Origin of the sequence: Streptomyces sp. NPDC053367 (assembly GCF_044545925.1) — a bacterium.
Classification (GTDB): Bacteria; Actinomycetota; Actinomycetes; order Streptomycetales; family Streptomycetaceae; genus Streptomyces.
On the sequence record NZ_JBITYN010000015.1, the window covers coordinates 72,584 to 130,254 of the forward strand.

Annotated in this window: 47 protein-coding genes and 2 pseudogenes (2 of these 49 running past the window's edge); 16 read left to right on the forward strand and 33 right to left on the reverse strand. The window is 69.6% G+C overall.

The window, feature by feature from the left end; translation table 11 throughout:
- On the reverse strand, positions 1-897 hold the 5' portion of the coding sequence (gene ppk2 / locus ACIGXJ_RS34490; protein WP_399654006.1) for a polyphosphate kinase 2. It extends 90 nt beyond the left edge of the window; the window shows 897 of its 987 coding nt (coding positions 1-897); it begins with the start codon at positions 895-897; the stop codon falls past the left edge of the window.
- Positions 898-904: 7 nt separating this feature from the next.
- Entirely contained in the window at positions 905-1,147 is a 243-nt protein-coding gene (locus ACIGXJ_RS34495) for a DUF6411 family protein (RefSeq protein WP_399654009.1), read from the reverse strand.
- A gap of 221 nt (positions 1,148-1,368) precedes the next feature.
- Here ACIGXJ_RS34495 and ACIGXJ_RS34500 point away from each other — a divergent pair.
- Together ACIGXJ_RS34500 and ACIGXJ_RS34505 are read left to right on the forward strand one after the other, a co-directional pair.
- Positions 1,369-1,968: pseudogene (locus tag ACIGXJ_RS34500) on the forward strand (amidase family protein); the annotation flags it as partial.
- A gap of 141 nt (positions 1,969-2,109) precedes the next feature.
- A complete protein-coding gene (locus ACIGXJ_RS34505; RefSeq protein ID WP_399654012.1) occupies positions 2,110-2,733 on the forward strand; it encodes a hypothetical protein in 624 nt (207 codons plus the stop codon).
- A 222-nt stretch (positions 2,734-2,955) separates the two neighbouring features.
- On the opposite strand, the gene ACIGXJ_RS34510 is transcribed toward ACIGXJ_RS34505, so the two are convergent.
- Positions 2,956-3,729 carry a DUF5995 family protein gene (locus ACIGXJ_RS34510; protein WP_399654015.1) on the reverse strand — a complete coding sequence of 258 codons (774 nt, stop codon included), beginning with the start codon at positions 3,727-3,729 and terminating at the stop codon, positions 2,956-2,958.
- Positions 3,730-4,409: 680 nt separating this feature from the next.
- Between ACIGXJ_RS34510 and ACIGXJ_RS34515 the strand changes: the two genes are divergently transcribed.
- Positions 4,410-4,751, forward strand: coding sequence for an STAS domain-containing protein (locus ACIGXJ_RS34515; RefSeq protein WP_399654018.1), 342 nt, complete (start codon positions 4,410-4,412; stop codon positions 4,749-4,751).
- Between the two features lie 249 nt (positions 4,752-5,000).
- On the opposite strand, the gene ACIGXJ_RS34520 is transcribed toward ACIGXJ_RS34515, so the two are convergent.
- Positions 5,001-5,315 (reverse strand): hypothetical protein, encoded by a 315-nt coding sequence (locus ACIGXJ_RS34520; protein ID WP_399654020.1) that lies wholly within the window; start codon positions 5,313-5,315, stop codon positions 5,001-5,003.
- A gap of 680 nt (positions 5,316-5,995) precedes the next feature.
- On the opposite strand from ACIGXJ_RS34520, the gene ACIGXJ_RS34525 reads away from it, so the two are divergent.
- Positions 5,996-6,325 (forward strand): hypothetical protein, encoded by a 330-nt coding sequence (locus tag ACIGXJ_RS34525; protein WP_399654023.1) that lies wholly within the window; start codon positions 5,996-5,998, stop codon positions 6,323-6,325.
- 111 nt (positions 6,326-6,436) lie between these two features.
- Here ACIGXJ_RS34525 and ACIGXJ_RS34530 read toward each other — a convergent pair whose 3' ends face one another.
- Both ACIGXJ_RS34530 and ACIGXJ_RS34535 read right to left on the reverse strand, forming a co-directional pair.
- On the reverse strand, positions 6,437-7,114 hold the full coding sequence (locus ACIGXJ_RS34530; protein WP_399654026.1) for a hypothetical protein: 678 nt from the start codon (positions 7,112-7,114) through the stop codon (positions 6,437-6,439).
- Between the two features lie 416 nt (positions 7,115-7,530).
- The gene (locus ACIGXJ_RS34535) at positions 7,531-7,926 is read right to left on the reverse strand and encodes a hypothetical protein (protein ID WP_399654028.1); all 396 of its coding nucleotides are present in this window, start codon (positions 7,924-7,926) and stop codon (positions 7,531-7,533) included.
- Positions 7,927-8,640: 714 nt separating this feature from the next.
- Between ACIGXJ_RS34535 and ACIGXJ_RS34540 the strand changes: the two genes are divergently transcribed.
- Positions 8,641-16,980, forward strand: coding sequence for a SpvB/TcaC N-terminal domain-containing protein (locus tag ACIGXJ_RS34540; RefSeq protein WP_399654031.1), 8,340 nt, complete (start codon positions 8,641-8,643; stop codon positions 16,978-16,980).
- 53 nt (positions 16,981-17,033) lie between these two features.
- Entirely contained in the window at positions 17,034-18,170 is a 1,137-nt protein-coding gene (locus tag ACIGXJ_RS34545) for an IS701 family transposase (protein ID WP_399654034.1), read from the forward strand.
- Between the two features lie 404 nt (positions 18,171-18,574).
- Here the strand turns inward: ACIGXJ_RS34545 and ACIGXJ_RS34550 are convergent, their stop codons facing one another.
- The 3 genes from ACIGXJ_RS34550 to ACIGXJ_RS34560 all read right to left on the reverse strand — a co-directional run bounded on the left by ACIGXJ_RS34550 (position 18,575) and on the right by ACIGXJ_RS34560 (position 21,207).
- Positions 18,575-18,739, reverse strand: coding sequence for a GNAT family N-acetyltransferase (locus ACIGXJ_RS34550; protein WP_399654037.1), 165 nt, complete (start codon positions 18,737-18,739; stop codon positions 18,575-18,577).
- Between the two features lie 681 nt (positions 18,740-19,420).
- Entirely contained in the window at positions 19,421-20,083 is a 663-nt protein-coding gene (locus ACIGXJ_RS34555; protein WP_399654040.1) for a response regulator, read from the reverse strand.
- Positions 20,080-21,207, reverse strand: a complete 1,128-nt coding sequence (locus tag ACIGXJ_RS34560) for a sensor histidine kinase (protein ID WP_399654043.1) — start codon at positions 21,205-21,207, stop codon at positions 20,080-20,082. The genes ACIGXJ_RS34555 and ACIGXJ_RS34560 overlap by 4 nt, the downstream gene beginning before the upstream one ends.
- A 227-nt stretch (positions 21,208-21,434) precedes the next feature.
- Between ACIGXJ_RS34560 and ACIGXJ_RS34565 the strand changes: the two genes are divergently transcribed.
- On the forward strand, positions 21,435-21,857 hold the full coding sequence (locus tag ACIGXJ_RS34565; protein WP_399654047.1) for a DUF6223 family protein: 423 nt from the start codon (positions 21,435-21,437) through the stop codon (positions 21,855-21,857).
- Positions 21,858-21,901: 44 nt separating this feature from the next.
- Positions 21,902-24,079, forward strand: a complete 2,178-nt coding sequence (locus ACIGXJ_RS34570) for an MMPL family transporter (RefSeq protein ID WP_399654050.1) — start codon at positions 21,902-21,904, stop codon at positions 24,077-24,079.
- A gap of 191 nt (positions 24,080-24,270) precedes the next feature.
- Here the strand turns inward: ACIGXJ_RS34570 and ACIGXJ_RS34575 are convergent, their stop codons facing one another.
- The 5 genes and pseudogenes from ACIGXJ_RS34575 to ACIGXJ_RS34595 form a co-directional block, all read right to left on the reverse strand.
- Positions 24,271-24,444 (reverse strand): hypothetical protein, encoded by a 174-nt coding sequence (locus tag ACIGXJ_RS34575; protein ID WP_399654053.1) that lies wholly within the window; start codon positions 24,442-24,444, stop codon positions 24,271-24,273.
- A gap of 22 nt (positions 24,445-24,466) precedes the next feature.
- Entirely contained in the window at positions 24,467-25,534 is a 1,068-nt protein-coding gene (locus ACIGXJ_RS34580; RefSeq protein ID WP_399654056.1) for a CU044_5270 family protein, read from the reverse strand.
- On the reverse strand, positions 25,531-26,145 hold the full coding sequence (locus tag ACIGXJ_RS34585) for an RNA polymerase sigma factor (RefSeq protein ID WP_399654273.1): 615 nt from the start codon (positions 26,143-26,145) through the stop codon (positions 25,531-25,533). Before ACIGXJ_RS34585 ends, ACIGXJ_RS34580 begins: the two co-directional genes overlap by 4 nt.
- Positions 26,146-26,677: 532 nt before the next feature.
- Positions 26,678-27,490: pseudogene (locus ACIGXJ_RS34590) on the reverse strand (IS5 family transposase); the annotation flags it as partial.
- A gap of 280 nt (positions 27,491-27,770) precedes the next feature.
- Entirely contained in the window at positions 27,771-28,910 is a 1,140-nt protein-coding gene (locus ACIGXJ_RS34595; protein WP_399654276.1) for a PucR family transcriptional regulator, read from the reverse strand.
- Positions 28,911-28,997: 87 nt separating this feature from the next.
- Between ACIGXJ_RS34595 and ACIGXJ_RS34600 the strand changes: the two genes are divergently transcribed.
- Together ACIGXJ_RS34600 and ACIGXJ_RS34605 are read left to right on the forward strand one after the other, a co-directional pair.
- On the forward strand, positions 28,998-30,053 hold the full coding sequence (locus ACIGXJ_RS34600; protein ID WP_399654059.1) for a ferredoxin reductase: 1,056 nt from the start codon (positions 28,998-29,000) through the stop codon (positions 30,051-30,053).
- A 7-nt stretch (positions 30,054-30,060) separates the two neighbouring features.
- Positions 30,061-31,176: a fatty acid desaturase family protein gene (locus ACIGXJ_RS34605; RefSeq protein WP_399654061.1), complete on the forward strand. Its 1,116-nt coding sequence runs from the start codon at positions 30,061-30,063 to the stop codon at positions 31,174-31,176.
- 810 nt (positions 31,177-31,986) lie between these two features.
- Here ACIGXJ_RS34605 and ACIGXJ_RS34610 read toward each other — a convergent pair.
- Positions 31,987-32,391, reverse strand: a complete 405-nt coding sequence (locus ACIGXJ_RS34610; RefSeq protein WP_399654063.1) for a hypothetical protein — start codon at positions 32,389-32,391, stop codon at positions 31,987-31,989.
- Positions 32,392-32,594: 203 nt separating this feature from the next.
- Between ACIGXJ_RS34610 and ACIGXJ_RS34615 the strand changes: the two genes are divergently transcribed.
- Positions 32,595-33,551, forward strand: coding sequence for a WD40 repeat domain-containing protein (locus tag ACIGXJ_RS34615; RefSeq protein ID WP_399654066.1), 957 nt, complete (start codon positions 32,595-32,597; stop codon positions 33,549-33,551).
- A 40-nt stretch (positions 33,552-33,591) separates the two neighbouring features.
- On the forward strand, positions 33,592-34,221 hold the full coding sequence (locus ACIGXJ_RS34620; protein WP_399654069.1) for a hypothetical protein: 630 nt from the start codon (positions 33,592-33,594) through the stop codon (positions 34,219-34,221).
- Between the two features lie 669 nt (positions 34,222-34,890).
- Here the strand turns inward: ACIGXJ_RS34620 and ACIGXJ_RS34625 are convergent.
- The gene (locus tag ACIGXJ_RS34625; protein WP_399654071.1) at positions 34,891-35,301 is read right to left on the reverse strand and encodes a hypothetical protein; all 411 of its coding nucleotides are present in this window, start codon (positions 35,299-35,301) and stop codon (positions 34,891-34,893) included.
- Positions 35,302-35,817: 516 nt separating this feature from the next.
- On the opposite strand from ACIGXJ_RS34625, the gene ACIGXJ_RS34630 reads away from it, so the two are divergent.
- The 3 genes from ACIGXJ_RS34630 (at position 35,818) to ACIGXJ_RS34640 (ending at position 38,400) form a co-directional block, all read left to right on the forward strand.
- On the forward strand, positions 35,818-36,387 hold the full coding sequence (locus ACIGXJ_RS34630; RefSeq protein WP_399654073.1) for a hypothetical protein: 570 nt from the start codon (positions 35,818-35,820) through the stop codon (positions 36,385-36,387).
- A gap of 163 nt (positions 36,388-36,550) precedes the next feature.
- Complete coding sequence (locus tag ACIGXJ_RS34635) at positions 36,551-37,009, forward strand: DUF4383 domain-containing protein (protein ID WP_399654076.1); 459 nt, start codon at positions 36,551-36,553, stop codon at positions 37,007-37,009.
- 1,013 nt (positions 37,010-38,022) lie between these two features.
- On the forward strand, positions 38,023-38,400 hold the full coding sequence (locus tag ACIGXJ_RS34640; protein ID WP_399654078.1) for a hypothetical protein: 378 nt from the start codon (positions 38,023-38,025) through the stop codon (positions 38,398-38,400).
- Positions 38,401-38,684: 284 nt separating this feature from the next.
- Here ACIGXJ_RS34640 and ACIGXJ_RS34645 read toward each other — a convergent pair whose 3' ends face one another.
- Positions 38,685-38,924: a hypothetical protein gene (locus ACIGXJ_RS34645; protein WP_399654079.1), complete on the reverse strand. Its 240-nt coding sequence runs from the start codon at positions 38,922-38,924 to the stop codon at positions 38,685-38,687.
- 458 nt (positions 38,925-39,382) lie between these two features.
- On the opposite strand from ACIGXJ_RS34645, the gene ACIGXJ_RS34650 reads away from it, so the two are divergent.
- The gene (locus ACIGXJ_RS34650; RefSeq protein ID WP_399654081.1) at positions 39,383-40,246 is read left to right on the forward strand and encodes a hypothetical protein; all 864 of its coding nucleotides are present in this window, start codon (positions 39,383-39,385) and stop codon (positions 40,244-40,246) included.
- 962 nt (positions 40,247-41,208) lie between these two features.
- Here the strand turns inward: ACIGXJ_RS34650 and ACIGXJ_RS34655 are convergent.
- The 16 genes in view from ACIGXJ_RS34655 to ACIGXJ_RS34730 are tightly spaced (at most 55 nt apart) and all read right to left on the reverse strand, a layout consistent with a single transcriptional unit that may run on beyond the window.
- Positions 41,209-41,505, reverse strand: coding sequence for a hypothetical protein (locus ACIGXJ_RS34655; protein WP_399654084.1), 297 nt, complete (start codon positions 41,503-41,505; stop codon positions 41,209-41,211).
- Positions 41,502-43,649 carry a hypothetical protein gene (locus ACIGXJ_RS34660; protein WP_399654087.1) on the reverse strand — a complete coding sequence of 716 codons (2,148 nt, stop codon included), beginning with the start codon at positions 43,647-43,649 and terminating at the stop codon, positions 41,502-41,504. The genes ACIGXJ_RS34655 and ACIGXJ_RS34660 overlap by 4 nt, the downstream gene beginning before the upstream one ends.
- 43 nt (positions 43,650-43,692) lie before the next feature.
- Positions 43,693-45,375: a phage tail protein gene (locus ACIGXJ_RS34665; protein WP_399654090.1), complete on the reverse strand. Its 1,683-nt coding sequence runs from the start codon at positions 45,373-45,375 to the stop codon at positions 43,693-43,695.
- A gap of 11 nt (positions 45,376-45,386) precedes the next feature.
- Positions 45,387-47,465 (reverse strand): putative baseplate assembly protein, encoded by a 2,079-nt coding sequence (locus tag ACIGXJ_RS34670; protein WP_399654093.1) that lies wholly within the window; start codon positions 47,463-47,465, stop codon positions 45,387-45,389.
- Positions 47,466-47,472: 7 nt separating this feature from the next.
- Entirely contained in the window at positions 47,473-47,877 is a 405-nt protein-coding gene (locus ACIGXJ_RS34675; protein WP_399654095.1) for a GPW/gp25 family protein, read from the reverse strand.
- A gap of 12 nt (positions 47,878-47,889) precedes the next feature.
- Positions 47,890-48,267: a hypothetical protein gene (locus ACIGXJ_RS34680; protein WP_399654097.1), complete on the reverse strand. Its 378-nt coding sequence runs from the start codon at positions 48,265-48,267 to the stop codon at positions 47,890-47,892.
- Positions 48,268-48,288: 21 nt separating this feature from the next.
- Positions 48,289-49,941: a phage baseplate assembly protein V gene (locus ACIGXJ_RS34685; protein ID WP_399654099.1), complete on the reverse strand. Its 1,653-nt coding sequence runs from the start codon at positions 49,939-49,941 to the stop codon at positions 48,289-48,291.
- Complete coding sequence (locus tag ACIGXJ_RS34690; protein ID WP_399654102.1) at positions 49,938-50,717, reverse strand: LysM peptidoglycan-binding domain-containing protein; 780 nt, start codon at positions 50,715-50,717, stop codon at positions 49,938-49,940. Before ACIGXJ_RS34690 ends, ACIGXJ_RS34685 begins: the two co-directional genes overlap by 4 nt.
- Position 50,718: 1 nt before the next feature.
- Positions 50,719-51,729, reverse strand: coding sequence for a DUF4157 domain-containing protein (locus ACIGXJ_RS34695; protein WP_399654104.1), 1,011 nt, complete (start codon positions 51,727-51,729; stop codon positions 50,719-50,721).
- A complete protein-coding gene (locus ACIGXJ_RS34700) occupies positions 51,726-51,848 on the reverse strand; it encodes a hypothetical protein (protein WP_399654106.1) in 123 nt (40 codons plus the stop codon). The genes ACIGXJ_RS34695 and ACIGXJ_RS34700 overlap by 4 nt, the downstream gene beginning before the upstream one ends.
- Positions 51,849-51,880: 32 nt before the next feature.
- Complete coding sequence (locus tag ACIGXJ_RS34705; RefSeq protein WP_399654108.1) at positions 51,881-52,243, reverse strand: hypothetical protein; 363 nt, start codon at positions 52,241-52,243, stop codon at positions 51,881-51,883.
- 5 nt (positions 52,244-52,248) lie between these two features.
- Positions 52,249-52,689 carry a phage tail protein gene (locus ACIGXJ_RS34710; protein WP_399654110.1) on the reverse strand — a complete coding sequence of 147 codons (441 nt, stop codon included), beginning with the start codon at positions 52,687-52,689 and terminating at the stop codon, positions 52,249-52,251.
- Positions 52,690-52,705: 16 nt separating this feature from the next.
- The gene (locus tag ACIGXJ_RS34715) at positions 52,706-53,857 is read right to left on the reverse strand and encodes a phage tail sheath family protein (protein WP_399654113.1); all 1,152 of its coding nucleotides are present in this window, start codon (positions 53,855-53,857) and stop codon (positions 52,706-52,708) included.
- Positions 53,858-53,884: 27 nt separating this feature from the next.
- Positions 53,885-54,721 carry a Pvc16 family protein gene (locus ACIGXJ_RS34720; RefSeq protein ID WP_399654115.1) on the reverse strand — a complete coding sequence of 279 codons (837 nt, stop codon included), beginning with the start codon at positions 54,719-54,721 and terminating at the stop codon, positions 53,885-53,887.
- Positions 54,722-54,724: 3 nt separating this feature from the next.
- Positions 54,725-56,857, reverse strand: a complete 2,133-nt coding sequence (locus ACIGXJ_RS34725) for an ATP-binding protein (protein ID WP_399654117.1) — start codon at positions 56,855-56,857, stop codon at positions 54,725-54,727.
- Between the two features lie 55 nt (positions 56,858-56,912).
- Positions 56,913-57,671: the end of a DUF4157 domain-containing protein gene (locus ACIGXJ_RS34730; RefSeq protein ID WP_399654119.1), read on the reverse strand. The gene runs 2,220 nt beyond the window's last position; 759 of the gene's 2,979 nt are visible here — the last part of the coding sequence; its start codon lies off the right edge, out of view; its stop codon occupies positions 56,913-56,915.

Sequence of the window (57,671 nt, forward strand, 5' to 3'; positions counted from 1 at the left end):
GTCGGCAGCGCCCACGATCAATGGATCCGGCCTGCCCACTGCCTGGGGATCCTTGGCCGGGTAGTCGCAGCGGTCCAGTAGGCTGCGCATCGCTTCGAGGCGGCCTCTGCGCTTGTCGTTGCTCTTCACCACCGTCCAGGGGGCGTGCTCGGTGTCCGTGGCGCGGAACATGTCGACCTTGGCGGCGGTGTAGTCGTCCCAGCGGTCGAGGGAGGCGAGGTCGGTCGGCGAGAGCTTCCAGCGGCGTACGGGGTCGATCTGGCGGATGGCGAAACGGGTCCGCTGCTCGGCCTGCGAGACCGAGAACCAGAACTTCACCAGCAGGATGCCGTCCCTCGTCAGCATCTGCTCGAACTGCGGGGCCTGCTCGAGGAACGTCCGATACTCGTCCTCGGTGCAATAGCCCATCACACGTTCGACTCCGGCCCGGTTGTACCAGGAGCGGTCGAAGAAGACGATCTCTCCGCATGAGGGCAGATGGGCGACGTAGCGCTGGAAGTACCACTGGCCCTGTTCGTGCTCGGTGGGCTTCTGCAGGGCGACGACACGGGCGCCGCGAGGGTTGAGCCGCTCCGTGAACCGCTGGATCGCACCGCCCTTGCCCGCGGCGTCGCGCCCCTCGAACAGCACCACGATCCGCCCGCCGGTCTCCTTGACCCAGCGTTGCATCTTCAGCAGCTCGATCTGCAGAATTCGTTTCGTCCTGTCATATTCCCGGCGGCTCATCCTGCTGTCGTAGGGATAGTTCTCCCGCCAGGTCTCCACGGGAGTGCCGTCCGCGGCCAGCAGTACCGGCCGCTCCGGGCGGCGCCGGTCCACGCTGAGGCCGTCAAGGAGCACAGCCTTGATCTCGGGTGCCTCATCGTCCGGCGGGCCCATGTCCTCGTACTCCGACATCTGGCGCTCAGAACGGCATGCGGCCGCGGGCCCGACGTCCGGCGGCGCCACTGCGGCCCACCGCCCTCGAGCTGGAACTGAACGGCTTGCTCAGCAGACGGCCAATGACGCCGGGCGCCTTCGATCCGGCACGCGAACCAGCTCCGAGACCGCGCTGGGCACCGTTCTGCGGGTGCCGCGACAGACGCGGCAGCAGGAAGGCCAGCACAGCCAGAACCACGCAGGCAACAATGACAACACCTATGACCATTCGCAGTCTCCCAATCAGCGCGGCGCGGCAACCCTCTGCGCCCCTGCTCCCCCGAATGCCCCGCCCTCCTTCGCCCACACCACTCACGCCGGTCGTGCAAGAGCGCCCGGCTGCAAATCCGCTCCCCCATGGGTCGCTGCTGTGATGCGCCGGGCTAAGCGCGCAGTTGCATCGGCCATGATCGCCTCGTCGACGATCATGACGGCCAAAGTCCTCGGACCTCGCTGAACGACGCGGACGCGCTGCTCCTGCCGACGACACCGGGCCACCCGACCCTCGCCGACGTCGCGGCCGACTCCCTGGGGGCCAACGCCCGGCTCGGCCGCTTCACCGACTCCACGAACCTGTTCGACCTGGCGGCGGTTGCCGTCCCGGCGGGCGAGGTGAACGGTCTGCCCTTCGGCGTCGTGCTGATCGGCCCGGCGTTCACGGACGAGCGGCTCGCCCGTATCGCCGGACTGCTCACCGCTCCGCCGCCGCGGCTCGCCGTGGTCGGCGCACATCTGTCCGGGCAGCCCCTGAACGGGCAACTGCTCGCCCTGGGCGGCCGACTGGAATGCGCGACCACGACCGCGGACACCTACCGGCTGTACGCGCTGAACACGGTCCCTGCCAAGCCGGGGCTGGTCCGGGCCCGGGAGGGCGGCCGTGCGATCGAGGCCGAGGTACGGCAACTGCCCGCCGAGGGCCTCGGCGCCCTCCTGGCCGCGCTGCCCAGCCTGATGGCCCTCGGCAGCATGGAAGTCGCCGACGGCCGTTCCGTGCCGGGCTTCCTGTGCGAACCCCAGGCCCTAGAGGTCGCCCAGGACATCACGGCATAGGGCGGCTGGCGCGCCGCCCTGCCCGCTCTGCCCCGCACGGAACAGGCCACCGTCGCAGTACTACGCTGTGGGCAGGTCGGCCCCGGTCGCGGGGTCTTTGGGGTGGGGAACAGGGTGTCGGCAGAACGTCATACAGCACGGATGCTCCAGCAGATCGCCCGCCAGCAGGACATCGTCGAGATCACCCCCCAAGGCTCCGCACGGAAAGCGGCCGCTCTGGCGTACGTCGCGGAGCAGTACGGTTACGCGTACGGCATGGCGTACCGGACCGGGTTCAGGAACTCGCTCGTCCAGGTCCGGATGTACCGGGATCCGCGCCCCGAAGCGCGCGTCCGCGAGGCGGCCACCATCGCCGCCCATCCGCAAGCCGGCAACGGCGGAACAGTGCCGGGGCTGGAGGAGGGCTCGCTGAAACCGCGTCCCGAAGCGGTCGGTGCCGTGGCCGTGCTCAAGGATCTCGTCACCTTCGACGTCATGGCCCAGTACGTCGCCAACCGCAGGCAGAAGACCATGGTCTACCTCGCCTGCGCGGTCCTGACGGTCCTCATGCTCATCGACAGGTCGCCGGTCGAAGCGGTCGCCTCCGGCGGGGTGGTCGCGCTGCTCTGCACCGTGGCGTTCACGGTGGGCGCCGTCCGCCGCGGGAAGATCGCACAGCGGCTGACCAACGCCGGGTTCGCCGTGGTGCGCGACGAACACGGCGCTCAGCGGTTCTTGCGCCCGGGGCAGCAGTTGCCCGGCCACACCAACCCGTTCACCGGCTGACGGCACCTCCCCCGTTCGACGCCAACGCCCTGGCCAGCACCACACGAGCCCGCTTCGGGAGGATGGGTTGGACGACGACAACGTGGGCGTCTTCCTCGGGGGCGTGCGGTGCACGTTTCTACGCACTGCCGGGAGGGCGGCCGCTCCGGGCACCTGCGTCGCGCGCAGGTCTCCCCTCCCTTGCCCCTGCGCCGGGTCCGATGCAGGCGCGCTCTGGCGTCGCTATCGAGAGGCGGGGCGAGCCATGGCGTGATCCAAATGAGTGATAACGGCCGGTATGTCATCGCTCTCGGTGCCACGGATCAGTTCCAGGGCCGGACGGACAAGACCGCTCGGCCGCGCCACCACGCGTGCAAGCACGGCGGCTCGAACGTCGAGCCGGTCGATGGTCGCCTCGCGTTCCTCCTCGGTCTGGCCAGCTAGGAGGACGGCGTTGTACCAGGCCTCCTGGCGCGACTGACGGATACTGAAGTCGAGGATTTGTTCGTCGTTGCGGGCTCCGACCCGGTCCAGCAGGGACAACAGCGGTGACAGGGCGCCGACCGAGTCCTGCACGGCCAGCACCACCCGGCCGAGGATGTCATTGATCAGCATGAAGTCGCGCCGCAGCCCGTGGATCTCCCCGCCTGGGCTGGTCCGGGCGGCTGCGATGGCCAGGTCCAGGTTGATGTGCGCGTTCACGCCGAGCAGCAGGTGCTGGACGATGACGGTGTCGGCGTCGTCCAGCAGTCCGAACCCCTCACGCCAGCAACGCGGCCCGCTCCTGTCGCGACGCCAGGCGTCATGCGCGTGGAAGTAGCGGTTGCCGAAGGCCGTGTCGAAACGGTCCATGCGGGCGCCGTCGTCGAACAGCCCACCGTGAATCGCCGTGCGGACCTCGACGGTCACCTGGCGGTAGAGCGCGGCGAAGTACCCGATCCGGTCACCGGCGCGGGTGGCCTCTCGTACGATCCCGGCGAGTCCGTCCACCACCTCGTCGATGTTCTGTGCCCTCATCTCCAACTCCCGTTGTCTGCAGCTGCGTTCGCGCCCAGTACTGACAACGGACCGTCCTACCACTGCACGGTGGAAAACGGTGGCTGCCCCGGCGAAACAGTGGCCCCGACCGGGTCCTGGCAGCCCGAGCGGATCGCGACGCCAGCGGCAATGCCGTAGGCGCAGCGGTCATGTCGTCACTGTGGCTGCTGATGGCCCATGGCGGCAGCAAGTGAGCAGGACGGTGCCGTCGAGACGCGCACCGCTGGCGAGTCGCCCACCTTGCCGCTCGGCACTCTCGACCGGGCTCGCCGCAGCCCGTGCCTGTGACGGCGAACGGTGCCGGACTCGGTCGCCGAGGCGCCGCTATGGGCGTAGGTTCAGGTGGGCCTGGCTTGGCCATCGGTGTCGAAGCCGGTGCCGCGCGGCATGGAGGTGGCACGGAGGCCGTACAAGTCGACCAGCACGCGGCGGGAATTGCTGTGCGCGGCACTTGCAGGCACTCGCGGTGCGGGGCGGGAGTGTGCGACCGTGGACGGACAACGAGACCGGCCGACACCCCACGCAGGGTAGGGCCTTTCGGAGAGACGGGCGTTGCCCCCACCCCGGGCACTCGGCCTCCGCCATCGTCGTTGGCGCCCCTTGGCGGGGTGCTTCGCCGTTGGGCTCACCCCGACCCCTGGAAAGGGGGCGCGCCCAGCATGATCACCACGACCATCGTCGGCACATCCGCCCGCATCACGCTGTACGGCGATCTCGACTTCGACACCCTGGCGCCACTGCGAGCTGCCGCCGACACCCTCCCGGCAGAGGTCACCGACCTGCAGTGGGATCTGCGCCACACATCCTTCATGGACGTCGCCGGCCTCCACCTGTTCGCCCCCGCTCTGCCCGACGCCTCACACCGCCGTACAACCGTCACAGGGCTCGGCCGGCAGCCGCTGCGGCTACTCCTCCTGGCCGCCGACACACACCCCGCCACCTTCGAGCTCGGCCGCCTGTTCCCCGACGCGCCACCCGATTCCCGGCCGACACCCTCTTGACAGCCCTGCCGAGGACACCGGCGCCCCGGCTCATCGCTGCAACACCACTCCCCCGCCCCCCAGTTCCATCGACCAGCCATGTCGAGGCCGGACGCGGCACGGCGGGGGCATGGCCAGTCCCGTGGTCATGGGCTCCAGCGGCTCGATGTTCTTGTCAGCCGCATGCGGTGCTTCCCCCAACCGTTGCCGATACGCCCGGACGAGCTTGTCGACAACGGTTGGGGGTAACCCGCTCCTCAGGGGTGCAGGTCAGAAGCGGATGCAGACCGGGCCCTGGTTGACGTTGATCAGGCCGACCTGGGTGACGGCGGCGTTGCAGTTGAAGCTCGTGCCGTCGTCACCGCCCGTCTGACCTGCTTCGCCGGAAGAGCCGAAGTCGATGCAGACCGGGCCCTGGTTCACATTCAGCGCTCCGAGCTGCGTGGTGAAGTCGTTGCACTGCCCGTGGAGGGCGGGCCCTTCGCCGCGCTCGGAGTGGTCGCTGGCCGCAGCGATGCCGGGACCGGCCATCACCGCGGCAGCAGCCAGAGCAACGCTCGCGAAGGTCTTACGGAAGGACAGCATGATGGATCTCCAAGAAGAGGTGGAGGTCAGAGACACAACAGACTCCACCAGCGTCCGATTTCACCCGCATGTCTGGATACGCCACTTGGGTCCCGGAGCGCCCCGATGCGGCTACGTCTGGAGCCGGCCGGATGTACAGCGGCGGCCGGGGACGTGCGGAAGTGGCGCGAGGCTACTCGGCCGGGCTGAGCGGCTGAGTCGACGTGAGACGGCTTCCGCGCCCCGCTCGCCGTGCACACGGGCGGGCCGGGGGGCTGCTGCGGTCGAGGCAGGGCACTGACATGACCGCCGCGTTCCACGAATCGGCGCCGCCGCCCTCGCGCGGCTGCTGGGGGACACCGGCTTGGACGGCGCGTCAGCGGTGTGGAAACACGACCGCCTGGCGTTCGAACGGCTCCAGCAGCGCCTGGCCCGGCGCCGGAGCGGCGCGGCAGAGGAGGCGCGCCAGTGGCCGCCTTCGCCGACGAAGAACGGGGCCCGTGGTGACCGCGAGGATCAACACGTCGAGTTCAGTCTGTCGCCCACCCACTCGGGCACCTGTCCGAGCCTTTGGATCTGCTGACCGCAGGAGGTGTCCGCGCAAATGAACCGGCGGACCCGCAGGCGCAGCACCACACGCCTTCCAACGCCGGTTAGTACTGCAGCCGCAGTTACGGGGGGCGGTGGCCTCGGCGGCGGTAATGGCTGAGGCGGGCGCGGTATTGATGGCGGCGGCGCCAGCCGTGCGGGTACAGCCCGAACAGCTTGACGCCTGGTTCCTCGCCGGTTCACTGCGGGCTCCCGCCAATGCCCGGCAGGCCGGAACCCCCACCACGAACTCCTCCCGCATCGACGTCCGCCGTCTTCAGATCCGCCAGGTTCCCCTCGGAGAACAACGGCGCTACGGAGAGGCGTTCCGCGAACTCACCGCCTTCGAAACACTGTTGCGCCGCGCGGCCGACCTCGGCACCAGCCTTGCCCGCGACCTAGGCGACGAGCTGGCTGCCGGACGCCTGGCCCACCAGGCGTAGGCGCTCCGCTTGGAGCACCGAGAATGAGCCGGCCGTTCGTCTGCGGCAGTGTTGTGGCTGGTCGCGCAGTTCCCCGCGCCCCTTCAGGGCGCGGCCGAACCGTCGCCGATGTCACGTCTCCCTGCGCCTGGGCTCGGCCAGGCGGGCCGTGAGCCGGGCGTCGACCGCGTGGCGTACGGCCTCGACCCGAGCCGCGAGTTCCGGTGGCAGTCCGGCGGCGATGCGCCCCGCCGTGTCAACCGCCGCGATGGCCGCGTCCAGTTCCCCGAACGTGAGCCGGCACTCGGCCGTGCGCAGCCGGATCAGCGCGCGATCGGCCCGCTCGGCCGGGCCGTCCCCGTGCATGAGATCGTCGTCGACGGCCCGGTAGAGGCGGGCCGCAGCACCGTAGTTGCCAGAGAGGCGGAATCCGTCCGCAGCCCCCTGCCACACGCGACGCACCAGGGGGCGTCGCTCACCCCACTCCTCGCGGACCCGTTCTGTCGGACCGTGCAGCCGGTCGGTCGCGTCACCCGGCTCACCGGACGCGATCTCCGACTCGGCCTGTGTGCAGAGCTGTTCCACGACGCGGGCGTCCAGCCACTCGTCGGCCGGTGCGGACGCGACAGGCGGCGTGAGAGCGACCGGGCGCGGACGAACAGCCCGGTCCTGCGGCCGACGCAGGGGGGAGGTGGGGCCGGGGTGGGTGCGAGGCCGGGGTTCGGGATCACCGATCCCCGGGGCGAACGGGTCGAGGACCTCCAGGACCTCGTCAACAGCCGGGCGCTGCTCGGGCTTCTTCGCGAGCATCCGCAGCACCAGACCGTCGATCGGCTCCGGGATGCCCGCGGCGTACGCGCTCGGTGGCAGCGGCTCCTCGTTGAGGTGCTTGTCGGTCAGGCCGGACTCCGCGCCGAGCGGGAACGGTCACGTCGCCATCGGTCCCCCGCCGCTGGCGCGGTCAGGCACTCATCCCGTTCCAGGGTTCGAACCTGCAACCGCTTACCCGACAGCACGTCTGACGAACCAAGTCACCCCCGCCGGCCGTTCCCGCATCCCACGGTCGGCAAGGGGTTGCCGGTCATCGCCTCGGCGCCCGCGTCCGGTGCACGTCGCCTGAATCCGGGCAGATCCACCCTTCCAAAACGTCGTTCGCCGTCAGATGGCTGAGCACACCGCGGAACCCTTGATCGCGCAGGCCACAGTCACGGATGATCCGGTCGCACTCACTCAGTCCTTCCCCTGAGGACGGATCGCTGCGCGCCGCGAGGTAGACGCCCGACAGTCGCAGCCGCGGCTCTGCCCCACCGATCCGGGCAGGGCACCCGGTGCGCAACGCCCAGTCGGCCGCGCGCCGCCGGACGGGCGAGCAGCGTGGCGTCGCGAAGCTCCGCAGCCACCCTGGCCGCTCCGGGACCGTTCACCATGCTTGACCACCGCGCCTGTTCCAACTCGCGGCAGGCCTGCGCCGGATCGATACGAAGGCTGCGCAGCAGGCCCGCACGGAGTTCGACGTGCAGGTACGCGTTCATGCGCAGGGCGCACTGCAGGGCGAGGAGCCTCGCCCCGGCGGACACGTCCGCGGGCAGGGCCGCGGCCAGGTAGCTGAGGATCTCGCTCACGCGGACACGCTCCCCCGGCCACCGGCTGGGCCGGGGACCGCGCGGCAGCACGGAAGGCGGGTGGAACGGTGCGGCCAGCACGGTGTCGGGCACGACGGCGGCCTGGGCGGTTGCCGCGGCGCAGGCGTCGGCGGCCGTCTGCCGTCCGGCCCGGCCCGTCGTGTTGCCGCCGTCTCATCGGATACCGTCGGTCAGGCCTTGGCGCACCGTTCGAGAGCCACGCCCAGCGTGCGCGGTGTGCGGGTGCAGGTCCTCGGGGGCGCCTGTGGTTCGAGCGGGGCGTGTCCAGGTCCCGGGGGCGCCTGTGGTCGAGCGGGGCGTGCGCGGGCGTGGGGATGCCGCTGGGGGTGCTGCGCCGGCGGTGGCGCTCACCGCCGGCGCGCTGCGCCATTCGGGTTGAATCTGCGGCTGACTGCGGACACTTCACGGCGTGTTGCCTACCGTGGGTGACGCAGGTGAAGCATCCGGGGTGGAGTTGGCGCCCCGCGCGGTGGAGTCGGCACCCGATGCGAGCCCTCTCGGGGGCATGGTCCGCCTGCTCCTCACCGACTACATCACCGTAGCCCGAGGCGGGCGTTGCCGCTGTGTGCGCATCGACCGGCAAGGGCCGTGTACCACAAGCGAGTCGGCGATCCGGCCGCCCTGGTCCCGCTACCGGACTCACTGGACGGACCCCTTCTCCGATCGGCCCCATGACGAACAGGGGTGGCGAAGATGCGCACACTTCCCGCGGGCGGCTGCAAGCCCTGGTTCCGCAACCGGTATCTGCTCAGGGCCACATGGGCGCTGATCGTCTCCCTGCTGATGATGCCTCCGCTTCTTGCCGCTCCGGCGAGTCGCCCGGTGCCCGCCGCCGGCGGTGACGGGACCGACGAGGCGGTGACGGTTCCCGCGCATCCGGCGGTCGCCTCCTTCGGCGCCGATGAGACGCGGGGAATCGCTGCCGCCGACCCCGGCGCCGGAATCGGCCTCATCGCCCCACCCGAGGCCGACAACCAAGGGGAGAACAGGCTCTCGTACCCGATCGAGGTGCCGCCGGGTCGGCAGGGGCTGCAGCCTGCTCTGAGCGTCGGCTACAACTCGGGCGGCGGTGACGGCTGGATGGGCGTGGGATGGGACCTGGCCGCCCCGGCGATCACGGTGGAGACCCGGTGGGGCGTCCCGCGCTACGACGCGAACCGGGAGACGGAGACGTACCTGCTCGACGGGGAGCAGTTGACGCCTCTGGCGCACCGGGGCCGGCCCCGTCCGCGGACCGGGGAAGAGGAGAAGGTCTTCCACACCCGCACCGAGGGGTCGTTCGCCCGTATCGTCCGCCATGGCAACGGCGGCCCCGCGAGCTACTGGTGGGAGGTCACGGACAAGTCCGGGACGCACTGGTTCTACGGTGCGCGAGCCGACGGTCGGGGCCCCCGGCGTGTCGCCACCCTCACCGACAGGACCGGCAACGTCTTCGAATGGGCTCTGACCGAGGTCCGCGACGCCCACGGGAACGTGATGTGCTACCGGTACGCCCGCGTCGAGGACCCGGGCGTCGAGGGCGGCACAGAACCGGGCAGCAATCTGTACCTCCGGAAGATCACCTACACCGGCAGTGCCGACAGCAAGGGCCGCTACTCGGTCACCTTCACCCGGGACCGGCAGCTGGGCGAGCCGCTGCGGTCCGACAAGAGCATCGACGCGCGGGGCGGTTTCAAACGCGTCACCGCCGACCGGCTGCGCCGTGTCGACGTGCGGCTCGACGACGAGCTGATCCGCCGGTACGAGTTCACGTACACCACCGGCGCGTTCGACAAGACGCTGCTGCGCTCGATCGACCAGTACGACGCCGAACTCGCCCTGGTCGGCCGGCACCGCCTGGACTACTACGACGACATCCGTGACGCGCAGGGCGACTACCGGGCGTTCAAGCAGGTGCCGTGGACATCGCCGTCGGACAAACTGCGCCAGGGCGGCCTCGATCGGCCTCCGGACCACGTCGGCCGGGCCAGCGCCCTGAACGCGAACACCAGCGAGGGCGGTGGCGGCCACCTGTACGTCGGTATCGGCGCCGAGCCCACCAAGTCCGGCTCCGTCGGCGAGAAGCTGGGCTTCGGCTACACCCAGGACAACGGTCTGCTGGCGCTGGTGGACGTCGACGCCGACGGGCTGCCGGACAAGGTGTTCCGGGACGGGAACACGGTCAAGTACCGCAAGAACCTGTCCGGTCCCGGCGGCCGGGCGGCCTTCGCCGACGAGGCCAGGAAGCTGGACCTGCCGGGCTTCATGCGGGAGCACACGGCGTCGTTCACCGTCGGCGTCGAAGGCTACCCGGGCGCGGTCGCCGCGCAGCTCGACGACGTCAACACGTTCACCGTGACCGACCGGTACTTCAGTGAGGTCAACGGCGACCAGATTCCCGATCTGGTCGACGGATCGAGCGTGCTGTTCGGCCGGATCGGCACGGACGGGACACCCGTGTACGGCGTGCGCAGCGAGGACACCCCCGTCCCGGTCGGCGACGGGGCCGTGGACACGAGCGGATTCCCCGACTTCGCCGAGCAGCGGGAGCGGCTGACGCACTCCAACGCGCTGCTGGACACCGTCCGCCGCTGGGTGGCCCCGTTCTCCGGCACGATCAGCATCGACGGTGCGGTCCGGCTCGCCCCCGGCACCGCCGACGCCCGCGCCCGCTCACAGGACGCCGACGGAGTACGCGTCGCGATCCAGCACGAGGACACCGAACTGTGGGCCGACCGCATCGAAGCCCGGGACGACGGCGAGCACACCCCCACGGGGGTCGGCCGGATCACCGTCACCCGCGGGGACCGCCTGTACTTCCGGGTCCAGTCCGTCTCCGACGGCGCGCTGGACGAGGTCACCTGGGACCCGGTCATCAGCTATCTCGACGTGCCCGACCGCAATGACGTCAACGGGCTGCCGGTCCACCGCTACCAGGCATCCCACGACTTCGTCCTGGGCGGGCGCGCCTCAAAGATCAAGGCCCCCTACACCGGGGTCATGCACCTGAGCGGCGACGTCACCAAGAGCGGCACCACCAGCGACGACGTCACCGTGATGATCGTCCGTGACGGCAGCCCGGTACTGGAGCGCACCCTGACCGGGACCGCCGCGGGCACGGCACCCGTCGATCTCGACATCAACGTCGAGAAGGGACAGACCCTCCAGTGGCGGATCGCCACCGACTCCCCCGTCGACCTCGGCCGGATCTCCTGGAAGCCACGCGCCGCCTACACCAGCGCCCAGGGCGTCGACCGGCTCACCGACGAAGACGGCGACCCGCTGGTCACCATCGATCCGCCCTACACCGCGGACATGTACCCCGAGAACGGGCTCACCGCGCCCCAGGGTTTCCATCACGTCGCCGCCGACGGGCCGGTGACCGTGTCCCCCGATCTCACCTTGCTCCCCGGCGCGCCGGACGCGCGCATCGCGTTCACGGTCAAGCGCCGCGGGGAGCTGATCGCCAAGCGGTTCTTCACGGTGCGCGGCGGGGAACTCCAGGAGCCGGGGCCGGAGCCGTTCACCGTGCAGGCACGGGCGGGAGACGACCTCTTCTTCGACTTCAGCACCCTCAGCACACAGCTGCGCCAGGCGCTGGCCGGCCAGTCGGTGACGGTCACCACCGGCAGCGGGGAGGACGCCGTCACGGTTCCCGTTACCAGCGCGTTCTACAGCGCGATGGAGGAGGGCGCGTTCCCCCAGCCGTACCGGGGGTGGGCAGCGGTCGGTTACAACGGCAACGGGGACCGTGCGGGCCGGCCGATCGAGCAGGGCGACCTGGTCATCGACGACTCCTATCGTGACCAGCTTCCCCGGTCCGTCGACCCGCAGGCGGACAAGGACGCCTTCCGGGCGGACCCGCGCGTCGATCCGCCGAAGGTCATTCCCTTCGCCGCCGACCCGCGGCACCGGCGGTGGGGCAGCGGCCAGGACTCGTGGGTCTCGCCCGGTGGTGCGAGCAGTTCCCGCCTGGGCGCGGGGTCGGTCAGCGTGCCCGACCCCAGCCGGTGGACCGCGGGGACGGCGGTGCCCCGGCTCGCCTACAGCAACCAGCTGTCGCTGACCGGTTCGGTCGGCGGGGGTGGTTCCCTCGGCGGGAGCATCGCCACCGGCGGCAGTGCCGGTCTGATCGACTTCCAGGACATGAACGGCGATCAGTTCCCGGACGTCGTCTCGCCCTTCGGCATCCAGTTCTCCGACCCCGACGGCGGCCTGGGCAGCGCGCGAGGGTCCCTGCCCGAGCCCGCGGCACGCACCAACTGGAACGTCACCGGCAACGTCAGCGCCGGCAGCGCCGCGCGTACCCTGAGCACGGGCCGCGGCGACGCCGCGCCGACCGGCCGCCGGACCGCCAACACCGCCGAGTCCGGCAACGAGCTGCCCCCGCTGGGTGTGGGCGGCGACCTCGGCGGCAACACCTCCGACGCCACCTACGACCTGCTGGACATCAACGGTGACGGCCTGCCCGACCAGGTCTACGGCGACGGGCACGTCGCCCTCAACCTGGGCTACCGGTTCGGCGCCAGGGAACTGTGGCGCAACCCGGCCGCTCTCAACGCCGGCGAGGGCACCAGCTGGGGCGCCAACATCGGCTTCCAGACGGACTTCTACGGCTTCGCCGGCGGCGCCTCCTACGCGCAGAACAGCGCCTCGGCCACCGCCACCCTCCAGGACGTCACCGGCGACGGCCTGCCCGACCGCCTCTTCGCAGGCGATGACGACGCGCCCCTGAAGGTCGCGGTCAACACCGGCAACGGATTCCAGGCTCCGGTACCGTTCCACGGCAGTCTGCCGCGGATCAACCGCGACCAGAACGCCCAACTCGGCGGCGGCGCCTACGCCACCATCCCCATCTGCCCCCTGCCGGGGCTGTGCGTCATCATCAACCCGGGCGCGAACGCCTCCACCGGCGTCGGCCGCACCCGGCAGATGCTCGCCGACATCGACGGCGACGGCAACGTCGACCAGCTGGAGTCCACCAGCGACGACCAGCTCACCGCCCGTCTGAACACCACCGGCCGCACCAACCTGCTGCACGGCGTTGACCGCCCGCTGGGCGGACGCCTCGACTTCGGCTACACCCGCGACGGCAACACCTACCGCCAGCCGCACTCGCGCTGGAACCTGTCCCGTGTGGCCGTCGACGACGGGCACCCCGGCGACGGCCAGGACGTGCAACTGACCACCTACACCTACCAGGACGGCGTCTTCGACCGCCTGGAGCGCGAGTTCGACGGATACGGGCGCATCGTCGAGCAGCACCGCAACCCCGGCGACGGGGACGCGGTCTACCGCAGCGTCATCCGCGACTACCGCACCGACGGCCACTACACCCGCGGCCTGCCGGTACGCGAACGCACCGTCGACGCCGACGGCCGCCCCTACCTGCAAACCGACTACACCTACGAACTACGCGACATCGACGCACCCGGCACCGACGCCGACCCCGCCGACACCACCGCGACGATCTTCCCGCAGCCGGTACGCACCGACAACCGCTTCCACGAAGGCCGCCTCACCCCGACCAAGACCACCTACACCACCACGACATACGACGAACTGGGCAACCCCACCCGGATGTTCGACGCAGGCGACATCGGCTCCGCCGACGACGTCGACACCCGCATGCGCTACTCGTCGGACGACCCCGCCTGCCGGGCGACGCACATCACCGGCATCCCGACAGCAGTCGACGTCCGCGGCGACGACACCCTGATGCGCCGGCGATCGGCGACGGTGGACTGCACCAACGGCGACATCACCCAGATCCGGGCCGAACTCACCGAAGGGGCCGACGCGGTCACCGACCTCGCCTACTTCCCCGACGGCAACCTGCGCACCGTCATCGACCCGCCCAACCGCCACGGCCAGCGTTACCGGCTCGACTACACCTACGACCCGGACGTCCACACCCACATCGCCACCGTCACCGACAGCTTCGGCCTGCGCTCCGAGGCCACCACCGACCTGAAGTTCGGCCTGCCCGACACCGTCACCGACGCCAACGGCCAGACCACCCGCACCACCTACGACGCCGCCGGCCGCCCCGCCACCGTCACCGGCCCCTACGAAACCGGCACCGGCCACGTCACCATCGCCTTCGACTACCACCCCGACGCGCCGGTCCCCTACGCCGTAACCCGCAACATCGACCGCCAGGCCGACGACACCGTCCGCGACGACACCATCGACACCATCGCCTTCGCCGACGGCCTGGGCCGCCCCGTCCAGACCAAGAAGGACGCCGCCCTGCACACCGGGCCCGACACGCCCCCGGCCGACGCGATGACCGTCTCGGGCCACGTCGACTACGACTTCCTCGGCCGCCCCACCCACCAGTACCACCCGGTCACCGAACCCAAGTCCCCGGCCAACACCACGTTCGACGACACCCGCGACACCGTCACCCCCACCACCCTCACCTACGACGTCCTCGACCGGGTCACCCGCACCGACCTGCCGGACACCACCCACACCGAGACGGCCTACGGCTTCGGCCCCGACCGCGCCGGACGCACCCGGTTCGAGACGACCACGACCGACGCCAACGGCCACCCCCGCCGCACCTACACCGATGTCCGCCAACGCACCACCAGCGTGAAGGACTTCAACCCCACGGGCGGCCAGCCGGTCATCTGGACCAGCTACACCCACGACCCCCTCGGCCAGCTCACCGCCGTCACCGACGACCACGGCGACACCACCACCGCCGCCTACGACCGCCTCGGCCGCCGCACCACCCTGGACAACCCCGACACCGGCCCCACGAGGACCGACTACGACCTCGCCGGAAACCCCGTCCGCAAGGTCACCGCCAACCTCGCGGCCACCGGACAGGCGATCGACTACGACTACGACCACAACCGCCTGACCGACATCCACTACCCCCGCTTCCACGCCAACGACGTCCACTACACCTACGGTCCGCCCGGCGCCCCGCACAACGGAGCAGGCCGCGTCACCGCCCAGACCGACGGCGCCGGCACCCTCACCCGCGCCTACGGCCCCCTCGGCGAGGTCACCGAGGAAACCCGCACCGTCACCACCCAAGGACACAAGACCCGCGACTTCACCACCCGCTACCGCTACGACACCTGGAACCGGCTGCTCGCCCTCACCTACCCCGACGGCGAAACCGTCGCGTACCACTACGACAGCGGCGGCCGAACGGACCGGGCCACCGGCACCAAGGCGGACCACACCTACCGCTACCTGACCCGCCTGGACTACGACAAGTTCGAGCAGCCCGTCCTGCTCGACACCGGCAACGGCACCCGCACCACCTACGCCTACGACCCGGCCAACCGGCGCCTGACCCACCTCACCGCCCGCCTGGCCCAGGGCTACACATTCCAGAACCTCACCTACCGCTACGACCCCACCGGCAACATCACCTCCCTCCGCAACGACACCACCCCACCCACCGGCCCGGACGTCGGCACCCAGGTGGGCGGCCCCACCAGCGAGACGTTCCTCTACGACGACCTGGACCGCCTCACCCACGCCGAGGGCTCCTACCAGCCCCGCACCCCGCACACCGACACCTACCGGCTCGACCTGCGCTACGACACCACCGGCAACATCACCAGCAAGGCCCAGGACCACCAGCGCACCATCGACGGCACCACCACGACCGACAAGAGACTCACCTACCACCACCCCTACAGCTACGGCCCGACCCACCCCCACGCCCCCACCGCCATCGGCGACCAGACGTTCACCTACGACGCCAACGGCAACCAGATCAGCCGTGACCAGCAGCCCGGCCCCCGCCGGCAACTGATCTGGGACGAGAACAACCGCCTCGCCTGCACCCACGAGAACGTCCAGAGCCACACCCTGCCGCAGACCCCCGAGTCATGCGACAACGCCGGCGGAACCCCCAACGCGGCCCGCTACCTCTACGACAACCAGGGCAACCGGGTCATCAAGGACGCCGCCCAGTTCCACATCTACCCGAACCGGTTCTTCGCCACCGACGGCGTGCAGTCCTTCAAGAACATCTACATCGGCGACAACCGCCTCCTCACCAAAACCGTCGAACCGGAACACCGCGTCGAGGACCGCCAGTACTACACCCACCCCGACCACCTGGGCTCCACGGAATTCATCACCGACAGCCGAGGCGACCTGGCCGAACACCTCCAGTACTTCCCCGGCGGCGAAACCCGGGTCAGCGAACACCCCACCCAGCCGATCCCCTACCAGTACTCCGGCAAGGAACTCGACCCCGAAACCGGCCTCTACTACTACGGCGCCCGCTACTACGACCCCAAAACCCAGGTCTGGCAGAGCCCTGACCCGGCCATCGAGACCTACCTGGACGGCGCTGCCGACGACGGCGTATATGAACCCCCCAACCTGGGTCTCTACACATACGCGGGCAATAATCCAGTCCTTTTCGCCGACCCCAACGGCCTCACTCGGCAGAGGAATCCCTTCCGGCCAGTCGTTACGCTGCCTGCCGAACGCGCGGCAGCGCCGCAACACCCTACACCGGCGGAGCGGGGACGGGAACGTGTGATTGCCGCTGCTACGCGGGCAAGGGCCAGGTTCCAGCCGCCCGACCGCGGGCTTCATCAGACCCCATTCGGGCCGGTCAACGTGGGATCCTTTCCGAATGACCAACCAAAGGTCAGCACAAGGGAAATGAACTACCCAGGGGCTAGATGGGGCAGGGACAACCTGGCCTACAGCGTGTATCAGAGATACTTAACGCCCGGCCAGATGCTCCAGCTCGCCGACGCCCTGAAAGAAAACAGAGTAGCGGTCGATCTCAGCGGATACACCCCGAATCAGCGCCGTGCTGCCGCCATGCTCTTCGGTGCCGCCACTTGGGCGGAGAACGTGCGCTTCCCGGGGGCGATCAAGTGGATTCGCGCAGCCCTGCGGCGAGCTGCCGCAGGCAATGGAACGCTTCAGGAGAACATGCCCATGCTCCAAGGAGGGGGACTCGACTTGCTGCGGGGCATTCTTGAGGGCAAGCAGCCACTACAAGGTCCGCCGCTGGACAGCGCGTTGGACATGTCCTCGGACTCCGAAGTGGATTAGTACTGCAGCCGCAGTTGCTGTGACGGTCGGTCTGGCTGCTCGTTGAGCTGTGTATGGGTGGGGACGTCACGGTTGATGAGGTGCACCGCTGGGCGGCCGGTCTGGACGCTCTGCATGCTCGGATCGGTGGGTATTTCCGCAGGTCCGAGCCGCGTCGGCGGGCAGGGGAGTATCTGCGCGGGCTGCTCGCGCCGTTGGAACGCAAGAACGGATGGACGTTGGCCGAGCAGGCCGGCGAGCTGTGCCCGGACGGTATGCAGCGGCTGCTGAACCAGGCCGACTGGGACGCTGACGCGGTCCGGGACGAAGTCCGCACCTTCGTGCTGGAACATCTGGGCGCCGAGGACGGCGTGCTGGCCGTGGACGAGACCGGGTTCATCAAGAAGGGCACCCGGTCGGCCGGAGTGCAGCGGCAGTACACCGGCACTTCGGGGAAGATCGACAACTGCCAGCTGGGAGTGTTCCTGGCCTACGCCTCCGCCAGAGGACGCGCGTTGATCGACCGCGAGCTGTACCTGCCCATCTCCTGGATCGAGGATCCGGGCCGCCGGACGGACGCGAAGATCGGCGAAGAGGTCACCTTCCGTACCAAGCCCGCCCTGGCCCGCGCGATGCTGGAGCGGGCCCTCGCCGCGAAGCTGCCCTTTCGCTGGGTGACCGGCGACGAGGTCTGCGGCCAGGACCCCCTCCTGCGCGGCTGGCTGGCCGAGCAGCGCCTGAGCTACGTGCTCGCGATCGCCTACAAGCATCGATGCGGGCCGCGCGGGCAGAACGCCCGTACCATCTCGGCGATCCTGCCGGAACATGCCTGGGAAATCCGCTCTGCCGGTGACGGCGCCCACGGCCTGCGTGAATACGCCTGGGCTCTGGTCCCGCTGCCCGGCGAGCGCGACGACGGTTTCGAAGACGCCCTGCTGATCCGCCGCAGCCTCGCCGACGGCGAGCACGCCTACTACCTCACCCACGCCCCGACAGGCACCGCGCTGGCGAAGATCGTGCGGGCCGCCGGCGCCCGCTGGGCAATCGAGGAGTGCTTCCAGGCCGCAAAGAACGAGGCCGGCCTCGACCACTACCAGGTACGCCAATACCCGGCCTGGTACCGGCACATCACCCTCGCCATGGCGGCTGCCGCACACCTGACTGCAGTCCGGGCCACGGCTCATGAAAAGGGGGACACGGCCGCGACCTGATCCGACTGAGCGTGAACGAGATCAGCCGCCTGCTGAGCAGATTCACCCACGCCATCCGGCACGAAGCCGGTCACATCCTGCACTGGTCACGCTGGCGCCGCCGCCATCAATACCGCGCCCGCCTCAGCCATTACCGCCGCCGAGGCCACCGCCCCCCGTAACTGCGGCTGCAGTATTAGGCCATCAGGGAATGGCAGGCAGGACCCAGAAATGCGGTTCGACCACCTTCCGCAGCCCGAGCGATCCAGCAGGTTCGTCCACAGCCCCGGGCCCCGGGGACAGCGCACCAGGCACGGGAGGATGCCAGGACTCACCGGAGGTCGAGGCCTGGCCGTGATGCCCGGAACGGCTCTTGCCGCGCTGCCGCCAGGTATCCCCTCCTGCGGTACCAGCGCATCACCTCATCACCCGCCTCCGGCGACCGTGGCCGTCACAAGGGGGCGCCCCTGGCTCTCCAGCCACCGCTCGGCCTCGTCGAGAACGGCAATGCCGATGCCCTGTCCCCGCGCATCGGAATCCGCCGCAAGCAAATCGATCTCTGCGATCATGCAGGCCGGCACGCGCTGCACGGCCTTCCCCTGTGCCACGTGTTGCCGTATCAATCGCCCAGGCGAAGGCGGTGGAGTCGTCGTGGATGATCTCGTCGTGCGTCTCTGTGCCGCGGTAGTGGGCGAAGAGGCCGGGGGTACAAGCATGTGGTCGATCATCCGGCCTCGGCCGTTGCGGAAGGTGTGGACCGTCGCTGAAGCGGGCACGTCGGTGCCGGTCGGATCCGGTGCAGACAGGTGACAACACCCTTGCTTGTCCGGTTCCCTCCGCCGCGGGCTGCGGTTGACCGCGATGTCGCCATGTGGCGCATGCCGAACAGCCCGATGGTGAGGGCGAGGACGAAGTCGAGCAGGAGTCCGGCCGCGGCACCGGCCGGGACTGGTCCGTGTGCGGGGCTGGTGGCCGGCCACGCGTCCGACCGCGGGCGCGCTCGCGCTCGTCGTCCACGAGGGGCTCGCTCTGCGTGGTGTCTGCCGAGCCGATCGGCGGCCATGCCCACGACGTCGCCGTCGTTCTGGGCGACAGTCCCCGGTTCGGCCGGGGCGCACACCACCGTCACGACGCCCACCGTCAGTTGGGGCCTGGGACGCCGGACGACATCGACGTAACCCGCGGTCCCACGGTGTGCTGGGTTGACCAGCGCGATCACCGTTGACCAGCACTGCCCTCGGCGGAGCTGGCTGGCGGCTGCGCCTGTGCGGTCAGGAGTTGCGTGGGGCGACCAGGCCGGATTCGTAGGCGAGGACCACGAGTTGGGCGCGATCACGGGCGTGGAGCTTGGTCATGGCGCGGTTGATGTGAGTCTTCGCGGTCATCGGACTGATCACCATGCGGCCGGCGACCTGGTCGTTGGACAGGCCTCGCGCGACCAGGGCGACGGCTTCGCGTTCGCGGCTGGTCAGTTCTTCCAGTCCCGTCTGGGCGCGGGTGCTGAGCGGCTGGGAGACGTACCTGTCGATCAGCTTGCGGGTGATCGAGGGGGCGAGCAGGGCGTCGCCGCGTGCGGCGACGCGCACGGCGTGCAGGAAGTCGTCCGGGACGATGTCCTTGACGAGGAATCCCGCGGCGCCGGCACGCAGCGCGTCGAGGACGTATTCGTCCAGGCCGTAGTTGGTGAGGATGACGACGTGTACGCCGGCGAGTGCCGGGTCCGCGGCGATGCGCCGGGTCGCTTCGATGCCGTCGACGACGGGCATCTGGATGTCGATGAGCGCGATGTCGGGCTGGTGGAGCCGGGCGAGCTCCAGGCCTTCCTCGCCGTCGGCGGCCTCGGCCACCACTTCGATGTCGTCCTCGAGGTCGAGGAACGCACGGAATCCGGTGCGGATGAGCGGCTGGTCGTCGACCAGCAGGACACGGATCACGACGTTCGGTCCACGGGGAGTTCGACCTGGACCGTGAAGCCGCCTTTGGTGCGCGGTTCGGCGCGCAGCCGGCCGCCGAGGGCGGTGACGCGTTCGCGCATGCCGAGCAGGCCGATGCCGGGCACCGGGGCGGTGTCCGGCGTGGCCTTGCCGTCGTCGTCGATGCGTAGCGAGAGGGCGTCGGGCCGGTAGTCGATCCGAACCGATGCCGTACTTGCCGCGGCGTGCCGGACGACGTTGGTCAGCGACTCCTGAACGATCCGGTAGGCGGTCCGGCCCACGGCCGTCGGCACGTCGTGCCGCTGCCCCTCGATCGTCAGTGTCGCCTCCAGACCGCTCCTGCCGGCCCGCTCCACCAGCTCCGGGATGTGGCCGAGCCCTGGCGGCGGGGTCGTGTCGTCGTCGCGCAGCACGGACAAGGTCGCGCGCAGTTCCCGGCTCGCATCACGTGCCGCCTCCTGGATGGCCAGCAGGGCCTCCGGCACATTCTCACCCCGTCTGCGGGCCACATGGACGACGACCTCGGACTGCACCTTGATGACGGAGATCTGGTGGGTGAGGGAGTCGTGCAGCTCCCGTGCGATGTGCAGCCGTTCCTCGTCGGCGCGGCGCCGTGCGGTTTCTTCCCGGGTGCGTTCGGCTTCGTCCGCCCGCTGCTCCGCCTGCCGCAGCGCCTCCCCGGCGGCGAAGGCGGCGATCAGCCAGGCGAGCTCCAGGGTGCTGCGGGCCTGCACGGACACCGTGGCTGCGGCTCCGTCGCGGAGGGCCAGTGCGGTGAGCTGGAGAGTTACCAGCAGGGTGATGGACGCCGTCACCGCGCGGACGCGGTGTCCGGCCCGCACCGCGCCGTACACCGCGACCAGGTACGGGACCGCGAGCACGTCGAACCCGGCCGCCTGGTACCCCACCGCGCACAACCCGGTGACGGCCAGTACGACGACCGGAGCCCGGCGGCGCGCCGCCAGCGCCAGGCCGCCGAGCGCCAGCAGCGCGTAGCCGGGAAGGTGGAGGCCTGTGCCCAGGTCTTCCCCGGACCACCCGGTGCCCAGCATCAGCGACGCCACGCCCACGGCGATCACCCAGTCCCCGACAGCAGCCGGTACCTCGAACCGTCGTTTCCCCATGCGCGCACCCTAACCAGGTGCCTGTGCGAGCGAGTCCCCCTGCCGGAGGAACGGACCTGTACCGCAGCCGCGGTACCCGCGGGGCTCCTGCTGCGTCCGTGGCAGCCGTGTGCGCCATCGGCGGCAGCGCGAAGTGCGTCCGTCTGCGGGACGACCGGCGCTGGGTCCGGCGGACATGATCTGGCGACATCGAGCAGCAGAAGTCGTACGAGGAGAAGGAGCACTCCATGTCCGTCCGTCACGTGCTTGCCGCACCGTCGGCCGCGCACGCCTCGGTCCAGCCGATCGCCGCCGACGCCTATGAGCTGACCGCCGGGCGGCTCGTGGGCACCGGGGCCGCGCTGGTGGCATTGGCCGGCGTGGTCATCGGCGCCCTGGCCCTGGCCCGCTCCACCCGCCGAATCGGCGACGGCAGGGGGAAGAGAGGTGCCGGAGTGGCCCTGGTGGCGGGACTCTTCAGCGTGGTCATCGGCGTCGTGAACCTGGCTGTCGCCGACGGCGGTCCCGGCACCGGCAACGGGGTGATCGGTGGCGCCCTGGCCCTGGCGCTCGGGCTGATCGCCGCGGTCCTCGGCCGGCTGGCCCTGGTCCGCTCCCGCCGCACCGCACAACCGGCCGACCACACCGTCCACTTGTCCGCCTCCGAGTGAGGACGGGACAGGGACACGGACAGGGACAGGGACAGGAGACGATGATGACAACCGACACCGCGCCCACGCGCGGGGCTCTGGCGGGGCTGGGCCGTTTCTGTTTCCGGCGCCGCCGCCTGGTCCTGCTGACCTGGATCGTCGGTGTGGTCGCTGTGGCGTTCGCCGGCTTCGGCTACGGCGCCGCCCCCGACAACGACTTCTCCGGAGGAGACTCGCAGTCGGCCGAGGCGCAGCAGCTGATGGAGAAGCACTTCCCCAAGGAGCAGGGGGACAGGCTGACCCTGGCGATCAAGGCCGACACGGGGATCGACGATCCTGCCGCCAAGCAGAAGATCGAGAAGGTCGTCGCCGATCTTGCCGCGTCGCCGGTGACCGGACCGCTGACGTCCCCGTACCAGGACAAGAGCCTGGTGACGCAGGATCGTCGTATCGCCCGCGTGAGCATCCCGCTGAGCGCCAAGGAGGTGGACAAGGCCGAGGTCAAGCCCTTGGTGACCACGGTCAAGGATGCCTCCGACGACAGCGTCACATTCGCGCTCGGCGGGTACATGGCCGAGAAGGCCGAGACACCCCCGCAGGGTCCGGCCGAGAGCGTGGGTCTCCTGGCCGCGGCAGTGATCTTGTTCATTGCCTTCGGATCGCTGGTGGCCATGGGCCTGCCGATCGTGACCGCCCTTCTGGCGATCGTGGGCGGCCTCGCCCTGATGAAGCTGGTGGGGCACCTGGTCCCCGCGCCGAACTTCGCTCTGACCTTCGGCGCGATGATCGGGCTCGGCGTCGGCATCGACTACGCGCTGTTCATCGTGACCCGCTACAAGGACGGCCTCGGAGACGGTGACGACCCCGAGAGCGCCACGGTCAAGGCCATCGCCACCGCGGGTCACGCGGTGCTGTTCGCCGGCACGACCGTGGTGATCGCCCTGATGGGCCTGTTCGTCATGGGACAGCGGCTGATGACCGGGCTGGCCGTCGCCACGTCGATCACGGTGCTCGTCACGATGGTCGCCGCCCTGACGCTGCTGCCCGCGCTCCTGGGCTTCACCGGACGCAGGATCGACTCGCTGCGCCTGCCTCGCCGCGCGTCCCGCCGGAGCCGGTCCGTCGGTGCACCGTCCCACAAGCGCCGGACGCTCGCCGAGCGCTGGGCCGGTGCGGTGCAGCGCAGGCCGCTGGTCGCCGCTCTCCTCGCCGGCGGGACCCTGCTGGTGCTGGCCGCCCCCACGCTGTCGATGCGGTTGAGCCAGCCCGACGCCAGTGTCCAGCCCCGCGACCGGAGCAGCCACCTCTCGTACGAGATCCTTTCCGAGGGCTTCGGTCCGGGCTACGGAGCACCCCTGGTCTTCGCCGCCGAGGTCGGCTCCGAGGGCGCTGATCTGCGTCCCGTTGCCGAAGCGGTCGGCAGAACCGAGGGCATCGCCCACGCCACGCCGCCCCGGGTCAGTGCGGACGGGAAGGCCGCCACCTTCACCGCCTTCCCCACGACCGGATACCAGGACGAGGCGACCACGGACCTGGTGCACAAGCTCCGCGACGACGTGCTGCCCCGGACCACCGGCGGCGAACAGGTCCTCGTCGGCGGACCGAACGCGAGCACCATCGACACTGCCGACGAGGTAGGGTCCCGCCTGCCCCTGATGATCGTGGTCGTCGTCGCGATGTCCATGGTGCTGCTGATCGCGCTGGTCCGGTCGGTCACGATCGCCCTGCAGGCCGCGGTGATGAACCTGCTGTCGATCGGCGCCGCCTACGGTGTGCTGGTGGCGGTCGTGCAATGGGGATGGCTCGGCACGGCCCTCGGGTTCCCCGCCGCCATGCCGGTCACGACGTGGACGCCGATGATGATGTTCCCGATTCTGTTCGGCCTGTCGATGGACTACCAGGTCTTCCTGATCTCGCGGGTCCGTGAGGAGTACGAGCGGACCGGCGACACCCGCACGGCCGTGGCGACGGGGCTGGCGCGGACCGCCAAGGTGATCACGGCCGCGGCCGCCATCATGATCGCGGTCTTCACCACCTCCTTGCTGGGCCCTGACGTCGCCGTCAAGCAGGGCGGTCTGGGCATGGCCGTGGCCGTGCTCATCGACGCCACCATCGTCCGGATGATCTTCGTCCCCGCGGTGATGGAACTCTGCGGCAAGGCCAACTGGTGGATGCCCGGACGCCGGGTACCGACGACGACCCCGACCAGACCGTCCAGGGTTGCGGAAGAGGCCACACTCTGACCCCTCCTCAAGTCGGAGTCGGGGCACCCCCGGGCGGCTGCTCGGGCAAGGCGGCCGACGCTGTTGGTCAATTCGCGGCTTCGCGTGAGGCCGTCGGCCATCAGGACCTGCCTCCCGTCTGCGCAGCAGGCGCCGACACCGGGAAGGGGCCCGGCGCGCGTGGCGTCGGGCCCCTTCCCTGGGGAAACCGGTCAGTGGCGGAGGTGGTCCTTCGTGCCCTCCTTGGCCGCCCTGGCCTTGCCCCGGGCCTCCAGCGCGGCGCCCTTGGCGGCTGTGGTGTCGTTGCCCATCGCGTGGGCCATCTTCCGCACAGCCTTCCCGACAACCTGCTCAGTCGTGGCCTTCGCCTTCTCCCCGGCGCTCATGTCGGTCCTTTCGTCGATGTCTCTACGACGCGCCTGCCCCTGAACCTGCCGAGGAAACGGCCGGCTCCTGTCCGGCCGTGTCGACGACCGCGTGCTCCAGCACCGCCGTGCCCGACAGGAGCGTGCCCTTCCGTCCGTACGAGGTGTTCTCCACGAGGTAGCTGCGAGCCCCGAGGAACGAAAGGTCCCGCTGGTCGAAGACCCACTCGGTACGGGTGTGGAACGTGGTGTCGGTACGGGCGATGCCGACGCCGTGCCGGCCGATCACGTCGTGGGCGGCGGGGGCCTCGGTGACGCCGGGAATCCTCGCGGCGGCCCGGTAGAGAGCGGCGGCCGTGTCCGGCGGCATGAGCTCGCCGAGCAGATCCCCGATGCGGTCGAAGACGGCCTGATCACGCTCCCGCCCGGTGGTCTCGGGCGTCTGGGCGTAGAGCCGGGCGAGCAGTTCGCCGGGGTCGGCGGGCAGGGACGCCAGCCACTGGTAGGTGGGGCGGCCGAAGCCCGCCGGCGTACCGTCGGGGTCGCCGAGTTCGGCGTTGAGGCGGAAGGACCGGCCGTTCTCCTTGGCGAGCCCGAGGGTGCGCAGGGGACCGGGCTCCTGCGCGAGCCACCTCTCGGACTCCGTCAGCGGACCGACCACCGCCTTGCCGCTGGTCAGGTCCGCGCCCCGGACCATCGCCCGGGTGTAGACGAACTGGTCCCCGCGCACGGTGAGCGCGTCGCCCTGGCCGGCGGCGTCGGAGATCCGGCCGAGCAGCGCGGCGACAGGCTGCACGGTGCGGGCCGCCGCGGTGCCGGGCGGGACGTCGTCGCCCGTCCCGAGGGTGACACCCGCGGTGAGGATGCCGCCGAGAGCGAGTGCCGTCACCGGAAGCAGGAGGACGGGACGCAGCCGGCGCCGGGCCGGGCGGCGGGTGTCGGCACTCTGGTCACGGTCGATGTGCTGCATGAGCTGTTCCTTGTGACGAAGGTGCTGCGCCCGCGGGAGATCAGGGCACGCCGGGGCCGGCAGCAGCCGGGTGATCTCCGCGACGTCGGCGTCCGTGGCCGCGTCACCGCGTCCGTCCGCTCGAAGGTTCCTGTCGCTCATGCCGTCTCCTCCCGCACGGGCAGGGCCGCGAGTGCGGCTTCACTTCTCATCTCTCCGCAAGCGCCGCGCGGTTCCGTACCCGCCTCGAACTCGTCGGCGAACCGGGCGAGCCGGGCGCGGGCACGCGACAGCCGTGAGCGCACCGTGCCGACGGGGACACCCAGAGCCTGTGCCGCCTGCCGGTAGTCAAGGCCCGACCAGACACACAGGCCCAGCACTTCCCGTTCGGGCCGCCGCAACCGGTCCAGAGCGCCCTGCACGGCTGCCAGACGGCGTGCGTCGTCGATGCGCCCGGCGACCGCGGGGGCGAAGTCCTCCACGACGGGCGGCTGCCGTTGCCGTGCGAGAAACGCCAGGCGGCGGCGCAGGCCCCGCCGGGCGTTCTCCGCCTTGTGGGTGGCGATGCCCAGCAGCCACGGGCGCAGGGATCCTCCGTCGTCACGCAGCCGTGTCCGCCCCTGCCATGCGGTCAGGAACGTCTCCGACATGATGTCCTCGGCGCTCGCCCGATCACCGGTCAGCCAGAACGCGTGCTGGTGGACGGCCTGGGCGTATCGCTCGAACAGCTCGGCGAACGCGTCGCGTTCACCGGCTCGCACGCGTTCGCGCAGCTCGTTGTCTGAGTCCTTCACAGTGCTTACCTCTCCGCCGCGCCGGCGGAGTTCCTGTGACCTGTGCCATGCCGCCCGACCGTCCGGGGGCCTTCACACAGCGCTGCGCCCGGACGAACGCCAACACTACGAGAGGGCGGCGGTCCTTGAACGGCCGTCCCGCCCCAAGGTCGCCGGCAGCGAGATCCGCCCGCACCGTACGAGGAGTGGAGAGCCGTGACCGTGGACAAGGGCCCGACCACCGGGGCCGTCGAGGCACCGGCCCCCGCGCCGGTGCGGGGTGTGGGGGACGGTCGCGCCCGTCCAGGCCCGGGCCGACGACAGCCGTCCGGACACCTGCAGGCCGTGTCCTCGGAGACGAGAGAAAGAGTGCAGTATCTGCGGTCGTGTTCGCCGCGGTCACCACATCAACGGCGGTCGAGGCCCGTTCCACTGCCAGACCTGCATTCCCCGGCCGGTCCACGACTGCGGCATCTGCGGACGGCCCAAACCGATCAAGACCTTCTGGCCCCGGGGCCCGGTCTGCGGAAAGCCTCTGGACGCGTCGGTGGGTGATCGGGCAGACGGCGAGTCCGAGGAAGGCCTCGTGGATGTCGTCGCGTCGTTCCCGTCGGATGCGCGAGCGGCGGAAGCCGTGCAGCCAGGAGATGGTGCGCTCGACGACCCAACGGAAGGTGCCCAGGCCGGTGCCGTGGGGCCGGCCCCGTTCGGCGATCACCGGCCGGATCCCACGCTGTCGCAGGAGCCGGCGGTACTTGTCGTGGTCGTAGCCGCGGTCGGCGAACAGCATGCCGGGCCGCCGACGCGGCCGGCCGACGACTCCCGCAACCGCCGGGACCCTGTCCAGCAGCGGCAGGAGCCGGGTGACGTCGCCCGCGGTTTCCGCCGGTCGGCGACACCGCGAGCGGGATGCCCTGGCCGTCGGTGACGATGTGGTGCTTGCTGCCCGGTCGTGCGCGGTCGACCGGGCTGTGTCCGCTTCTGGACCCCTGCGCGCGGCCCCGGACGTGGGAGGAGTCGATCACAGCCCGCGACCAGTCCAGCTGGTTCTTCGACCGCAGCTTGTCCAGCAGCAGCTGATGCAGCTGGTCCCACACACCGGCCTCGTTCCAGGCCGCCAGGCGCCGCCGGCACGTCATGCCCGAGCCGAAGCCGAGATCGTGGGGCAGAAGTACTCCCACTGGATGCCGGTGTGCAGGACGAACAAGATCCCGCACAGGGCCTGCCGGTCCGGCACCCGAGGCCGCCCCTCGACCTGCTTCGGCGGCGGCTCGGGCAGCAACGGCTCGATGAGCGACCACAGTTCGTCCGACACGATCCACGGCCGCGACTGACGCTTCCCCATGACCACATCAACGAACGATCAAGCCGACAGTCACATGATCAAACGGCTTTCGTCGGAGCCAGTAAGACGGCAGCGTTGCCCAGGTGCTTGCGCCGGTGACCATGGTGCTCACCGAGGCGGACAATCCGTATCAGGTCCTTGCCCGGCTCAAGCGCAGCCCGGCCTCAGCTGGGCAATTGCCGCTCTTTCACGGGCCGCGTGAGCCAGGTGATGACACCGAGAACGAGGCACCCGTTCATGGACCGCTCGCGGACGCGGTCGTGGACGGTCGAACGACGCGTCAGCCGACCCGAAGACCGACCGCCAGCGTCAGTTCAAGGACCCGGTGTGGCGATGCGAGATCCGGAAACAGCTCCCGTAGCTGCGACATCCGGTACCGGACTGTCTGGGGATGGACGAACAATGCCGCCGCCACCTCGTCCCGCCTGCCCTGGTGCAGCAGCCACGCCCGCAACGTCTCCTCCAGCCGCCGTGCGGTAGGGACAGGCAGGGTCCGCAACGGTGCGAGGGCTCGGGCACGCAGGTCCGCGAAGGCGTCCACGTCGGCGCTCAGCACCAGCTCGGGCAGGTGGGCCTCGGTGTCGCGAATGTCAGAGGAGAGCAAGCGCGCGCGTACAGCTCGTGCGTACGAGGCGGACGCACGAGTCCAGGGCCGGGCCGGACCGACCACGGCGGTGCGGTCGGTCAGCTGCCGCAAGAGATGTGATCGATCGGCATCAGGGACGAGCAGCACACCGGTGGCGTCCGGCAGATCGTCGAGGACGAGGGTGCTCGGGTCGAGCGCGCGGAAGGCAGGCCGGGCCTGGGCAGCGGGCAGCAGGACCGCGGTCAGCGAAACCGGAGGCTGCCACCCGGCCCGTTGAGCGGAGGCCAGCAGCGCGTCCGGGCTCACGCCGGCAAGAAGGTCGCGGGCCAGGTGTTCCAGGTGGCGCTCGTGGGCCCTGCCCCGGGCGGCCAGTTCGTCGGCGTGGCCCGCGGCGCTCGCGGCGGAGAGCTCGTCGATGTAGGCGAAGGTGAGCTCGGCGAACTTGGCGACCTCGGCGGCGGGCAGACCTGCAGGTACGGCACCCGCTGCCAGGCATCGCCAGGCCACGCGCGCGCCGACGCGGTAGGCGCTGAGCAGGGCGTCCATCGAACGGCCGTCGCGCACCTCGCCGCGGCCCAGCTCGTAGGCAGCGTCACCGGCGTCGCCGCCTGTGGCGTTCCCGCTCGCGAGGTCGAGGTAGTGCCCCAGGGCGGTGCGGACGGCTCGGCGGATGGTGGCGCCCATGTGGCCCGACAGGGCGTTGGCGTAAGGAGGGACCTCGTCGATGATCGCCTGGACGACCTCGTCGGCGGTCGTCTTCAGCGTGGCCCGAAGTGCGGTGACCGTCGTCTCATCCAGGGCCAGTTCGCTGGCCCTCCGGATTGCATGGCTCACGTTTTTGTTCCCTGCGAACAATTGAGCTGACCAGATTTACGTCCTGTGGTCAGGACTTTACGCCTTTGGGCACAGCAAGCTGGAGTCATGACGAGTGCAGCCCTCCGCAGCAGGGCGTGGAAACTGCTGGAGATGGTCACGACGCCGCTACTGCCGTCGGACTACCTCGACCTGGTCAGCCCGCTGCGTGCGGGCGCTGACCTGCGTGGGCGCATCGAGGCCGTGCACCCCGAGACGAGTGACGCCGCGACTGTCGTGATCAGGCCGGGACGGGGCTGGCGCGGCCACACGGCCGGTCAGTACGTGCGGATCGGGGTCGACGTCGACGGGGTGCGCCTGTGGCGTGCCTACTCCATCACCTCACCCACCGACCGCCGGGACGGCCGCCTCACGATCACCGTGAAGGCGATCCCGGACGGCAAGGTCAGCAATCACCTGGTCCGCAGGGCGAAACCGGGCACGCTGATCCAGCTCGACCACCCGACCGGTGACTTCGTGCTGCCGCAGGCCAAGCCCGCCAAGGTGCTCTACCTGACGGCCGGCAGCGGCATCACCCCCGTGATGGGCATGCTGCGCGACACCGAGTTCGACGACGTCGTCATGGTCCACTCCGCGCCACAGCCGCAGGACGTGATCTTCCGCAAGGAGCTGCACCACCTGGTCGCGGGCAAGAAACTGCGGCTCACCGAGGTGCACACCGCCACGGACGGCCTGCTCGACATCGCCCGTCTCGGCGAACTCGTGCCCGACTGGGCCGAGCGCGAGACCTGGGCCTGCGGGCCCGCGGGCCTGCTCGACGCCGCCGAGAAGCACTGGAGCGAGCACGGCGTACCGGAACGCCTGCACACCGAACGCTTCCGCCCCACCGTCATCGCCACCGGCGACGGCGGCGAGGTCACGTTCAGCGCCACCGGCAGGACCGTCGACGCGGACGGCGCAACGCCGTTGCTTGACGTCGGCGAGGAGGCCGGTGTGCTCATGCCGTCGGGATGCCGCATGGGCATCTGCTTCGGCTGCGTCACTCCGCTCAAGGCGGGCGCCGTCCGCGACCTGCGCACGGGCGAGATCACCGAGGCAGAGCCGGGCGTCCTCATCCAGACCTGCGTGTCCGCCGCGGCGGGCCCCTGTGACATCGAACGGTAGGAGCACTTTGACCGCCATCGACCCCACCGCCCACCTGACCGCGGAGCAGATCGAGGAGCTCGGTCGCGAGCTGGACGCGATCCGCGACGAGGTGATCGCCAGCCGGGGCGAGAAGGACGCCGCCTACATCCGCAAGGTCATCTCGGCGCAGCGCAAGCTCGAGCTGGTCAGCAGGGGCGTGCTGCTGTTCTCGATCTTCCCGCCCGCGTGGGTGCTCGGCACCGCCGGTCTGTCCGTGGCGAAGATCATGGACAACATGGAGATCGGCCACAACATCCTGCACGGCCAGTGGGACTGGATGCGGGACCCGAAGATCCACTCCACCACGTGGGAGTGGGATCACGTCTCGCCGGCCGACCAGTGGAAGCACTCGCACAACGAGCTGCACCACACGTACACCAACGTGATCGGCAAGGACAACGACCTCGGCTACGGCATCATGCGCGTCGACGAGGACCAGAAGTGGCACCCGTTCCACCTCGGCCAGCCGCTGTGGAACTTCATCAACGCCTGCTTCTTCGAGTACGGCATCGCGGCCTACGACCTGGAACTGGGCAAGAACCTGCACAAGCGCCGCCGCAAGAACCCGGAGTTCCGCGCCCGGGCCAGGGCCGTGGGCCGCAAGATCCGCAAGCAGGTGCTCAAGGACTACGTGATCCACCCGCTGTTGTCGGGCCCGTCCTTCCTCCCCACGCTCGCCGCCACATTCACCGCGAACCTGGTCCGCAACCTCTGGTCCCACTCGGTGATCATGTGCGGACACTTCCCCGAGGGCGTCCAGGTCTTCGAGCGCCGGTCGATCAAGGGCGAGACGCGCGGACAGTGGTACCTGCGCCAGATGATGGGCTCGGCGAACATCAGCGGCGGCAAGGCCATGCACTTCATGACCGGCAACCTCTCGCACCAGATCGAGCACCACCTGTTCCCGGACCTGCCCAGCAACCGGTACGCCGAGGTCGCGGTGAAGGTGCGCGCGCTGTTCGAGAAGTACGAGCTGGAGTACGTCACCGGGCCGTTGCCCATGCAGGTGTTCTCCGCGTGGCGCAAGGTCTTCCGGCTCTCACTGCCGAACAAGAAGCCCAAGGTCAAGACGGCAGACCGCGAGCAGGAGCTCGCGGCCTGATTCCCGCTATTGGTTCAGGCTCCACGGCCGTACCGGCGGCATGGCCGGGTTCCGTGCGGACGGTGGGCGGCCGCGAGACCTGACCGTACGACACTTGATCCGGGCAGCCCGGCTTCCGGCTGCGCTGCCTGGACGTGTGCCACGAGCTCGGCACACACCTCGTCTCCGTCGACGTGGGCCGGGTGGTGCTGCACTCACGACGGGGCACGAGCCTGGCGGCGTTTCTCTCTCGACTCTTTCACTGTTCGCGGCGACCGCCGACCTCGCCGCGCCCGCGGGCAGGTCAGCCATGACAGCGGCCGGTTCGCCGCCGCCCAGCGGTGCCGGGTGTGGACATCATTCCCGCCCCCGAAGTCTGCCGGGAGCTTTTACCCGACCTGCAGCGTAACGGCTTCCTCGGTGAACTGTCCCAAGGACCGCTGCCGCCTCGACCCTGCCGTACGGCGCCTGTCCGCATGCGCCGTCACACTCCGCGGGAGCAGGCGGCGGAGCCACCGGAGGCCGACACCGGTGGCCGTACGCGTTTCGACTCTCGGTTTTTCGGTTGTGTCGGGTTGCCGTACGCCCCCTCCGAGAGGAAAGAGTCCGGCTCCAGGCGTCCCTGCGCAACTTCCGCCGATGGGGGCGCCTGGCCCCATTTCCAGCTCTGCTGTGCCGGGGCAGGCTTCGTAGCAGTGCCCGGCAGGACTGTCGTGGATGCCTGTCACCTGTTTACGCCGGGTCGTCCCGGCGCCTGCCGAACCTGTCCGGTGTGCCAAGAGAAAAGGGAAGGGGAAGAGAGCATGGGGGAACTGGCGGACTGAGCGAGCGCTACGTGCTACAGATCGGCTGCCTGCTGCACACCGAAGCTGGAACCAGCTCGGGTGCCGCGGCGGCGACGTCCTCGGCGGTGCAGTCGATGAACCGCACCCCGGTGGCCTCGGCGTGCTCGCGTTTGGCGGTACTGCCGGTGCCGATCACACGCAGCCCGCGCCCGACAGCCGGCCGGGCGACGGCCAGGCCGACCCCGCCCCCGACTCCGTTGACCAGGACCGTGGCACGGGCCGGGAGGCCGAGCTGGTCGAGCACGTCCACCGCGGTCGTCCCGGCTACCGGCAGCGTCGCCGCCACGGTCGCGGACAGACCCTCCGGAATGCGCGCGGAGTTCAGCGCGGACAGCACCGTCGTCCCGGCGTAAGAACTTGACTGGGAACGCCACTCCGTGGGGTAGTTCACCAGGCCTGCTGCCGCCGCCCACCTCGACAGCCTGGCCACCGGTACGTCAGCGCGACGGCCCAGCCGGTAGCGGTCCGGCACGCAGCGGCGGTCCGCAGAATGCGTAACCGATTTACGCAGCAAGGTGGTTGTCATGACTGCGCACGCCCCGAAGGATCAGAGCAGCACGACAACACAGGGCGTCGGTGCGTGGGAGGGGCAGGATGGGCAGATTCCGGTTCCGGCCCAGTTACGAGGCGGTGTGCGAGGTGACGGTCGGCGACCGCCGCCTGGTGGCTTACTCCGGGCACCGCAAGGTGATCCGGCTCGCCGACCCGTCGGCCCGCGAGGACATCGCGGTGATCACCGGCTCTCGCGCATGGATACGTGCACTGTGCGAGGTCCCCGTGGACGGCGGGACGCGGTTGGCGTCCGGCGGTCGGCGCGGCGTGCTGTGCCTGTGGAACCCCGGCGCGCCGAGTGCACCCCCGGTCCGGCTGAAGGGGCATCGCGGCTGGGTGAACGCCCTGTGCACTGTGGAGGTTGCCGGGCGGGTGCTGCTGGCGTCGGCGGGCGCCGACCGCGTCGTACGCCTGTGGGATCCCCGGGACGGCAGCCTGGTGCGCGCGATCGACACCGGCTCCGGAAAGGGGTGGATCTTCGCCCTGTCCACGGTTCGGACGGGTGGCCGGACGCTGATCGCGGCGGGGCACGGCCTGGGCTCCGTGACCGTCTGGCACCCCGAGTCGGGGCAGTGCCATGCGGAGTTGATTGGGCACCGCGGCTTCGTGTGGACGCTCTGCGAGGTCTTTGACGGTGGCCGCACGCTGCTGGCCTCGGGCGGCCGGGACGGGATCGTGCGGCTGTGGGACCTGGAGGAGCACCGGGAAGCGCGGGCGCTGACGGGAGGCGGCGGACCCGTGTACGCCCTGTGCCAGGCGGACGTCGGTGAGCGCCGGATGCTCGTGGTCGGCGGCGACGGCCCCGGGACCGCCGTGCGCGACCCCTCGACGGGCGAGCACCTCGGCGCCCTGGGCATGGACCTCGCCGGCCTGCTCAGCGGACATGGCTGGGCCAGGGCGGTCTGCCAGGTACGACCCTTCGACGGGCCGCCGCTGGTTGTGACCGCTGGCTACGACGACGCCCCGCGGGTGTGGGACGTGGTGAAGGAGCTCTCATGACGGCACCGGGGCCCTTCGCGCAGAGCCGGGTGAGGTGGCAGTGAACGCCGCTTACGGCGTCGTGCTGGTGTCCCTTGCGCTGGCACTGTGGGACCTGCTGCGCATCTGGCGACACGACCCGCCCCGCTGGCGGGACCGGCTGAGCCTGGGGGTGTGGGCCGGGGTCGCCACGTTCGCCGCCGAGCGCTGGGCCCCGGGCTGGATGGCGGTCGTCGCCTGGGTGATTGCCGGGTTCTGCGTGCTGGGTGCGGTCGTGGCCACCGTCCTTCAGACCGTGGTCCCCTCCATCCCGGTGGTCGAGGAGCAGCAACTGCGGCAGCGCGTGCTCGCGGTGTGCGGACCGGACGGCCCCGAGGCGACCACGGTGGGGGTCTCAAGCACCGGATTCGTCGCTGTCCGCACGCGAGGGGAGCGCCTTCCCGTCATGGCCGCGCGGCTGGAGCGCGGCTGCCCCTTCTGTTTCATCGAGGAGATCCTCACCGCGGTCGGTGAGGACGCGCAGCGCGCTGTCGAGCAGTACCGCGGCGAGCGCTCCCGCGGCGTCAACGCCATGGCCGTGCTGACCCGCGCCACCACCGATGCCGGCCGCCGGCGAGCCGAGATCCTCCCCATGACCGGCAACCGCAAGCCGTTCCCGCATGCGGGGTGTCGCACGCACGCCCTGCTCTGATCGCCGGGCGGGCTCATCGGGACCGCGTGCCCAAAGGCGCCGAGGCACGCACTTCGCCTACAGCATGGAGGCGGCTTGCCTCGTGGCCCGGTGGAGCTCGCCCAGGGCGGTGAGGGCGAAGATCTCCGAGTGGGAGGGTGGTGGTAGGGGATGGGGCTGGGGGCGACCAACACCGCCGCTCCCCCTCTCACTCAGCGTCCGTCACCATGCCACGGGACGCCTGCGTCCGGGAGAGGGCCGCTTGGTCTGCATCGGCCGCCCGCAGCGGTCACAGGCCGTCAGCAAGGAGCGGGCTCGTCCTGGAACAAGAACCCTCCGCCTCGGGGCGGGTCGGCTCCTCGACGAACTTGCCGTACACCTCGGCCTTCATCTGTACGCGGTCCGGAAGTGTCAGCGACGTACGGGAAATGCCACTGGGCCGGGTGCTTGCGCCTGTGGCTGACACCACGTCGTGACCGTTGTCCGTGGCAGCAGCCCGCCACGGGACGACCGGCGCTGCCCGACCACCAGCGCATCACCACCAAGTCACACGAGACAGTGGTGCGAGCACTGCGAGAGGCCAACCGGAAACTGAACGAGGAGAATGAGCGGCTCCGCAGCGAACTCGCCCCAGCCCTCGGACAAGCTCCGCGATCCTTGCCGAGGCATCCCTGCTCCACACGGCCAACGTCAGCTTTCGGGGTACGGCCCGACGTCGGCGAACCGGCGGATCCGGTCCTGTTCGGCGGCCTCGTCGGAGGCGTCGAAGTGCCGTACCTGGTTCCACCAGCGGTCATGGTCGTAGCCCTCGCAGTGGTTGAACTCATGGGCTGTGCTGCGTAGCCGCTGCCACTCCCGCACGATCGCGGCCCGCTGCCACGTCTGTGGCCGCTCCACCGCGAGGAGCGTGTACAGGAGCCCGGCCGAGTCGCAGACCAGGGTGAGCAGAGACCGCATCGCGAAGGACGTCTCACCCGTCTCCCCGACCTCCTCGTACACCCGTCCCAGCTGGACGTCGAGGAACGTCTCCAAGGCGCGGACATCCTCGGGCCTGAGGTCTTCGGCGTAGGTGAGGGTGCGCTCGGACGGCGAGGTGGTCATGCAGACGGGTCCTCTCTTCCTGCGGTGCCAACTGGATCAGCTCAGGTGGCGCTGAGCAACTCTACGGAGAGGTGGCCTGACACTGTCAGCCCCATGAAAGACCAGCTCACCCCACCTACCGAGCGCAAGAGTCCATATAACGGCCTGCTCCTGAGCCTGCGACTTCTTAGCCGCCGCGCGGCGCCCGGCCTCGCCACGGGGCACAGCTTGGAACTATGCGTCGGCAGCATTGCGGCCGGTGGCGGCGGATGAGCAGTCCCGCCGCGGGAGGGGGCAGACAGGTCGCCGCTCGCGCTGGAGCATGCGCACCGCTACCGGCTCGACTGCGAGGTGACTGGTGTGGGCTTCTGGGGCGGCTGGCGAAGCCGAGGGCGTCGACGCTCGACAGGTGGGCCTGGTGCCCGTCTGTTCACCCATCTGATCTGCTGTGATGGCGGGGGCTGCGGAGGCTGAGGAGAGTGGGAGGCGCTGTCTAATCGGCCAAGCCCCTCTTTACGTCCCTGAAGGAGCTCCGCTATGTCTGAACGCAACACCGCCATCCGCAGCCTGCACGATCTTGGGCTGGCCGCCTGGTTCGGTGGCTCGCTGATGGGGGCGGTCGGTCTCAACGGTGCGGCCGAGGACGAAGGCGGCACGGAGGCGACCCGAGACCGGTTCTCGTCGTCCGGGTGGGCGAAGTGGGCGCCGGTCAATGCCGCCGCGATCGGCGCGCACCTGTTCGGTGGTGGTGGGCTGCTTGCTGTGAACGCGCACCGTGTGGCCACCCAGCAGGGTGTGGCCGCGTCCACCACGGCCAAGACCGTGGTCACCGCCGCGGCTCTGGCCGCCACCGCCTGGGCCCGAGTCCTGGGCAAGAAGGTCGAGCTGGCTTCCTCCTCCGACCCTGATGACGCCGAGAAGGCGGCCAAGCACCCGGTAGACCTGGACAAGGCGCGGCGGCAGCTGCACCTGGCGCAGTGGGCGGTGCCGGCCCTGACCGGATGCCTGGTGGTGCTCAACGCCCTGCACGGCGAACAGCAGCGCCCGAGCGAGCAGGTTCCCGGCATGTGGGAGCGGGCGCGCTCCGCGGCCCACCTGATGCCGTAAAGCCGCGCGGTACGCAGGGAGGTGGTCGGCAGCCACAGCGCCTGCCACCTCTGCGCTCCTGGTGACTGATGTGACATGTCTGCGGCAGATGGGGGCACTTGGGGAGGGCAATGGCGGACCGGGCACCCGGGGCCTGCCTCAGAGAAAGAAACAGGGAGTTGCCATGTCCACACATGCACGTGCCGCCCGCCCTGCCCGAACCCCGGTACAGCAGGCCGCGATGGTCGTGGGCGCGGTCTTCCTTCTGGTCGGTGTCCTCGGCTTCATTCCGGGCGTCACCACGAACTACGACACCATGGAGTTCGCCGCGCACCACTCCGAGGCCAAGCTGCTGGGCATCTTCCAGGTGTCTGTCCTGCACAACCTCGTGCACCTGGCCTTCGGCGTCGCCGGGCTGGCACTGGCGCGCACCGCTGCGCAAGCACGGCTGTACCTCCTGGCCGGCGGCGCCGTCTACCTGGTGCTGTGGCTGTACGGGCTGATCATCGACCACGACAGCGCCGCGAACTTCGTCCCGCTCAACACCGCCGACAACTGGCTCCACCTCGTGCTCGGCCTGGGAATGATCGCGCTGGGCGTCCTGCTCACCCGCAGGCCCGCCCCGGCACGGACCACCGACTGACCGGTGCAGGCACCTGATCCCACGCGTGCGGCCCAGTTCGGCCGCCAGTCCTGGCCGCTGGCATGGGCGCGGCGGTGGCAGCGGCCGGTTAGCGCTTCGGTGCGCGGTACGTGTCGTTCCTGTTCGTCGACGCCATCGGCCGGCGCCTGCTGCGGGTCAGTGACACGACGGCCACCAGCCGGGAGCGCGGCTCCGGTTGCGAGGCGACGGTGTGTGCGAGGCCGTGCAGTGTCTGCGGCATCTCGGCTGCGGGGCGGAGTGGCCGTGCTGAATGCGGTACCGCCCACCGCCGACAACGAGGCGCGAGACGTGTGAGATCCGCCGAAAGAGGCCACCGGCCTGTGGGGTCCAGGCGGGCGTGATCAGACGTCGAAGCGGCGGTCGGCGGGAGTCCCGCCGACCGCCGCCGTGAGAATGGCTACCCCGACCCCCGGTTCGCTAGTCACAGCCGTCCCAGCAGGTGGTGAAGAGCCTGGACCGTCTGCGTCAGGGCCGCCCTGGACGCGTTCGGTTCGCAGCCAGTGATGTTGTCGGGGTAGTCCTCGACATGAGTGACCAGGGTGTCCACCGGTCGGACCAGGGAGGAAAGGGCGGCGGCCAGGCTGTGGAGCGCGCCGCGCGGCTCTGCCTCCCGGTCAGGTCGGTGTGCTGGGCGAGCTGGGAGGCAAGGCTGCTGATCTGCGCGGCCAGTTCTTCCGGGGTCTCGCTCACCGGCGCTCCCCCGCCCCGGAGACGGAGACGGCCTCGTCGTCCGGGGGTGCTGTGCCCGGCGTGGTGACCCTCGCCGACTACCTTCAGCAGCACGGCCGCACCCGGCGGCACGAGGTGGTGCCCCCCGACAGCTTCTGGCAGGCGGCCCTCGACCACGCCCCGTGTGACGCGGATCGCCGTGCACTCGCCCAGGCGGCCGAGGACCGCGTCCGAGATCGACTCCACCCGGAACCGTCCGGCCAACCGGCCGGCTTCGCCACGCTGCACTGCTCCTGCACCGCGCCGCGCTTGTCGATGAGGCCGTGCACCAACTGTGGGGAGAGGACGACGACCCCGGTTTCTTCACCAGGTCGGCAGTGGCCGCTCTGCTGACCCGTTCCGGTCGCCTCGACGACGCCGTCACCCAGCTCTTGCGCAGCCACGACTTCAGCGGCGTCGCGCGCCTGTATGAGCAGGCGGGACGCAACGAAGAAGCTGCCACGGCCTGGCGACGTTCTGCCGACAGCGGCAACAAGTACGCACTCGACGACGCCGTACGCCTGCTGGAACGAGAGGGCAGAACCGACCGGGCCCGGCAGCTGCGACGCTACGGCTGGAACCAGGACGGCACCCTCGCCGAGCCCTGGGCCTGTCCCGACGCGTCAGCGCCCGTCGACGGTGACGAGCTCCTGCCTGCGTAAGGCAGCAGACGCATTCCTCCACGGCCTTCGTACTGGTCAAGTGCCTCTTTCGTCGGAGTGCAGGATCAGATGAATGCTCGCAGAGGTGCGGCGTGCACCATTCCCGAATGGTCCTTCGATGGCCACCGAACAAGTCGGTCGCGCTATCTCAAGCCGTCTGTTGCGGCAGAATGACCGCCTGTCGACGCGGAGAGCACCTCAAAACACTTGGACTACCGCTACCCCCGGCAGAACACCTCCGCTCGCGCGGAGAGATAAGTACGCCGACAGCACCGCTTTCGGTGTCACCAGACTTCGCCCATGCCGAAGTCTGCGTCAATCGGATATCCTGCCGAGTCGGTGGCGACCCACCGGTAGGAGCCGAGCGCGTTCAGACCGTCGTAGATGTTTGCCAACGACTCCCAGTACTCCGCTGCGTCGGATCGCGAGACCGCGGTGATCATTGCGGATACCGCGTGGGATGCAAGGCCAGCATGCACATCGATGTCCTTCCTGTATCCGCCGTGTGGATCGAACCTTCCCATCGACGCCTCTCCGGATCGCCAGGGGGTGGCAAGTGTGCTCCGAGATCATCTTCGCTCCCGATCGTGCGGAGCGTGGCACAAGGGGACGCTGTACGTAGATCACTGGTCGCGAGGCCGAAAACGGCGGTTTCTGCCCGTCGGGAGGCCGTTCGCGGCACAGGCGGCGCATGCGGCAGGCAGGCACGAGGGCTCAGGCGGGGGCAAGGTGCTAGGTGTGCTGTCCGATGGGTCAGTCCCTAGTTGCGGGTACCAGTCGGCGGGTGTCTCCTGAAGTTGCGAGAAGCTGTCCACACGGTTCCTGTGCAGTGCCGCGAGAACATACAGGACGGGTGGGGGCTTCAGTTGCTACGGGTATCCCGATCCGTGACCGACTCAAAGTCGATCACGGTGATATGACAACGGAAGTCCAAGGCAGACGATTGCCGGATCGAGCTCACCCGACAGGTGAGATGGTGGCCATGAACATCACGGTGACACAGACCAACCCACTCTCCCTGACGCTCCCGCACGTCGTGAACAATCCCGTGATCAAACCGGTGATGCAGGGTGATTTCCTCGAAGAAATACAACTGTCCGCGACAATTCATGAATTCCTGTTCAAGGTCACCAAGGACAGCCACGTGTTCTGGGTGGGTGTCGCGGTACCGTTCGGCACCACGGACTTCTCCCGCATCCAGGTCTTCTTCCACCCGACAGTCGTACAGGGGCCACCGCCGGAACCTCCCGTCGTCCATGCCAAGGATGCTGACTACCCCACATTCACCGGCGGCTGGGCCGGCAGCCTGCAGCGGTACATCGCGCTCCAGGGCAGCCAACTGGCGTCCGTCCGGCGCGTTCCGCTGCTGGTCCCGTTCACGACCATGGCCGCCCTCGGCGCCGACCGTGCGCAGAACATGTTCGGCATCGACCCGGTCGCGACCCTCAGCAATATCACGAAGGCCATTCAGGACTCGTTCGTCCCGTTCCTCCCGCCGCCGAGCCTTACGGACGTCGGCGTCACCTCGTTCAGCTCTGGCATCAAGGCCATGCGGAAGTTCATCGAGGCGATGAAACCCTCGGGGCTGATACGCGAAGTCATCGACCTCGACAGCCCTTTCATCCTCACCGAACCCGCGGAGCTGACCCCCTCCCCTGGCGCGGTGTCCAGCTGTTACACCCAGCGGTTCCGGCAAAACCCGCCAGCAGGCTATCGGTTCCTGCCGGCCAACAGCTTCTCGCAAGTGCCGAGCTTCCCCAGACCCGATGCAAGCGAACACGCGCACGCCTGTATCGGCTTCATGATGTACCACACCGCGATGATCACCAGCAGCATCACCGTGTAGTCGGAAACCCTAGGGTGTGCGGCCACTCGATCCGCTCCCGCAATTCTCACCGGGCCGCCCTCGCGTACCTGCCGACCGCCTTGGTTTGGGATGAGGTGGCGGCTGAGTTGATGACGACGTCGATCAGGTGTACGCCGAGCGTCGTCATCTTCGCGTCGGGCACGGGCGCTCCGGGCAAGGAAGCGCAGTGGAATGCCTCCTCGGTGGCAAGCGGCGATCCGCTCCGGACTGTGCCGGGCATGACGGGACTTCTCCGGTAGGCCGACGGCCGTTGGGTGAGGTCGTCGACGAGAATGAGGGCGGTGCGGGGCGCGCGGGCATGACGGAGAGTGTGTCGCCCAGCAGCCGGTCCTCCGCGGTGCGCCGCTTGCAACGGTCACCAGCACTCGGGCGTATCCGGGGAGCAGGCCAGCCTGGCAGGTGCGGGCCGGCGCCGGCACCGCGCCGTCCCCCGCGGACCCCGGCCTCATGGTCCTCGCCCTCGCCGAGGCCCTCGCCGAGCCGAATGCCGACGTCCGCAAGGCCGCCGTGGCGGCACTGAACCGGCACCGTGCCCCCGAGGACGCCCGAGCGGCCATGGCCAAGGCGACGAAGGACCCGGATGCAGACGTCAGGGCTATGCGGCCCGGGCACGGCGCCGGCACCCCTGGGCCGGCGCCGGCACCCGGGAGCCGGTCACGTCTCGCAATCGTGAGCGGTCACTCGGGCGTCACGGGCTCCTGCCGCCGACGAAGGACTTGGGCGGTGGCCCCCACATCGGCCACGGCGGGCGCCATTGGGGGGAGCCTCATGCGCGGCGGCTCGCGCCATCCCAACCGTGTCGTCAGGTTCGGCGAAGGGGCCAAGTGGCGGGCTGCTCTTCACCAGCGATCGTACGCAAAGGCCTGATCCCGGCACGTGAGGCGATCACCTCACCTGTCAGCGGTACCACCCTGAGGCATCTGACTGGGTAGCCTCCGGCTTCATGAGGACTCGGGGTCGGGGCGGGAAGCGCCGTTGGTGCGGGGGGTGTCGCTGTCGGTGGGGCGGAGGAGGTCTTCAAGGACCTGGATGGCGCCGCTGATGCGGAGCAGGGCCTCGCGCGTGCTGCTCTGCTGCTCGACCAGGCGGCGCAGTTGCTGCATGCCCGCGTGTTCGTCGCGCCTGAGCTGCTCGAGGCGTTGCGAGAGGGCCGACCGGATGTCTTCGGCCGTGTGGTCCCGGTCGCCGTCATGGGGGTGGACGTGCCGACCGGCCATGGTCTGCTGAGTCATCGTCATGCCTTCTCTTCCTTGTTTCGGAGGAGGTCGGCGCTGCGCGGCTGACCGTGCTCTTCGGGGTGCAGGTACAGGTTGCGCTCGCCTTCCGGTTTGTCCTCCTCTGTGGGTACGCGGTGGGCCTCGGCCCAGGCGTCCTGCCGAACTCCGGTGACCTGCCAGGAAATGCGGACGCCGGGTGTGTCGGTGCGCAGGCGGAACCGGTTGTCCTTGATCTCTTCGCTCACCGCGACCTGCGCGAGGGAGCCGACCGGAGTGAGCTGGTAGCGGTAGTCACGATTGAGGGCCTCGAAGTAGGCCGGCAGCACAACCGTGGCCTCCCCGGCCTCGTCCGCTGTGACAATGCCGCTGTACACGGTTGCCATGTCGGGGGACTCGACGAAGGAGTGAGACAGGTATTTGTTGGCAGGGTCCACCGGGTGGTCGATCCGGAAGCCGCCGCCGGGTTTGTCGATGAAACCAGTGACCCGCATGTTTCCGCGCACGTCCAGTTTGAACTGCGGTTGCTTCGTGCCGATCCCGATGAGGTCGTCGCCGTTGAAGGCGACGACGCCTCCGCCGCTGCGCAGGAAGAGCACGCCTTCGCCGGTGTCGCCGACATTCGAGCCGAAGAGTTTCGCCACGGCGGGGCCGTTGGGCTGGCCGAAGTCCCTGCCGAAGAAGGCGTTACCGACAACGTTGAGCTGGCCCCCGCACGAGGTGTCCCCGTCGACCATCAGTGAGTTGCCCACGGCGGCACGGCCCAAGACAGCCAGCCCGTTCTTACAGGTCACCGTGGCGGTGGTGGTGTCCATCGTGAGGCCCCACTGCGCACCGTCGTTTCCCCAGAAGCCGACGCTGCCGTTGTTCTCCATGCCGATGAACGCGCTGTCGTGCTCGCCGAGTTCGCTCTGGCGCAACCAGATGCCTGCCGAGGAGTCGCCCCCCTGGCGCACCCGCATACGGCGTGACACGTCCAGCGCGTTGCCCTCGCCGCGGCCGATCGAGACGAAGTCCTCCCCCGACCACAGCCGTGCGGTGCCGGCGAACGCGTACCACAGCCAGCGCTCCCCGTTCGAGGGGCGCTCCACGAAGCCCGTGAAGCCGCGGTCGCCGAACGAGTACCCGCTCAGTCCTCCGCTCGTGTGGACACCTTTACCCCCCACGTGCAGGGCGTAGTTGAAGTCGCTGTCGACTCCGACGGCCACCCGGCCGTCGGAGTCGACAGCGATGGCCTCGGTGTCCCCGTCGGGGTTGCTGAGGCGCCATCCTCCGTCCTCGTCGGCGTGCATCTCCCACGCCGTTCCGCTGCTGAGGGTGGCCAGTCTGATCCCCGACCGCGAGCCGAACGAGGTCACCCTCAGGCCCATGGCGTCGTCCGACTCCGAAACGATCTCCATCGGCGCCGACTCCGCAGACATCCTGACGGCCACGCTCCCGCTGCCGGTCACAGAGAGCGGGGACCTCCGTACGCCGGTGGAGTCAGAAGTGACCACGATCAGTCCGCCGTCGTCCGTCCCCCGCAGCTCGGCACCCGCTGTCTGGCCGACGCCCAGGTTGGGTTCGTCCTCCGTCTCGGTCGTCCCCCAAAGCTGGACACGCCCCGCCGCCCCCACCATCCGTCGCGCGCCGCCCTCCATGCCCCCCACGGTGGCGTCCGCGGCGACGGTCACCAGGGCCAGGACCACCTGTCGGCCCGCATCGTCGAAGCCGTCGGCCGGGAGCAGCCGCAGCCACGGCGCATGCAGCCGGGTCACCCGGTTCTCGTCGAGCCCTTCCAGCCAGGTCAGGGTGAGCACGTACGCGCCCGGAGCCAGCCCCGCCGTGGTCAGCGTCAGACCTTCCGTGCTCACATGTGCGGGATTCTCCAGAGGCTGCTGCGGGTCGGTGTCCGGTGAGAGCACGGCGAGCCCGCCATCCTCCAGCACGATCAGGTGTCCCGCGGAGTCGAGCGCGGTGCCGGTGGAGACGGTGACCTGGGGCTGCCCAATGGCCGCCGCGACCTCCAGCCCGGCCGCCACCCCCCAGCTGTTCAGGGTGGCCCCGCGTTCGGCGTCCAGCCGCAGCAGGTAGTTCTCCGTGTCCATGTGGCTCTCAGCGTGTTCCGTTTTGCCGATCCGGACACTGCCGGTGTCGAAGTTGAAGTACTCGGTGCGTTTGATCGCCATGCTGCTCACCGCTGTTCTGCTGGATCGCCATTCGATGTGACCGTCACTCGCCGAGCGTCCGGGTCACCCGGATGAAGCGACAGTGTGCCGGTTTGTACTGGCCGACGATGGACGTGATGGTGCCCATGGCCTGGTTCATCTCCCGCTTGCGCTGTGCTTCGTCGGAGGAGAGCTGGTCGGCGGAGAAGTGGATGACCACACTCATCTCGAACGGCTGGACTCTCGGCCGGTAGGTGTTCTCGTTCATGCCGATCGCCTCGATCGGTCCGGGGTCGCAGATCACCAGCCGGTCGCCGGCGACCACCATCCCGGTGGGATTGACGAAGCTCCCCGGCCCGGTGACTCGTCGCACCGAGGCGGTGTCCGTCTCGACCACGCGTACCGATGCGGGCAGGGCCCGCAGGAGGACGAAGGCCTCGTCGGCGAACTCCGGCCAGAAGGGTTTGAGGCCGGCGTCGAGCACGAAGAGGCGTCCGTCGTCCTGTCGCGCGATGGCCGTCGGAGCCACCAGGGCGTTGTCCTCCGGCAGCAGGCGTGTGTGCGTCCACTCCTGCGGACCCCGCACGAGCCGGACGAGATTGCCGCCGCCCGCGCCCTCCTCAGGCGCCGTGGCCTGGTCACCGCCGTCGCCGACGAGCAATGATCCGTCACGCTCGACGAAAAGCGACAGCGGCTCCGCGATCCGGGCGTTGTCCAGTTCCTTCACGCTCACACCGACCGGGGTCGCGTCGGGGCGGACGGTGAAGATCCTGGGAGTCGCCGCTTCCGGAGGGGACAGCCTGCGGTCGAGGACCAGCAGGTCACCGGCGTCGTCCACGGCCATCGCCACCGGGAAGACGGGTCCCGGTAGCCGCACGAGTTCCGGGACCGTGGCGGCGGTGTAGGGAGCGGGGACGGCGAAGATGCGGCCGCTGTGGTCGAGGATGAAGAGCTCCTCCGTTGGCTGTCCGGCGGTCTCTGGGCGTACGGCGACGGCTACGGTCCGGGCCAGGTTCATCTCGGGCACCAGCGGCCGCGGGACCGGGCCGTCCAGGTCGGGCCGCCCCGCTGCGCTGATCCGCCACACCCGTCGGTGGTGCACGACCCCGGCGAGCTCGGGCAGGCCGCGCTCACCGACGAAGAGGCTGCCGTCGGGTCCGGTGGCCACGCACCAGGGTCGCATCAGCCCCTCGCGCACCACTTCTCCATCCTCGACCAGCGGCCGGAACGTCGACAGTGCGGCGGGCAGCTGAGCTTCGGCGTCCGTGGGGACCGTCAGCAGGCAGGTTCCGTCGTCCACGGCGACCCGGGGCCTGACACGGCCGACGGAGTACAGATCCAGGAACGTGGCGAGGCCCGAGCGCAGCCCGCGGCGGCGGTGGATCCGGCTGATCTCGGAGGTGGCCTTGCGCTGCTGGTACTCGTCCCAGAGCGGCTCGCCCTGGAGTTCGGGGAAACGCAGCGCGACCCAGGAGGCGAGCCAGGGCAGGAACCTCTCGGGGGTGCGCCACGGGTCGTAGAGGCGATGAAGGTGCTCGACCGTCTCTGCGATCGAGACATGGAGGTGGGTGTCGTCCCGCATGTCCGATCGTTGTGTGTGCACGATCGGCTCGCCGTCCGGGATACCGGTGAGGATCTTCTCGAAGAGGCAGAGCATGCTGCCCAGGGAGATGTCCGGGGCTGCCTGATCGTCCTCCCACAGCACCGCGGGGAGGTGACGCAGATAGCTGCTACGCGGCTCCGCCATGGCAGGCCTCCTCAGTCGCCGTCCACTCGGCGGTCCACCGTCGCCGGGCCTGCGCAGACGAGTTCGTAGTCCGCCACCTGTACTGCGGCGCCGGCCGGTGCGTCCCTGAACGGCCGGCCGCCCGGATAGTCGGGGGTGCCCGGCGCGACGGTGATCCGCTCGATGAAGCCCACGTGGTCGTCGGGCATGACGGCACGGAAGAGATCAGAGCTGAACACGTGCTGGCCGACCTCCCATCCGGTGCCGGTGGTGCCTCCGCGGGTCGGGTGCAGGAAGGCGGCGATCCGCTCCCTCACATCGGTCTCGACGGCATCGAGGTCGACCCCCGCACGTATCGCCTCCCGCCACACCACCACGGACACGTCGGTGACCACGGGCAGGTAGCGCGGCCCGTGCACGAACAGCCGGACGGTCAGGTCCCGGCGTTCGTCCAGGTACCCCCGTACCATGTCGACGAGTTCGGGCGGCGGTTCGGGCCTGGCAACCCGCTCGCCCTGGTCGGGTACGACGATGACGTTCACGTTGCCGGGCGCGCGATCGATGCCGCCGAAGGTCCAGGGTGGGCCGCTCGGCGGGTGGGGTGGCAGACAGCGGCTGATGCGTACGTCGCTGGTCGCCTCGCGCGCCAGGAAGGCGAAGTCCTCGGCCGTGACCGCCCGGTCGCGGATCTTCAGTTCTTCCGGGGCCCGCCGCAGGCTCTCCTCGATCGGCTCCTCGTCGGAGCCGTCGGTGCCGGCGGCCAGGTTGGTCACGCCGCCGACACCGGCGGGCATGGCTCCGTCCACCCTGGTGCCCAGAACCACGACCCGGCCCGGGGACACGTTGCCCGACGTCCCCGAGGAGACGAACCGGTAGCGCTCGGCCCTGACCTGACTACCGGCCGGCGGAATGGATCCGCGGCCCTGCTGACGTCGGTCGTCATGGCTGCCGAAACTGATCTCACCGGTCACCGGGTCGAGCCGGTAGACCTTGCCCGCTCCCGGCAGCAGTTCTGGAACAAGCTGCCAGGTCTCCCACACGGGTGGCATGCCCTGACCGACCTGCACGACGAGGTCCGCGTAGGGGGCCTTGGGATCGGTCCGCTTGTGCAGGGGCCGGTTGCGCAGTGTGAACACCTGGAACGGTTCGCCGGTGCTTGTGCCCAGCACTTCCGGGGAACGGATCGTCAGCGCCGTATGAGCGGGGGCGGCGTTGAACAGCACGCGTCCCAGACCGATCCGCAGTTCCTCCTCGCCTTGGTTCTCGATGCCCAGACCGATCCAGAAGCGCTCCTCGTTGAAGATGCTGTTCCGCGCATGTACATCGGGCCAGTGCACGGTCGGGTTCTGCCGGGCCCAGTCCTGCGGTGCGGACAGGCGCACGTGCTCCTCGCGCAGCGTTCTGAGGCCGCTCGGCGGGGCCAGCCCGGGCCAGGCATCGGGTGCCTCCTCGCCGACGGAGTGCGTCCATGTCACCTCACCCGCCGGGGACGAAGGGAGCGGACGGTACAGGCGCGGGCGGAGCAGGATCTCGGTGCCGGGAGGGATCGGCTCCTCGAAGCCGAGACACAAGCGGGTGATGAGACCGCTGGACACGTTCACCAGCAGTCTGCCGGTCGGCGTGCCGACCAGGTCGCCGGAGACGTCGTCGTACACAACGTCTCCGCTGTCCTGGTCAAGCGTGACGAGCAGGGCGGTGGTCAGGCGTGTGGGCAGAACGGTGAGGTCCTGATCGGTCTCGAAGACGATGGGGGCCTCGCCCTCGGTGGCTACGGTCTGCGCCTGGGTACCTGCGGGCACCTCCACCGACGGCGCCCTGGTGGTGAACGTCAGGGAGGCGGCGGCGGGTGTGGCCGGATTGCGGGTGATGCCCATGAGGTTGAGGAAGGCGATGTAATTCTTCTCCGGCACCTGGTTGAGCCGGAAGATGATGCCCTCGGCCAGCCAGGCGAACAGCTCGATGAGCGTCATGCCGATGTCGCTCGGGCTGTCGTCCGTCCACCGCTCGGTGTACTTCTTCCTCAGTTCGCGCATCTCCGCCGCGAGGTCCTGCCAGGTCCGGTCGTCCAGGTCCGGCGGCAGGATGCGGCCGCGCTGGGAGTGCATGGTCATCGCGGCATCACGTCCGCTCCAGGTTGAGGGTGTGGACGAGCGTGTCGGGTCTCTGTGTGGCGCGGACCCGGTAGGTGATGTCGATGCGCAGGGTCGCCCGCACGCTGTCGTTCGTCACGGTGACCCGGACGAGTTCGATGCGTGGCTCCCAGCGGGTCAGGCCCTCCTCGACGTAGTAACGGGCAAGGCTGGCCGTGGAGGCGTTGTTGGGCTCGAACATCAGTCGTGCCAGGTTGCAGCCGAAGTCAGGGCGCATCACGCGTTCGCCGTGCTGGGTTCCCAGGATGATCCTGATCGACTCCCGGATCTTGCGCAGCCCGGCGGACTCCTCCAGGCCGGCCGGGCCCAACCGTATCGGGAAGGCCAGCCCTCGACCGTGGATGTCCGCTTCCCTGGGGTTCTCCGTTTCCATGGCGGTCTCCGTTCAGGCGGAACGCAGCGTGGTCTGGCCGCCCGTGGCGCCCAGCCCGTTCGGAGCCGGGGACAGGGTGCCATCGGTGGTGCCTACGAGGCTGTCGAGCATCACGGCGAGCCCGCCGGTCCTCAGCTTCGTCGACTCGCCGGCGGTGACGGTCATGACCCGGGTGCACTTCTTGGCGGGTGAGGGGGCAAGGCAGTTGATGGCCGTGGCGCTCGTGATGTCCGCCCTTCGCAGCACGGGATGTCCGTCGACCTTGAGCACCGCGGTACTGGTGATCGTCACCAGCCCGGGGGTGACGGGAGGCGGGAGCGCGCCCTCCGGGAGCCCGTTCCCGCACGTGATGGTGCTCGCCGTGGTGAGGACCAGGTGTGTGGTGGCCATCAGGGATTCCTCCGTTCCTCCTCAGGTGACGTCGACGTGCTGGTCACTCATGGTGATCTTGGTGCCGCCGGGCGTCTCCGTCGCTGCGGACAGGGTGATCTCGCCGCCGGCGGTGATGGTGAGATCGCCTGCGGCGCTGATGGTGAGTGAACCGTCGGCGCTCAGCGTGATGGAGCTGCCCCGCCCGCCGTCTTCGATGACTACTTCTCCCCCCTTCTCGGAGTCGTCGAAGACGATGCGGTGCCCGGCGCGGCTCTTGATGACGCGCTTGCTGTTCGCTCCGTCGGCGTTCGTCGTCGGCGGCGGCTGGTCGGCGTTCCACAGGCTGCCGATGACGTACGGCTTGCTCAGATCCCCGTGCTCGAAGGCAACCAGGACCTGTTCGCCGCGCTCGGGCAAGGCGTAGAACCCCATGTCATTTCCGGCCATCGGGCGGACGCACGGCGCCCAACCACTGGTGAACCGATCGGACAGGCCGGGGAAGGACACCTTCACCCGGCCCAGCGGGGCCTTCGGAGGTGTGGCCGTCACCTCTTGGTTGTCCTGCACGACACCGAGCACCACGCCGTAGAAGCGCTCGGGAAGGTTCGGTGCCGGCTCTTCCACGATCTGTTTGCGCAGCATGCCGAGCAGATGGGACTGTCCGCGCTGGCTGATCGCGAACTCGGTGGTGAAACCTCCGTCGTCGATGCGATGCGTCACCCTGCGCAGGCGATAGGTTCCGCTGAAACGTTTCCCCACACCGCGTATCTCCAGATACCTGCCGGCCGCGAGGACGGGCGCCCCGACGCAGGATCCGGTCCCCTCGTACGTCCCCGTGAGCAGCTCTGCCAGCAGGGACTCCGCCAGGACCTTCGCGTCCAACGGATTCTCCACCGCCTGCTTGCGGATGCCTTTGCGCATCATCCGGGTCAGCAGCTCCGCCGCCGAGCTGCCGACCCGCTCGAGCAGATCACCCGGGTCCAGATCCGCGGCCAGCGCCATGGCGTGGACGGTCTGGGCGAGCTCCTGGTTGTACCCGCGGACGGCCTGGACTCCGGTCACTCCCGCTGTGGAGATGCGCGGTGCGAAGGCGGACAGGTTCCGGCCCCACTCCAGGACGTGGACGGCCGTCTGCGGGCGCGGGAACTGGAAGTGCAGCCGGTCCCACTCGACGTACACATCGAAGAAGTAGCGCTGGGCGAGCGACTTGAGGAATGCCATGTCGCCTTCGACCTGGACGACCTTCTCCCGCATACCGGGCGTGGGGTCCACCACCGGGATCAGTCCGTTCTCCACTGCGATGCGGGCGGCGATCACGCTGTCGTTGAGGAACGCGTACTCGGTCGGTTCCACCTGGGATCGGCGCATGCGATGCGACTTGTCGTAGCCGGAGACCTGGACTGTCGGCGCACCACTCTGCGGGAAGGACGGCTCAACGGCGGCGATCTCCCCGAGGAACGCGGGTTCCAGTTCGTTGCCGTACCCGAGGTGGATCTCGACCGTCTTGCCGAGATCCAACAGCGGGGAGTCCAGCAGCCGGTTGTCGGGATTACGCAGCACGAAGCTGAAGGAACCCGCCAGATCCAGGCTGGTCTCCACGGTCAGGCTCAGAATCCGGTCGGCCACGTCGGAGGCCATGGTCAGTCCGGCGATGCGCACTTCGAAACGGGGGGCGTATGAGAATGCGGTCATGGTGCCGCCCTTGACCGCGGCCGCAAGGGCCCACCCGGTCGACGTGCCGGGACCATCAGCCGAGTGCCCGGTTCCAGCGCGAAGGGATCCGAGATGCCGTTGGCCAGGGCGATGTCCCGCCAGAGAGCCGGATCGCCGAGGTAGGACCCCGCCAGGCCGCTGAGCGTGTCGCCCCGCACGACCAGGTGCACCGAGGGCTGCCCGGCCCCCGCCCCCACTGCCTCCCCTGCCGCACCCGCGGCCCGGTTGACGAGGCCCGAGGCGGTCGGCGAGCCGAAGAAGACGCCTTGCTCCACCTCGACTCCCACCCGTACGAATTCCTGCAGGCGCACCGCCAGACTGGACCGCACCGGGGTACCGTCCCGCAGGAACATGGTGAACCGCTGTCCGGCATCCACCAGGACGCAGCGGAACTGGAATGTGCCCAGGGAGAACACCAGGACCGGCGGAGCCTGCGTCTGCGGCTGTTTGTCGAGCAGCCGGACGATCGGGCCGGTGTACCCGCGTACGTCCTCGCCGCGCTCATATGTGTCGAAGAAGAGCTCCATGCTGAGCGTGCGGGCCCGGCCACGCACGTACTGCACGGGCGGGTTGTCCAGGCCGGGTATGCCGACCTCGGCGAAATTGTTGCCCTGTTCCAGCTTGAGTTCCTCCGGGTTGTACATCACGGAGAAACTCTCACCCGAGGACGTGTTGATGATCTCCGCCTTGGCCAGGGCCGCGCTGACCGAAGCCCCGGCGGGCACCGGTGCGAACGGGGACGGGGTGGACGGCACATCAGCCTCCGCGCTCGAATTCGGTGCGCAGTCGGCGCATCACATCACTGACCAGGTCACGGCGCAGCGCCTGTACGTCCAGCTCCGCCGGAGCGGGGCGTGACCCCGCGGTCGTGCCCCGGCCGGTCGGGGCCGCCAGTGGCCGGGCGGCGGCCGTGTCCGGCACAGGCCGCTCGCGGCCGGTCGGGTGCGTCGCTCTCTCCCCTTCCGGCACCGCGCTCGCGCCCCGGACCGGCGTGGCGGGGACCGGATCGGCGCCAGCGACCGGAGCGAACCGTTCACCCGAAGCGGGCGGGAACTCGGCCGAAAGCACCGACCGTTCCACCGCACGGGCCGCAGACTCCTCGTCCCGCACCGCCGCACCGGTCGCCCGGCGCCATGCGGCACCCGGCTGCAGGAGTGCCCTGACATGGACGGCCTCGTGGGCCAGCAACGCGAGACCGCTCTCCTCCCCTGGCCGGTAGCTTCCGTGCCGGAAGTACACGTCCCGGCCGACCGTCACGGCGTCGGCCCGATGGGCACGTGCGAACCCGTCGGCGGGACCGTCGTCGTGGATCCGCATCGCGTCCGCCCCGTCTCCGGCGACCTCCCGCAGCCGGGACCGGGCGGCGGCGGGCAGCGGCACGGACGGGGAGTCCACCGGTGCAGCCACGTCGTCGATGCCGTCCGCGGGATGCGGTCGGCGCCCCTCGCCCGCCCCCGCCTGCCCGGGCGGCGGTACGCCACCGGCCCAGGAGGGCCAGCGCGGTCCCGAGGGGAGCCGGGGCCCCGGTCCGGGCAGGGCGGCCCAGCCGCGGGCGGGCACGGGCTGCGCGTGCCGGGGCGTTGCGTCGATCCGGTCGAACCGGCCGACGTAACCTCCCAGGCGCGTCACCCTGTCGAGCAGGAACCGCAGTGAACCGGCCCATGGCAGGGGCATGAGCAGCCGCGTGTGGAGACGGCGCCCCCGGAGGTCCAGCCGCTCACCCAGGCTCGGCGGGCTCAGGGGGACCATGCCGTTGTCCTGCGTCATGATCGGCCCTCTCCTTCCAGTACGCGGGCGACCTCACGCACCCAGCGCAGCCGCTCTTGGTGGTCGAGGTCCAGCAACTCGGTCAGGGTCCAGTGGACCTGGCGTCCCAGAAAGGCCACCTCCTGGCGGACCCGAGCCAGGGGGTAGCCCCTCACCCCCCCGGCTGTGGCGCCTCCGTGACGTGGTCGCGGCCGCAGTGCGGGCAGCGGACGGTCACCATGGCCGGGGCCAGGCCGTTGATGCGGTTGTACAGGTCCTGAAGATGTGCCAGGTCCTCGGAGAACAACCCTTCGATCACTCCAGGAGTGACGTCCGGCACTCCCCCCAGCCTTGTCACCACCCGGGACAGGAGCAGGACGATCAGGTAGGCGGGCCAGTCCTGTACGCGTGGGTCCTTCAGGGGGTAGATCTCGTCAGCGGCCGTCGCCAGGCGCATCACACCGTCGCGGTGCAGGTTCCCGGCGTCGTCGACGTACCCCTTCGGCAGCTGGAACTCGACCTCCGTGACCAGCATCGGCGTCACACCCGGGTGAGGCCCTCGTGCGCCAGCACGAGAGTGTCGATGGCGACGTCGTTGCCCTTGGCGCTGAGCGACGCCCCCTCCCACTTGGACGGCCAGGCGCTGACGAAGTTCCAGCGGGCGACCTCGGTGTGATTGCTCAGGTCGAACACGACGATGGATCCGTTCTTGCGGACCACATCCCCTTCGACCACCCTCTGGCGCCAGGCCCACAGCTCCTTCGACGGGGTGATGCCGTACTTGAGCGTGATGTCGGAGTAGCTGGTCTTGCCGGGCAGTTTGCGCACGGTGGTGTTGTCGCCGCCCTCCCGGGTCTCGACCACGTCGGTGGTCGAGCCCAGCCCGCTGCACTCGGTGAAACTGGCCTGGGCGATGCCGTCCAGCTCCACGAGGAAGTTGAAGTTGCGGAAGGGGTCGACCCGCTGGCCTGTCTGAGGCATTTCTCGGTCCTTCCTGCTAACCCTCGTTGACGCGAACGCCGCCGGACCACAGGCCCAGTTGGATGACGACGTGCTCGGCGGGCCTGGTGGGTGCCACACCGATCTCGATGAACACCTGGCCCAGATCCCGGACCGGGGCGGGGTTCAGCTCCTCGTCGATCTTGACATAGAAGGCTTCGGCAGCGGTCTCGCCGAACAGCGCGCCGGACTGCCACACACGGGTCAGGAACTCCGTGACCGTACGTTCCAGCTTCTTCCACAGTGTTGTGTTGTTCGGCTCGAACGTCGCCCAGCGCAGGCCCTGCAGCAATGAGTCGGAGATGTACGCCATGAGTCGGCGTACGTTGACGAACCGCCATGCTGTGTTGTTCGACAGCGCGCGTGCACCCCACACCATCGGCGGGCTGCCCGGAAAGACCCGCAGGGCGTTGATGCCGAGGTTGTTCAGCTGGGCCTGCTCTCCGTCATTGAGAGGGACCTCCAGATCGACGGCTCCGCGGACGGGCTCGTTGGCGGGCGCTTTGTGCACCCCGCGTTCGTTGTCGCTGCGCGCCATGACACCGGCGATGTGTCCCGAAGGGGGCACGCTCATCAGTGCGGGCTCGTCCGCCGGCGCGCCTGGGTCGCTGATGCGGATCCACGGCCAGTACAGGGCGCCGAACCCGCGGTCTGTCACCAGTCCTTCGCGCTGTGTCCTGACCGGCTCCATGTTCTGGGGCGCCGCCTCATCGCGCGCCCCGTCCAGGACCGCGATCCGGTCGCCCATCTCCTGGCAGTGGTCGATCACCGTCTTCTGCAGCACGGCGTCGGTGATGCCGGGCAGGCACACCATGCTGACGTCCAGGGTGCGGGTGAGCGCGGTCAGGGCGTCACCGAGGCCGGTCATGTCCTGCACGGGCACGATGTAGGCCGTGGTGCCTCCGTTCTGGAAGAACCCCCGCACGGCGTGCGGCAGGGTCGGGGTGGGCGGCTCGGTCCCGAATTCGCCGAACCGGCTCACGTACGCAGTCCAATTGGTGACCGCCACCGGCTTGCCCAGGTCCGCCTCCGCGATCTCTCTGGTCGTGCCGATCAGGGCCGCCGTACTGGTTCCCGCCCCCGCGATCGGCCCTACGGCCTTGATCTCCTCCAGGTGGACACCTGGTGCTTTGGTCTGGAAGTCGGTCATCGAAGCCTCCTGGCCTCGTGCGATGCGTCAAGGTTGGGGAAGGAGCACGTTGTGCACCTGGCGGTCCGTCCGGTACACCACCTCCGTGCGGATGTCGGGACTGCCGATCAGCTGGACCAGGAGGGTGTGCGGCCCGAAGTCCAGCCCGACGAAGGAGAATTCGCCCGAGTGGCCTGTCGTGACGACCTGGTCGGTCCCCACCGCGGTCACGTGAGCGCCCTCGACCGGCAGGGCGATGCCATCCTGCGCCCGCAACACCCGGCCTTGGAGCGCGGGTTGGTCGAGCGATGCCTGTTCCACGCGGAGGTCCGTGGTCCGGGGCAGCAGTTCAGGCTCCTCGAAGGGCCCGAGGGCAATCGTCACGGTGAACGACAGCGAGGGCCGCGGAGGCACCCCCAGCGCGGTCCAGAACTGTCCCGTGCCCGCGCCGTCCTTCGACTGACCCACTGAGGAAGGAAGTGCGAAGAGCCGAGGCGGCTGCGACAGAGCGCCTTGCAGGAACCGCTCGTCGATCACAGGGAACCTGCTGAACCAGAAGAGCAGTTGGCCCAGAAGCCGGTGTTCGTCCTCCGCCTTGACCGCGCCGGCCTTGTGCGACCAGGCGGTCGCCAGGTAGGTGCAGTCCACGCGCATGGGCGGACGCCGGCTACGGATTCCGTCGCCCTCCACCTCCTCCAGGAAGGGTGCCTGCTCCCGCAGCACCCGGTTCTCCTGTAGGTCGTGCAGGAAGAGGTTTACGGTGTCCTGTGCCGGCTTGAAGTCTCTGTCGGGCGTGACGAAGCTGACGTCCGCCTCCCGCAGGCGATCGGGTGCCTGCCCGTCGGCGAGCAGAGTCCTGAGCGTCGCATCGAGATCATGGAACACGGCTCAGCTCCGATCCAAGACGTCGTGCTGTTCCGTTTCTCTCCCGGGCATGACCCTGTCCGTCTTCTGGAACTCACGCTGTACGGCCCGCACCAGGTGCGGCGTTCCGATCAGCGAGCCCTCGGCGGCCGCCAGGAAGGCGGCGTGCAGGACCACGTTCCGGATGCTGCCGCCCGGCAGCGGATAGTCACGCGCCAGTCGGCCGAAGTCCACATCGGCTGCGCGCGGTGCAGTGTCGGAGAAGCAGGCCCGCCAGATCCTCTCGCGGTCCGCCGCGCCGGGGAACGGGAACTCGATGACGAAGGCAAGCCGCCGGGTGAACGCCTCGTCCAGGTTGCGGCGCAGATTGGTCGTCAGGATCGCCAGGCCCTCGTACCGCTCCATCTGCTGGAGCAGGTAGGAGATCTCGATGTTGGCGTAGCGGTCGTGCGCGTCCCGCACCTCGGAGCGTTTGCCGAACAGCGCGTCCGCCTCGTCGAAGAGCAGGATGGCGTCGCTGTCGGTGGCCGCGGTGAAGATGCGCTCCAGATTCTTCTCGGTCTCACCGACATATTTGCTCACGACGGTGGAGAGGTCGATCCGGAACAGGTCGAGCTCGAGCTCGTGGGCGATCACTTCCGCGGCCATCGTCTTGCCGGTGCCGGGAGGCCCGCTGAACAGGGCGCCGATGCCTCTGCCTCGGGTCAGCCCCGCTGCGAAGCCCCACTCGTCCATGACCCGGTGCCGGCACGCGACCCGGTCCCGCAGCTCGGCGAGTTGGGCGGCCGTGTCCGTGGGCAGCTTGATGTCGCCCCAGCCGTACGCGGGCTGGAGGTGGTGCGCCAGAGTGTCCAGTGCGTGGCTGCTCTGCCCGCGTGCCGAGGCGAACAGTTCGGTCCGGGTCGGCTGGGGCTGACGGCCCGGCAGGCGCTCGGCGGTGGCGCGTCGGCGCGCGGCGCCGACAGCAGTCAGGGCGGCGTCGGCGATCCGGTCCGGGCCGAGCCGGAAGCGGGCGGCGAGATCGTGAAGATCGGCCGGGTCCGCGGTGACGCCCTGGGCGGCGAGCGCCTCCTCCCATACAGCGCGCCGCTCGACGAATCCGAGACGGACGACAGGAATCTGCACGACTCCCAGTGCGTGCCGGCCCTGCGGCACCCAGTCCCGCGTCCCGGTGATCAGGACGTCGCCGTCGTGTCCGGCCAACAGGTCTTCCAGCGTCCGCGTCCGTACGACGTGCTCGCCGAGCGGCCGACCGAGACCTTCGAGGTCGTCGACGCACAGCACCGCTCCCAGCAGTGACGCCTCACGGAAGGCGAGAGCGAGCAGTGTCGCCGCTCGTTCCGCGTCGTCGGGCAGCAGGGCGGTCTCCACGGTCAGCAGAGGGACGCCGTGTCCGGCAGCGAGGTCGCGGGCGGGCCGCCTCCGTTCGGCACCGGCCGGGCCCCGCACGTACAGCCTCATCGGGCCGTGACCTGCGTCGCCGGGCCCGACCACCTGTGCTGGTGCGGTCAGCGGTGCCGGCACCTCCAGCCGGCAGCAGGAGGCAAGTCTCTTGTCCAGTCCGTGCTGGTCCAGCAGGACGTCCACGATCTGTTCGTCGAGCACCATGGCATGGGCGAGGAGCGGTGGCTCGACGGCCCGGGGGTCGGGGACGAGTGTCAGGATGCGGTGCTCGGTCAGCGGCGCGCCGGAGCCGAAAGCACCCCGGCCTGCGAGCCGTTCCTCGGCGGTGCCGGTGAGCAGGTCCATGGCCAGGCCCACCAGCGGTCGCCTGCGGTTCAGGTCGTCCTGGAGGAATCCGTAGACCTGTTCGTAGCGCAGGTCCGCCTCCGGTGCCAACGCCATCAGGACCAGGTCGAGTTCGAGGTCCGACAGGCCGTATCGGCTGCGCAGCCAGGCCCACCCCTCGTGGTGGCGGGTGATGTCGTCCCAGGAGGGTTGCGGCGGGTGCGCCCCGGCCGCGACGGGCCGCGGCCTCCCAGGGGGTGTCCGCAGCAGACGCCGAGCATGAGCGGCGCTCACATGCAGGCCGGGAACGATGTCCGTCGCCTCGTCCTCGGCCTGCTCGGCCGCCATGGTGGCCACGGCCTGTGTCAGCATCCCGTCGAGGCGTGCGAGTGCGACGAGGCGAGGGGAGCCCGTCAGGACATCGGACATATGGGCCTCCAATGGCATCTCGGCGGAACGAGGCGTCATACCGGCCGGGGGCGGTTCATGGTGTGTGCGGCGAGTCGAGGAAGCCGACCCGGAAGACGAGTCCCTTGAGACCGTGAGCAAGCTGGTAGTGCGCCACCTCCGCCTTGATCGCGGGGCGCAGGTGGACCGGCACATGAGCGCCGTCGTATATCAGCCACACCCTGTTGATCTGCACCTTGTCCCCGGTGCGGCGCAGGTACTGGGCTCCGGTGTACCGGTCGTAGGCCTCCTGGAGATCGGCTCGGACCTGAGCCCTGGCCGTCGGCGGCTTCATCCTCGCCATCTCCTGGCGGGACTTGTTCGACACGACGGTCCAGGCCTCGCCGTCGGGGAACAGCACGTCGGGCCGGGTCAGCCGGCCTCCCGTTCGTGCAGGGGAGATGTGATGCTGCGCCTTCACGGACGTGATGCGGCCGGGGTCGACCTCCTCCAGGAAGACATCGGTGACCTTCTCGTCGAACTCGGTTCCTCGGATCGTGTTGCGCAACGGGTGGCCGCGGGGATAGGCCTCCCGGAAATTGGCGAAGGTCCGGGGCGGGGCGGGCAGCCTGTCACCGGCGAGTGCGGCTTTGCCTATGTCGTTGGCGCGTTTGCGGGCGTAGCGGACGTAGTCGTCCCATTCCTGCTGCATGACCTTGGACATGCGTGCAGGCTTCGCCCTGATCAGCTCGTGGTCGATGAAGAACGCGGCGTCGTGGTCGCTTCTGATGGGCGATACGCGCTCGACCCTGTCGATCACCGGCTTCATGATCGCCCCCTCATCGGCGCTGGGCCC

Coding starts and splice junctions, on each gene's coding strand:
- ACIGXJ_RS34705 (WP_399654108.1), bottom strand. CDS start 52,243: ATGCTGGTCACGGAGGTCGAGTTCCAGCTGCCGAAGGGGTACGTCGAC.
- ACIGXJ_RS34540 (WP_399654031.1), top strand. CDS start 8,641: ATGCGCACACTTCCCGCGGGCGGCTGCAAGCCCTGGTTCCGCAACCGG.
- ACIGXJ_RS34505 (WP_399654012.1), top strand. CDS start 2,110: ATGCTCCAGCAGATCGCCCGCCAGCAGGACATCGTCGAGATCACCCCC.
- ACIGXJ_RS34570 (WP_399654050.1), top strand. CDS start 21,902: ATGACAACCGACACCGCGCCCACGCGCGGGGCTCTGGCGGGGCTGGGC.
- ACIGXJ_RS34655 (WP_399654084.1), bottom strand. CDS start 41,505: ATGACGATGACTCAGCAGACCATGGCCGGTCGGCACGTCCACCCCCAT.
- ACIGXJ_RS34645 (WP_399654079.1), bottom strand. CDS start 38,924: ATGGGAAGGTTCGATCCACACGGCGGATACAGGAAGGACATCGATGTG.
- ACIGXJ_RS34525 (WP_399654023.1), top strand. CDS start 5,996: ATGGCTGAGGCGGGCGCGGTATTGATGGCGGCGGCGCCAGCCGTGCGG.
- ACIGXJ_RS34575 (WP_399654053.1), bottom strand. CDS start 24,444: ATGAGCGCCGGGGAGAAGGCGAAGGCCACGACTGAGCAGGTTGTCGGG.
- ACIGXJ_RS34630 (WP_399654073.1), top strand. CDS start 35,818: ATGTCTGAACGCAACACCGCCATCCGCAGCCTGCACGATCTTGGGCTG.
- ACIGXJ_RS34515 (WP_399654018.1), top strand. CDS start 4,410: ATGATCACCACGACCATCGTCGGCACATCCGCCCGCATCACGCTGTAC.
- ACIGXJ_RS34615 (WP_399654066.1), top strand. CDS start 32,595: ATGGGCAGATTCCGGTTCCGGCCCAGTTACGAGGCGGTGTGCGAGGTG.
- ACIGXJ_RS34725 (WP_399654117.1), bottom strand. CDS start 56,857: ATGTCCGATGTCCTGACGGGCTCCCCTCGCCTCGTCGCACTCGCACGC.
- ACIGXJ_RS34545 (WP_399654034.1), top strand. CDS start 17,034: ATGGGTGGGGACGTCACGGTTGATGAGGTGCACCGCTGGGCGGCCGGT.
- ACIGXJ_RS34580 (WP_399654056.1), bottom strand. CDS start 25,534: ATGAGCGACAGGAACCTTCGAGCGGACGGACGCGGTGACGCGGCCACG.
- ACIGXJ_RS34680 (WP_399654097.1), bottom strand. CDS start 48,267: ATGGCCACCACACACCTGGTCCTCACCACGGCGAGCACCATCACGTGC.
- ACIGXJ_RS34560 (WP_399654043.1), bottom strand. CDS start 21,207: ATGGGGAAACGACGGTTCGAGGTACCGGCTGCTGTCGGGGACTGGGTG.
- ACIGXJ_RS34665 (WP_399654090.1), bottom strand. CDS start 45,375: ATGGCGGAGCCGCGTAGCAGCTATCTGCGTCACCTCCCCGCGGTGCTG.
- ACIGXJ_RS34685 (WP_399654099.1), bottom strand. CDS start 49,941: ATGACCGCATTCTCATACGCCCCCCGTTTCGAAGTGCGCATCGCCGGA.
- ACIGXJ_RS34495 (WP_399654009.1), bottom strand. CDS start 1,147: ATGGTCATAGGTGTTGTCATTGTTGCCTGCGTGGTTCTGGCTGTGCTG.
- ACIGXJ_RS34675 (WP_399654095.1), bottom strand. CDS start 47,877: ATGGAAACGGAGAACCCCAGGGAAGCGGACATCCACGGTCGAGGGCTG.
- ACIGXJ_RS34660 (WP_399654087.1), bottom strand. CDS start 43,649: ATGGCGATCAAACGCACCGAGTACTTCAACTTCGACACCGGCAGTGTC.
- ACIGXJ_RS34710 (WP_399654110.1), bottom strand. CDS start 52,689: ATGCCTCAGACAGGCCAGCGGGTCGACCCCTTCCGCAACTTCAACTTC.
- ACIGXJ_RS34670 (WP_399654093.1), bottom strand. CDS start 47,465: ATGACCATGCACTCCCAGCGCGGCCGCATCCTGCCGCCGGACCTGGAC.
- ACIGXJ_RS34715 (WP_399654113.1), bottom strand. CDS start 53,857: ATGACCGACTTCCAGACCAAAGCACCAGGTGTCCACCTGGAGGAGATC.
- ACIGXJ_RS34530 (WP_399654026.1), bottom strand. CDS start 7,114: ATGCTCGCGAAGAAGCCCGAGCAGCGCCCGGCTGTTGACGAGGTCCTG.
- ACIGXJ_RS34625 (WP_399654071.1), bottom strand. CDS start 35,301: ATGACCACCTCGCCGTCCGAGCGCACCCTCACCTACGCCGAAGACCTC.
- ACIGXJ_RS34635 (WP_399654076.1), top strand. CDS start 36,551: ATGTCCACACATGCACGTGCCGCCCGCCCTGCCCGAACCCCGGTACAG.
- ACIGXJ_RS34695 (WP_399654104.1), bottom strand. CDS start 51,729: ATGACGCAGGACAACGGCATGGTCCCCCTGAGCCCGCCGAGCCTGGGT.
- ACIGXJ_RS34510 (WP_399654015.1), bottom strand. CDS start 3,729: ATGAGGGCACAGAACATCGACGAGGTGGTGGACGGACTCGCCGGGATC.
- ACIGXJ_RS34600 (WP_399654059.1), top strand. CDS start 28,998: ATGACGAGTGCAGCCCTCCGCAGCAGGGCGTGGAAACTGCTGGAGATG.
- ACIGXJ_RS34565 (WP_399654047.1), top strand. CDS start 21,435: ATGTCCGTCCGTCACGTGCTTGCCGCACCGTCGGCCGCGCACGCCTCG.
- ACIGXJ_RS34650 (WP_399654081.1), top strand. CDS start 39,383: ATGAACATCACGGTGACACAGACCAACCCACTCTCCCTGACGCTCCCG.
- ACIGXJ_RS34520 (WP_399654020.1), bottom strand. CDS start 5,315: ATGCTGTCCTTCCGTAAGACCTTCGCGAGCGTTGCTCTGGCTGCTGCC.